The sequence below is a fragment of the Lelliottia amnigena genome, assembly GCF_019047465.1.
Lineage (GTDB): Bacteria > Pseudomonadota > Gammaproteobacteria > Enterobacterales > Enterobacteriaceae > Enterobacter > Enterobacter amnigenus.
In genome coordinates this window covers 921,640-978,672 of record NZ_CP077236.1, presented here as the reverse complement: position 1 = coordinate 978,672, position 57,033 = coordinate 921,640, and the positions used below count along the sequence as shown (strand labels likewise).

56 protein-coding genes, 1 tRNA gene and 1 pseudogene (2 of these 58 cut by a window edge) are annotated in these 57,033 nt (G+C 53.5%); 32 read left to right on the top strand and 26 right to left on the bottom strand.

Annotated features, from left to right (window positions below):
* Positions 1-773, bottom strand: partial view of an autotransporter family protein gene (locus I6L74_RS04575; protein ID WP_059177541.1) — the beginning only. It extends 2,185 nt beyond the left edge of the window; the window shows 773 of its 2,958 coding nt (coding positions 1-773); the start codon lies at positions 771-773; its stop codon lies beyond the left edge, outside the window.
* Between the two features lie 187 nt (positions 774-960).
* Between I6L74_RS04575 and I6L74_RS04570 the strand changes: the two genes are divergently transcribed.
* From I6L74_RS04570 to I6L74_RS04550, 5 genes and pseudogenes are all read left to right on the top strand, one after another.
* Positions 961-1,800, top strand: coding sequence for an alpha/beta fold hydrolase (locus I6L74_RS04570; protein ID WP_059177542.1), 840 nt, complete (start codon positions 961-963; stop codon positions 1,798-1,800).
* Positions 1,801-2,502: 702 nt separating this feature from the next.
* Positions 2,503-2,886: pseudogene (gene tssB, locus I6L74_RS04565) on the top strand (type VI secretion system contractile sheath small subunit); the annotation flags it as partial.
* 35 nt (positions 2,887-2,921) lie between these two features.
* Positions 2,922-3,212, top strand: a complete 291-nt coding sequence (locus tag I6L74_RS04560; RefSeq protein ID WP_243398822.1) for a hypothetical protein — start codon at positions 2,922-2,924, stop codon at positions 3,210-3,212.
* A 105-nt stretch (positions 3,213-3,317) separates the two neighbouring features.
* Positions 3,318-3,719, top strand: a complete 402-nt coding sequence (locus I6L74_RS04555) for a DUF2541 family protein (RefSeq protein WP_059177545.1) — start codon at positions 3,318-3,320, stop codon at positions 3,717-3,719.
* A gap of 18 nt (positions 3,720-3,737) precedes the next feature.
* On the top strand, positions 3,738-5,093 hold the full coding sequence (locus tag I6L74_RS04550) for a VasL domain-containing protein (protein WP_059177546.1): 1,356 nt from the start codon (positions 3,738-3,740) through the stop codon (positions 5,091-5,093).
* A gap of 290 nt (positions 5,094-5,383) precedes the next feature.
* Here I6L74_RS04550 and I6L74_RS04545 read toward each other — a convergent pair.
* Positions 5,384-5,459: transfer RNA gene (locus tag I6L74_RS04545), tRNA-Phe, on the bottom strand.
* Between the two features lie 95 nt (positions 5,460-5,554).
* On the bottom strand, positions 5,555-6,268 hold the full coding sequence (locus I6L74_RS04540; protein ID WP_059177547.1) for a DUF554 domain-containing protein: 714 nt from the start codon (positions 6,266-6,268) through the stop codon (positions 5,555-5,557).
* A 397-nt stretch (positions 6,269-6,665) separates the two neighbouring features.
* On the opposite strand from I6L74_RS04540, the gene I6L74_RS04535 reads away from it, so the two are divergent.
* On the top strand, positions 6,666-8,801 hold the full coding sequence (locus I6L74_RS04535) for an ornithine decarboxylase (protein ID WP_059177548.1): 2,136 nt from the start codon (positions 6,666-6,668) through the stop codon (positions 8,799-8,801).
* A 387-nt stretch (positions 8,802-9,188) separates the two neighbouring features.
* Here I6L74_RS04535 and I6L74_RS04530 read toward each other — a convergent pair whose 3' ends face one another.
* Both I6L74_RS04530 and I6L74_RS04525 read right to left on the bottom strand, forming a co-directional pair.
* Positions 9,189-9,881 (bottom strand): response regulator, encoded by a 693-nt coding sequence (locus I6L74_RS04530; protein ID WP_059177549.1) that lies wholly within the window; start codon positions 9,879-9,881, stop codon positions 9,189-9,191.
* Positions 9,871-11,508, bottom strand: coding sequence for an ATP-binding protein (locus I6L74_RS04525; protein WP_059177550.1), 1,638 nt, complete (start codon positions 11,506-11,508; stop codon positions 9,871-9,873). Before I6L74_RS04525 ends, I6L74_RS04530 begins: the two co-directional genes overlap by 11 nt.
* Before the next feature lie 347 nt (positions 11,509-11,855).
* Here I6L74_RS04525 and I6L74_RS04520 point away from each other — a divergent pair, with 347 nt between their 5' ends.
* From I6L74_RS04520 to citG, 8 genes are read left to right on the top strand one after another with little or no spacing between them, the layout of a single operon-like run.
* Positions 11,856-13,217 carry a 2-hydroxycarboxylate transporter family protein gene (locus tag I6L74_RS04520; protein WP_059177551.1) on the top strand — a complete coding sequence of 454 codons (1,362 nt, stop codon included), beginning with the start codon at positions 11,856-11,858 and terminating at the stop codon, positions 13,215-13,217.
* 17 nt (positions 13,218-13,234) lie between these two features.
* A complete protein-coding gene (locus I6L74_RS04515) occupies positions 13,235-14,098 on the top strand; it encodes a fumarylacetoacetate hydrolase family protein (RefSeq protein ID WP_059177552.1) in 864 nt (287 codons plus the stop codon).
* Positions 14,099-14,108: 10 nt separating this feature from the next.
* Positions 14,109-15,134, top strand: a complete 1,026-nt coding sequence (gene citC / locus I6L74_RS04510) for a [citrate (pro-3S)-lyase] ligase (protein ID WP_059177553.1) — start codon at positions 14,109-14,111, stop codon at positions 15,132-15,134.
* A gap of 16 nt (positions 15,135-15,150) precedes the next feature.
* A complete protein-coding gene (gene citD, locus I6L74_RS04505; RefSeq protein WP_059177554.1) occupies positions 15,151-15,444 on the top strand; it encodes a citrate lyase acyl carrier protein in 294 nt (97 codons plus the stop codon).
* Positions 15,441-16,316: a citrate (pro-3S)-lyase subunit beta gene (gene citE / locus I6L74_RS04500; protein ID WP_059177555.1), complete on the top strand. Its 876-nt coding sequence runs from the start codon at positions 15,441-15,443 to the stop codon at positions 16,314-16,316. The genes citD and citE overlap by 4 nt, the downstream gene beginning before the upstream one ends.
* 9 nt (positions 16,317-16,325) lie before the next feature.
* Positions 16,326-17,843, top strand: a complete 1,518-nt coding sequence (citF, locus tag I6L74_RS04495) for a citrate lyase subunit alpha (RefSeq protein WP_059177556.1) — start codon at positions 16,326-16,328, stop codon at positions 17,841-17,843.
* 4 nt (positions 17,844-17,847) lie between these two features.
* A complete protein-coding gene (gene citX / locus I6L74_RS04490) occupies positions 17,848-18,387 on the top strand; it encodes a citrate lyase holo-[acyl-carrier protein] synthase (RefSeq protein ID WP_059177557.1) in 540 nt (179 codons plus the stop codon).
* Positions 18,365-19,177 carry a triphosphoribosyl-dephospho-CoA synthase CitG gene (citG, locus tag I6L74_RS04485; RefSeq protein ID WP_059177558.1) on the top strand — a complete coding sequence of 271 codons (813 nt, stop codon included), beginning with the start codon at positions 18,365-18,367 and terminating at the stop codon, positions 19,175-19,177. Before citX ends, citG begins: the two co-directional genes overlap by 23 nt.
* 20 nt (positions 19,178-19,197) lie before the next feature.
* On the opposite strand, the gene I6L74_RS04480 is transcribed toward citG, so the two are convergent.
* The 4 genes from I6L74_RS04480 to mutY all read right to left on the bottom strand — a co-directional run bounded on the left by I6L74_RS04480 (position 19,198) and on the right by mutY (position 23,376).
* A complete protein-coding gene (locus I6L74_RS04480) occupies positions 19,198-20,454 on the bottom strand; it encodes a nucleoside permease (protein WP_059177559.1) in 1,257 nt (418 codons plus the stop codon).
* A gap of 431 nt (positions 20,455-20,885) precedes the next feature.
* Positions 20,886-21,962 carry a membrane-bound lytic murein transglycosylase MltC gene (mltC, locus tag I6L74_RS04475; RefSeq protein ID WP_059177560.1) on the bottom strand — a complete coding sequence of 359 codons (1,077 nt, stop codon included), beginning with the start codon at positions 21,960-21,962 and terminating at the stop codon, positions 20,886-20,888.
* Positions 21,963-22,018: 56 nt separating this feature from the next.
* Entirely contained in the window at positions 22,019-22,291 is a 273-nt protein-coding gene (locus I6L74_RS04470) for an oxidative damage protection protein (protein ID WP_059177561.1), read from the bottom strand.
* Between the two features lie 26 nt (positions 22,292-22,317).
* Entirely contained in the window at positions 22,318-23,376 is a 1,059-nt protein-coding gene (gene mutY / locus I6L74_RS04465; protein ID WP_059177562.1) for an A/G-specific adenine glycosylase, read from the bottom strand.
* A 138-nt stretch (positions 23,377-23,514) separates the two neighbouring features.
* Here mutY and trmB point away from each other — a divergent pair, with 138 nt between their 5' ends.
* The 3 genes from trmB to I6L74_RS04450 are packed head-to-tail and all read left to right on the top strand — an operon-like array spanning position 23,515 to position 25,326.
* Positions 23,515-24,234 (top strand): tRNA (guanosine(46)-N7)-methyltransferase TrmB, encoded by a 720-nt coding sequence (gene trmB, locus I6L74_RS04460; RefSeq protein WP_059177563.1) that lies wholly within the window; start codon positions 23,515-23,517, stop codon positions 24,232-24,234.
* Positions 24,231-24,557 (top strand): YggL family protein, encoded by a 327-nt coding sequence (locus tag I6L74_RS04455; protein WP_095283305.1) that lies wholly within the window; start codon positions 24,231-24,233, stop codon positions 24,555-24,557. Before trmB ends, I6L74_RS04455 begins: the two co-directional genes overlap by 4 nt.
* 49 nt (positions 24,558-24,606) lie before the next feature.
* Positions 24,607-25,326: a YggN family protein gene (locus I6L74_RS04450; protein WP_059177565.1), complete on the top strand. Its 720-nt coding sequence runs from the start codon at positions 24,607-24,609 to the stop codon at positions 25,324-25,326.
* Positions 25,327-25,509: 183 nt separating this feature from the next.
* On the opposite strand, the gene I6L74_RS04445 is transcribed toward I6L74_RS04450, so the two are convergent.
* From I6L74_RS04445 to I6L74_RS04420, 6 genes are all read right to left on the bottom strand, one after another.
* On the bottom strand, positions 25,510-25,848 hold the full coding sequence (locus I6L74_RS04445; protein ID WP_059177566.1) for an endonuclease domain-containing protein: 339 nt from the start codon (positions 25,846-25,848) through the stop codon (positions 25,510-25,512).
* Positions 25,849-25,911: 63 nt separating this feature from the next.
* Positions 25,912-27,054 (bottom strand): radical SAM family heme chaperone HemW, encoded by a 1,143-nt coding sequence (gene hemW, locus I6L74_RS04440; RefSeq protein ID WP_059177567.1) that lies wholly within the window; start codon positions 27,052-27,054, stop codon positions 25,912-25,914.
* The gene (locus I6L74_RS04435; protein ID WP_059177568.1) at positions 27,047-27,640 is read right to left on the bottom strand and encodes an XTP/dITP diphosphatase; all 594 of its coding nucleotides are present in this window, start codon (positions 27,638-27,640) and stop codon (positions 27,047-27,049) included. The genes hemW and I6L74_RS04435 overlap by 8 nt, the downstream gene beginning before the upstream one ends.
* An 8-nt stretch (positions 27,641-27,648) precedes the next feature.
* A complete protein-coding gene (gene yggU / locus I6L74_RS04430; RefSeq protein ID WP_059177569.1) occupies positions 27,649-27,939 on the bottom strand; it encodes a DUF167 family protein YggU in 291 nt (96 codons plus the stop codon).
* On the bottom strand, positions 27,936-28,502 hold the full coding sequence (locus tag I6L74_RS04425) for a YggT family protein (protein WP_059177570.1): 567 nt from the start codon (positions 28,500-28,502) through the stop codon (positions 27,936-27,938). The genes yggU and I6L74_RS04425 overlap by 4 nt, the downstream gene beginning before the upstream one ends.
* Before the next feature lie 21 nt (positions 28,503-28,523).
* Positions 28,524-29,225, bottom strand: a complete 702-nt coding sequence (locus I6L74_RS04420; protein WP_059177571.1) for a YggS family pyridoxal phosphate-dependent enzyme — start codon at positions 29,223-29,225, stop codon at positions 28,524-28,526.
* A gap of 17 nt (positions 29,226-29,242) precedes the next feature.
* Between I6L74_RS04420 and I6L74_RS04415 the strand changes: the two genes are divergently transcribed.
* A complete protein-coding gene (locus I6L74_RS04415) occupies positions 29,243-30,223 on the top strand; it encodes a type IV pilus twitching motility protein PilT (RefSeq protein ID WP_059177572.1) in 981 nt (326 codons plus the stop codon).
* Here the strand turns inward: I6L74_RS04415 and I6L74_RS04410 are convergent.
* On the bottom strand, positions 30,220-32,478 hold the full coding sequence (locus I6L74_RS04410) for an FAD-dependent oxidoreductase (RefSeq protein WP_059177573.1): 2,259 nt from the start codon (positions 32,476-32,478) through the stop codon (positions 30,220-30,222). The genes I6L74_RS04415 and I6L74_RS04410 overlap by 4 nt on opposite strands.
* A gap of 67 nt (positions 32,479-32,545) precedes the next feature.
* Between I6L74_RS04410 and I6L74_RS04405 the strand changes: the two genes are divergently transcribed.
* Entirely contained in the window at positions 32,546-33,238 is a 693-nt protein-coding gene (locus tag I6L74_RS04405) for an IclR family transcriptional regulator (protein WP_059177574.1), read from the top strand.
* Between the two features lie 118 nt (positions 33,239-33,356).
* On the opposite strand, the gene ruvX is transcribed toward I6L74_RS04405, so the two are convergent.
* The 8 genes from ruvX to metK form a co-directional block, all read right to left on the bottom strand.
* Positions 33,357-33,773 carry a Holliday junction resolvase RuvX gene (gene ruvX / locus I6L74_RS04400; RefSeq protein ID WP_059177575.1) on the bottom strand — a complete coding sequence of 139 codons (417 nt, stop codon included), beginning with the start codon at positions 33,771-33,773 and terminating at the stop codon, positions 33,357-33,359.
* Positions 33,773-34,333, bottom strand: a complete 561-nt coding sequence (locus tag I6L74_RS04395; RefSeq protein WP_059177576.1) for a YqgE/AlgH family protein — start codon at positions 34,331-34,333, stop codon at positions 33,773-33,775. Before I6L74_RS04395 ends, ruvX begins: the two co-directional genes overlap by 1 nt.
* A gap of 137 nt (positions 34,334-34,470) precedes the next feature.
* Positions 34,471-35,418: a glutathione synthase gene (gene gshB, locus I6L74_RS04390; RefSeq protein WP_015960341.1), complete on the bottom strand. Its 948-nt coding sequence runs from the start codon at positions 35,416-35,418 to the stop codon at positions 34,471-34,473.
* A 19-nt stretch (positions 35,419-35,437) separates the two neighbouring features.
* Positions 35,438-36,169, bottom strand: coding sequence for a 16S rRNA (uracil(1498)-N(3))-methyltransferase (gene rsmE / locus I6L74_RS04385; RefSeq protein WP_059177577.1), 732 nt, complete (start codon positions 36,167-36,169; stop codon positions 35,438-35,440).
* Positions 36,170-36,272: 103 nt separating this feature from the next.
* The gene (endA, locus tag I6L74_RS04380) at positions 36,273-36,980 is read right to left on the bottom strand and encodes a deoxyribonuclease I (RefSeq protein WP_059177578.1); all 708 of its coding nucleotides are present in this window, start codon (positions 36,978-36,980) and stop codon (positions 36,273-36,275) included.
* Positions 36,981-37,074: 94 nt separating this feature from the next.
* A complete protein-coding gene (locus I6L74_RS04375) occupies positions 37,075-37,572 on the bottom strand; it encodes a SprT family zinc-dependent metalloprotease (protein WP_015960338.1) in 498 nt (165 codons plus the stop codon).
* A 71-nt stretch (positions 37,573-37,643) separates the two neighbouring features.
* Entirely contained in the window at positions 37,644-39,041 is a 1,398-nt protein-coding gene (gene galP / locus I6L74_RS04370) for a galactose/proton symporter (RefSeq protein ID WP_059177579.1), read from the bottom strand.
* 390 nt (positions 39,042-39,431) lie between these two features.
* Positions 39,432-40,586, bottom strand: a complete 1,155-nt coding sequence (metK, locus tag I6L74_RS04365) for a methionine adenosyltransferase (RefSeq protein WP_059177580.1) — start codon at positions 40,584-40,586, stop codon at positions 39,432-39,434.
* A 485-nt stretch (positions 40,587-41,071) separates the two neighbouring features.
* On the opposite strand from metK, the gene yqgG reads away from it, so the two are divergent.
* The 4 genes from yqgG to speB all read left to right on the top strand — a co-directional run bounded on the left by yqgG (position 41,072) and on the right by speB (position 44,546).
* The gene (gene yqgG / locus I6L74_RS21690) at positions 41,072-41,215 is read left to right on the top strand and encodes a small protein YqgG (protein ID WP_419181498.1); all 144 of its coding nucleotides are present in this window, start codon (positions 41,072-41,074) and stop codon (positions 41,213-41,215) included.
* Between the two features lie 93 nt (positions 41,216-41,308).
* Positions 41,309-41,440, top strand: coding sequence for an acid stress response protein YqgB (gene yqgB, locus I6L74_RS21615; RefSeq protein WP_072241730.1), 132 nt, complete (start codon positions 41,309-41,311; stop codon positions 41,438-41,440).
* Positions 41,441-41,448: 8 nt separating this feature from the next.
* Positions 41,449-43,425 (top strand): biosynthetic arginine decarboxylase, encoded by a 1,977-nt coding sequence (gene speA / locus I6L74_RS04350; protein WP_072241731.1) that lies wholly within the window; start codon positions 41,449-41,451, stop codon positions 43,423-43,425.
* A gap of 200 nt (positions 43,426-43,625) precedes the next feature.
* The gene (gene speB, locus I6L74_RS04345) at positions 43,626-44,546 is read left to right on the top strand and encodes an agmatinase (RefSeq protein ID WP_015960333.1); all 921 of its coding nucleotides are present in this window, start codon (positions 43,626-43,628) and stop codon (positions 44,544-44,546) included.
* A gap of 45 nt (positions 44,547-44,591) precedes the next feature.
* Here the strand turns inward: speB and loiP are convergent, their stop codons facing one another.
* Entirely contained in the window at positions 44,592-45,350 is a 759-nt protein-coding gene (loiP, locus tag I6L74_RS04340; RefSeq protein WP_059177582.1) for a metalloprotease LoiP, read from the bottom strand.
* 271 nt (positions 45,351-45,621) lie between these two features.
* Here loiP and tkt point away from each other — a divergent pair, with 271 nt between their 5' ends.
* The 7 genes from tkt (at position 45,622) to I6L74_RS04305 (ending at position 54,064) form a co-directional block, all read left to right on the top strand.
* The gene (tkt, locus tag I6L74_RS04335; protein ID WP_059177583.1) at positions 45,622-47,613 is read left to right on the top strand and encodes a transketolase; all 1,992 of its coding nucleotides are present in this window, start codon (positions 45,622-45,624) and stop codon (positions 47,611-47,613) included.
* A gap of 391 nt (positions 47,614-48,004) precedes the next feature.
* On the top strand, positions 48,005-49,024 hold the full coding sequence (epd, locus tag I6L74_RS04330) for an erythrose-4-phosphate dehydrogenase (protein ID WP_059177584.1): 1,020 nt from the start codon (positions 48,005-48,007) through the stop codon (positions 49,022-49,024).
* 49 nt (positions 49,025-49,073) lie between these two features.
* Positions 49,074-50,237 (top strand): phosphoglycerate kinase, encoded by a 1,164-nt coding sequence (gene pgk, locus I6L74_RS04325; protein ID WP_059177585.1) that lies wholly within the window; start codon positions 49,074-49,076, stop codon positions 50,235-50,237.
* Between the two features lie 90 nt (positions 50,238-50,327).
* Positions 50,328-51,407 (top strand): class II fructose-bisphosphate aldolase, encoded by a 1,080-nt coding sequence (gene fbaA, locus I6L74_RS04320; protein WP_059177586.1) that lies wholly within the window; start codon positions 50,328-50,330, stop codon positions 51,405-51,407.
* Between the two features lie 189 nt (positions 51,408-51,596).
* Positions 51,597-52,451, top strand: a complete 855-nt coding sequence (locus tag I6L74_RS04315) for a small-conductance mechanosensitive channel MscS (protein ID WP_059177587.1) — start codon at positions 51,597-51,599, stop codon at positions 52,449-52,451.
* 142 nt (positions 52,452-52,593) lie between these two features.
* Positions 52,594-53,229: an arginine exporter ArgO gene (gene argO, locus I6L74_RS04310; RefSeq protein WP_059177588.1), complete on the top strand. Its 636-nt coding sequence runs from the start codon at positions 52,594-52,596 to the stop codon at positions 53,227-53,229.
* A gap of 91 nt (positions 53,230-53,320) precedes the next feature.
* Positions 53,321-54,064 carry an oxidative stress defense protein gene (locus tag I6L74_RS04305; RefSeq protein WP_059177589.1) on the top strand — a complete coding sequence of 248 codons (744 nt, stop codon included), beginning with the start codon at positions 53,321-53,323 and terminating at the stop codon, positions 54,062-54,064.
* Between the two features lie 40 nt (positions 54,065-54,104).
* On the opposite strand, the gene argP is transcribed toward I6L74_RS04305, so the two are convergent.
* Complete coding sequence (gene argP / locus I6L74_RS04300; RefSeq protein ID WP_015960324.1) at positions 54,105-54,998, bottom strand: DNA-binding transcriptional regulator ArgP; 894 nt, start codon at positions 54,996-54,998, stop codon at positions 54,105-54,107.
* 187 nt (positions 54,999-55,185) lie between these two features.
* Between argP and rpiA the strand changes: the two genes are divergently transcribed.
* Positions 55,186-55,845, top strand: a complete 660-nt coding sequence (gene rpiA, locus I6L74_RS04295) for a ribose-5-phosphate isomerase RpiA (RefSeq protein ID WP_041689510.1) — start codon at positions 55,186-55,188, stop codon at positions 55,843-55,845.
* 263 nt (positions 55,846-56,108) lie between these two features.
* Positions 56,109-57,033: the 5' portion of a phosphoglycerate dehydrogenase gene (gene serA / locus I6L74_RS04290; protein WP_059177590.1), read on the top strand. It continues 308 nt past the right edge of the window; 925 of the gene's 1,233 nt are visible here — the first part of the coding sequence; its start codon is at positions 56,109-56,111; its stop codon lies off the right edge, out of view.

The following is a 57,033-nucleotide window of genomic DNA, read 5'->3' as shown; positions in this document are numbered from 1 at the left end:
TTATCATTGATGAGGGTATCAATCGTACCAAAGTTAAAGATTCCGCCGCCATCATAACTATAGAGTGAGTTTGACTGAAGAATGCCGGTATTATGCAATGTACCAATGCTACTGTTCGTGTTGTTATAAATAGCAGCGTTGTTTCCTAACATTATTCCATGATTGCCCGTATCGGTGGCAATCACGCCTGCATTTAATAATGTGTCAATTCTGCCCTGGTTGTTGATGCCGGAATATCCGGTAATTTTCCCATCAGCAGTGTTAGTCAGCGTTTTAATGTAACCCGCATTCGTGACAGCTCCGGTATTATTTAAACCCGGGTTAAAATTATCTGACGCGTTTTTAATTATTCCGCTGTTGGTGAAATTATCAATTTCACCCGATGCGCCTACCGCGACGATGCTGCCATAGTGGTACTGATTAATACTGGAGATAGTCCCTGTATTTTCAAATGACGTTATTGCGCCATTAACCTGAACGATATTATTGCCATAATTATTACTGTTGCTACCGTCATCATTGATGGCGCCATCATTGATCAATGTTGCTAATGTGGCATTCTGTTCAACGGTTAACGCGGTGGTGGGCGCACCGGTAATTGAGCCTGTGCTAGTAATATGCAGTGAGTCATTTGGGCCGACAACATTAATGCTGCTAACCGATGAGTCGATAGTTAAACCAGATACTGCTAAAGCGTGAGTTGTCAGCAGCCCCTGCGCCGCCGTTGAAGCCACCAGCAGAGAAATCAGCTGGCTGAGATATTTTTTTTTCATGGTGAGCCGTCACAAAGTTGCGATAGTTGTAAAATGCAGATGAGATCGTCTTCGGATTAATCCGATATCATTCTGGCGGAGAATATACAGTTTGTTGCAAAAAACAATAAGTTTTGCTTAATTATTTCTAAGTGAAACAATCCCACATCTTTTATAATGTTTTGATTTAACTTAGGGTGAGCAGGGCATGGGAATAAAACATGATATATTCTTCACAGGCATATTGATTAGTTTATCTTTTTTATTAGCGGGCTGTGTTTCTGATGATTCGCGCATTACCGCAAAGGAGATTGCACAGCATTCCAGGCTGAGCAGAGATGACATACAAACCAACCCTTTTTTGATCGCCACCTGGTCCCGTATTACTGCTCCCGTTCATTCACTGCGCGTCTATATTGAGGGTGACGGCTTTGCATGGAAGAGTCGCACGCAACCTTCAGATGACCCCACGCCACGTAAACCGATCGGGTTGACGCTGGCTGCGACGGATAAAAATCAAAATGTGCTGTATATTGCGCGCCCCTGCCAGTTTATCGGGCCGCCGTTACCTGCTCATTGTGATAAGCGAGTGTGGACAAGCGACCGATTTTCACCCTCCGTCATTGATGCTATGAATGACGCGCTGAGTCAGTTTGTGAAGCAATATCCAGGCGTGAAGCTGGAGCTGATAGGGTATTCCGGCGGCGGCAATATCGCAGCAATACTGGCTGAACGCCGCACTGATGTTCGTTCATTACGCACTGTGGCGGGAAATCTTGACGTGGCGTATGTGAATGCAATTCATCATGTGAGCGCAATGCCCGATGCCGTTAGCGCCATCGATCGTGCTTCCGCACTCCGAATGATGCCGCAACTTCATTTCAGCGGTGATGCTGATAAAACAGTGACACCCGAAGTCGCGCAACGCTTTCAGCGTGCAGTCGGTGGCACTTGCAGTCAGGTCGACATCGTCAGCAACATGACACATGGATCGGATTGGGCCGCTATTTGGCCGCAACTGTTGGCGAAGGAATTGCCAGAGTGTTAAAGCACTTGCATCGTCCACCAGCTACCTTTACTCAGCCAGCAGACGGTGAACCGATAAGCTGGCATCAGTCGTTCTTCGCCGTAAGCGGCGCAGTGCCCGGTCTTTGACAGCAGGGAAGGTCATCCGTCATTGTCATCATCACTTTAACGAGTATGGATTTGGTGACTGAGAAATGCTGAAAGATGATTTTTAAAACGTCAGATCGCTTTCCCAGATCAACGTTCACATTCGTTCTGTTTCGACGATCGCTCAATGATTCACTTTTTGATATATATTTGTGAATATATTGACGTGATTTATATACCTCAGTTCATCCATTCTTTATTTCTTAAAACTCCTGATGTTTAAACTGTGAGCGGTTTTGAATAATAAACCGGCACTCATTTATTTTTTGTTACCATCCATCGCGTTAAAATAGACTCAATAAGGAATATCATTTCTTGACAGATTGTTTCCTTCTTATTGTAGGACGTGTTGACAAGGGTAAATCCACGCACTTTCTGGCTTTTTAAATTCAACTCATTGATTTGTATTTTTGTAAATACTCGCGCTCGTCCACTTATGGACAAATATACTTTAATTTAGCTTATGTAAAGAATATTGATCTTAATCACTGATCTTTATCGGTCATTTATCCCAGAATGATGTTTATGGAAGAGCGCCATTTTGGTGTTCTGTTTCTGAACGAAGGGAAGATTAACGATGGCGGACTCATTTCAGAATGAAGTGCCAAAGGCCCGAATTAATTTGCGGCTGAACCTGCATACCGGGGGCGCACAGAAGAAAGTTGAATTACCCCTGAAATTATTAACAGTAGGGGACTTCAGTAATGGTCGGGAGAACCGACCGTTGTCTGAACGTGAAAAAAAAGATATTAACAAAAATAACTTCGGGAGCGTACTGGCTGAGTTTTCACCCCAGGTAAACCTGGCGGTAGAAAATACGCTGGCCGGTGACGGCAGCGAAGAGAATATTTTGCTTACATTCCGCGATATAAAAGATTTTGAACCTGAACAGGTTGCCCGCCAAATCCCACAGTTAAAAGCGATGCTCGCTATGCGCAGCCTGCTGCGCGACCTCAAGTCTATCCGAACGATTATCTCACGGGTTACCTCGCCACGCTGGGCGTGCTGATGGCGCTGGAAATTCAGGGTCGCGAAGGCGGGGCCTGGCAGGTGGATGTCTCACTGTGCCGAACCGCCATCTGGGTGCTACAGCAGGGGAGCCTGAACCACTGCCGGACCACCGAACCGATGGATGAAGCGTTTGCCATCCGCTGCATAGCAACAGAAACCGAGCCGTTTAGGGAAATGCAGTATTTCAACACCGCGCTGGAGCTTGAAAGAACGCCGCTGCGTTTCACCTCACCAGTGTTGCCGCTGGGGTTGCGTATTCCGGTCTGGATCGACTGAGGCATGAGCCGGACTTTACACGCACTGAATCTTCCCGGAGCCCACTAACGGGGGCTTCGTCTCTTTTTTATCCACACTTCTGATAACTTTCACAGGGACTTCACAATGAAACTTTCTCACGCACTTCCGTGCCTGCTGGCCGGCCTTCTGCTGAGCCTTACTGCTCAGGCCAACGACCATAAGGTGCTGGGTGTGATCGCCATGCCACGTAATACCACTAACGACCTGGCGCTGAAAATCCCGGTCTGTCGGGTGATTAAACGTCTGCAACTGAGCGCAGAACACGGCGACATTAATTTAAGTGGCGCTGCCGTATATTTTAAAGCGGCTAAATCCAGTCATCAGACACTGAATGTTCCGGCCTCCATAAAAGAGGGCGCAACCACCGCCTGGATTAATATCAACAGCGATAACGACAATAAACGCTGTGTGTCGAAAATCACTTTCTCAGGCAACACGGTTAACTCGTCGGATATGGCGACCCTGAAAGTCTTTGGTGACGACTGAGAACGGGGGGGATACCGAATGTCTTATGACACACGACACCGCCTGAAAACGGGCGGCGACCCGCGCACACTGAAGGATTACGCCGCTCTGCGCGATGAACTGAACAAACTCACGCATCCGGCCAGGCCTGATATCAACTGGACGTACGCTGAACGACTGTGCCTCAGTCTGTTTGAGCATAACGGCATTGAGTTGCAGACTGCCGCCTGGTATACGCTCGCTCGCACTCAGCTTGCCGGGCTGTGTGGTCTGAACGAAGGGCTAGCGATACTGGAGGCGCTTATCACCCGCCAGTGGGGTAGCCTCTGGCCTCAGCCGGTACATGCTCGAATGGAAATCTTAAGCGGGCTGAGCAAACGGCTGCAACAGACGATGCGAACCCTGACGCTGACGTATGCCGACCTCAGCCCGCTGTACCTGGCAGAACAACATCTGGAAAATCTGGGGGACGTTCTGCAGCGGCTGGAGTTAAAGCATCTGAGCCAGTTGGATGTGCTCAGAGCGGTCATCCATAACGCAGCTGTCCGGCTGGAGAACAGTGACGGCGCAACGGACGACAGGGGTGAAAAATCAGCAAACACGTTGCCTGTCGGTGCAAATGACACGGCGCTGATGGCGGCCTCTGCACGCGAACAGACTGATAAAACGCGATGGATTTACGTGGCGCAGCCGGAGCCGCCATCCGATATCACAGCAACAGCGCCACCACCGTCACAACGCGCGTGGAAACCGTTTCTCGGCGGAGCCCTGTCGATGCTAGTGGTGGGGAGCATGGCACTGTGGGGCTGGCAGTACGTCCACCGGCCTGACCCGTTGCTCGTGCAACTGAATGCGTCGCTGGCGCCTCAGCCCGTTGTGCTGACCCCAGCGCAGTTGCAGGCGCTGCAATTACACCCACCGTCAGCGGAAAGGGTTATTCGCGCCACCCAACACCAGCTCACTCGGCTTGCCCAACTGCCGGCTGGCTGGAATATCACGTACGGTAACCAGCTTGTACAGCAGGTCCTCGCGCTCTGGCCCGCGCAAAGTGTCTCGCTGCGACAACAGTGGCAACAGCAGCTTGACGCGATCGCACTCCCGTCAGAAAGCCTTACCGGCTGGCATCAGGGCATGGAACAACTGCAGCGGCTGACTGACCGTCTTAACGGGCTGGATGAACAGCACGGGAAATACATGACGGTGAGTGAGCTGAAATCGCAGGTATTTTCCCTCACGCAGGCTTTCAGTCAGACGCCGCCCGTGGAAGAACAGCTTCGACAGATGCAGCAGTCAGGCGTCAGCCCGGCGCTGGCACAGCAGGCGCAGATGCACCTGAACCAGCTGCTGACGCGCTACACGCTACTCACAGACAAGCCGGGAAATACCACGCCATAAGCGCACTGAGCCCGCCAGGCGATATTTCATTCGCCAGTATTGGGAGTCATGAGGCTTCACGCGCAAAAACGCCCGCGTTCATCGGAGAGTGTAGAGGCTTTGTCTTTTGGCCTGGCTGCCAGTGCCATCTGGAGACACTGAATTACGTTGGACACATAATAGGTGCTAGATGCAACTGGATTGAGAAAAATTGAGTGGAGTTTCGTGGAGCCGGGTTAACGATAAGACAAGATATGAGGCTGATTATACTGGGGTCTGGAGGAATTCTAACGACGGGGGAAAAGTGAAAGTGGTGCCCGGACTCGGAATCGAACCAAGGACACGGGGATTTTCAATCCCCTGCTCTACCGACTGAGCTATCCGGGCAACGGGGCGCATTAAACCCGATTCGCCCCTTTTCGTCAACGAAATTTGTCATATTCGCTACAGACTGCACACTCTCTCGCCAGTTTGTTGACCGCTTAAGCAAAAAAGTGGGTCCACAGGGCGGAAAGCGGCATGGCGAGCACCAGCGCGGGCAGCATATTCACCACCGCAAACATCTTTATCCCGCAGATGCGCAAACCGGTTGCCAGCAGCAGCAAGCCGCCAACAGCGGTAAAATCCGCCATCATCGCGGGTGTGGTAAACGGCAAAATCAGCGTGGCACAGCTGGCGAGAGCGAGCTGAATCGCCAGCATCGGAACGCAAATCGCGGCAACCGCAATGCCGAGCGTCGTGGCGAAAATGGTCGCGGTGAAGAAATCGAGAAACGCCTTAGCAATCAAAATGCTGGGGTCACCGGTCATCCCCTCTTGCATGGAGCCAAAAATCCCCGTTCCGCTGGCGCAAAACAGAATAATGATCGCCACATAGTTTTGAATAAACGTCTCGTGGGAGTCGTTTTTAGCTTTTCCCGGGCGGGATATCAGATTTTTGGCTTTGCCCACCGCGCCGCTAATCCCTTTTTCCAGATAGCAAAATTCGCCAATCAGCGCGCCCAAAAGCGTTGCCAGGACCATCACCGGCAGGTTAGCGCATTTGATGACCAGCAAAACGCCAATACCCAGCGAGGCCAGACCAAAAATGGAAGGCATGGATGAGCGAATACGCTCAGGTAAGCGTTGGCTCAAAACGGCGCCCAGGACGCCACCCAGTAATACCGCACCGGCGTTGATAAACGGTCCAATAACCAAAATACACTCCCACTATTTAATCATTGATATTGCATTATTATGACATGAAGAGGGCCTTAAATGGCTCCTTTTGGGTGCGTGCCGTGCATAAGGATTCTTTCTTGCACCCAAAAATAAAAGGTGACATGATTGCGCAAATTTTCCCCTCACGGATACGGAGCTGCCACTGATGATGACGTCTGCCACTGCGCTTAGCCCTGTCCGTATCAGCACGTTCTATCCTACTCTCATCATGCGGTGAGGGTAACGCCTGTTCTTTGCAGGACATCAGTAAAACCAGACGCGCTCTGATTTTACTGATGTCTGGCGATCGGAGCGACGTTCCAGTCAGACACCTTCGTTGGGCAGATTAAACTGTCCGGGGTTTTTCACTCCCCTGAAACGGGTATTTGTGCATATGAAATCATTAAAAATTGCCGTCAGCCACGAGCTGGTTTCCGCGCTATCCACCCATCGTGAAGTGGTGACGCTGGATAACACCGATTTTACGGATGTGGCGGCGGTCATCATGACGGTCGCGCAAAGCCGCAGCGGTATTCTTGCGTTACTGAAACGCACAGGGTTCCAGCTTCCGGTCTTTATCTTCTCGTCTGAGCCTGTTGAGGTTCCGGAAGGGGTGGTGGCAGTGATAAGCGGAAACGCGCAGGAGTTTCTGGAGCTGGAAGCCGCAGCCTGTCGTTATGAAGAGAACGTGCTGCCGCCATTTTTCGATACCCTGAGTCAGTATGTCGCGATGGATAACAGCACATTCGCCTGTCCTGGACATCAGCATGGTGCCTTTTTTAAAAAACATCCTGCTGGGCGGCAGTTCTTTGAGTTCTTTGGCGAGAACGTGTTTCGCGCCGATATGTGCAATGCCGATGTGAAACTGGGTGACTTATTGATTCACGAAGGTTCCGCGAAAGATGCGCAAAAGTTTGCAGCGAAAGTATTCAACGCAGACAAAACCTATTTTGTGCTTAACGGAACGTCTGCGGCCAATAAAGTGGTCACCAATGCTTTGCTGACGCGCGGCGATCTGGTGTTATTCGATCGTAATAATCATAAATCCAACCATCATGGCGCATTAATTCAGGCTGGCGCGACGCCGGTCTATCTTGAAGCGGCGCGCAACCCGTTTGGTTTCATTGGCGGCATTGATGCGCACTGTTTTGACGATGCCTATCTACGTCAGCTGATCAACGACGTGGCTCCCGAAAAGGCGAAGGACGCGCGACCGTTCCGCCTGGCCGTGATCCAGCTCGGTACCTACGACGGCACCATTTATAACGCCCGTCAGGTGATCGACAAGATCGGCCATCTGTGCGACTACATTCTGTTTGATTCGGCGTGGGTGGGGTACGAGCAGTTTATCCCGATGATGGCCGACAGTTCGCCGCTGTTGCTGGACCTGAACGAAAACGATCCGGGCATTTTTGTAACCCAATCGGTGCATAAGCAGCAGGCTGGTTTCTCGCAAACGTCGCAGATCCACAAGAAAGACAATCATATTCGCGGCCAGGCGCGCTTTTGTCCCCATAAGCGTTTGAATAACGCGTTTATGCTTCACGCCTCGACCAGCCCGTTTTATCCGTTGTTTGCCTCGCTGGATATTAACGCCAAAATCCATGAAGGCGAGAGCGGACGCCGGTTGTGGGCGGAATGCGTCGAGCTGGGCATCGAAGCGCGTAAAGCGATTGTGGCGAACTGCAAGATGATCAAACCCTTTATTCCGCCTGTAGTGGCAGGGCGTCCGTGGCAGGATCATCCGACGCACGCCATTGCCAGCGAGCGCCGCTTCTTTAGCTTTGAGCCAGGCGCAAAGTGGCACGGCTTTGAGGGGTATGCCAGCGAGCAGTACTTTGTCGATCCCTGCAAGCTCCTGCTGACCACGCCAGGTATCGACGCCGAAACCGGGGATTACACCGACTTTGGTATTCCGGCGACGATCCTCGCGCATTACCTGCGTGAAAACGGCATCGTGCCGGAAAAGTGCGATCTCAACTCGATCCTTTTCCTGCTCACGCCTGCGGAAAGCGCCGAAAAAATGGCACAGCTGGTGGCGATGCTGGGGCAGTTTGAACAGCACATCGAGGACGACACGCCGCTGGCTGACGTCTTACCGAGCGTCTTCAACAAATATCCGGTGCGTTATCGCGATTACACTCTGCGTGAACTTTGCCAGGAGATGCACGATCTGTACGTCAGTTTTAACGTCAAAGATCTGCAAAAAGCGATGTTCCGGAAAGCGGATTTCCCTGCGGTTATGATGAACCCGCAGGATGCTAACCAGGAGTACATTCGCGGCAACGTGGAGCTGGTGCGTATCAGCGAGGCGGAAGGACGTATCGCCGCAGAAGGGGCGCTGCCGTATCCGCCAGGAGTCTTATGCGTTGTGCCCGGAGAAGTCTGGGGCGGGGCGGTACAGCGTTATTTCCTGGCGCTGGAAGAGGGCATTAATGTGTTACCTGGCTTCTCGCCAGAACTCCAGGGCGTATACAGTGAGAAAGATGCCGACGGAATTAAGCGGCTGTATGGGTATGTGTTGAAGTAGGTGCGGGGCTGCTGCCCTCACCCTAACCCTCTCCCACAGGGAGAGGGGATGGTTTGCTCCTTCACTTTTTTTTCCCTTCACCCTCTGTGAGAGGGGATGGTTTGCTCCTTCACTCTGTTTTCCCCTTCACCCTCAGTGAGAGGGGGTGGTTTGCTCCTTCACTCTGTTTTCCCCTTCACCCTCAGTGAGAGGGGACGGTTTGCTCCTTCACTCTGTTTTCCCCCTCTTCCTCTGTGAGAGGAGATGATTATGTCCTTCACTCTGCTATCACCCTCTCCCTTTGGGAGAGGGCCGGGATGAGGGGAAAAAGACAGCTCCAGACGGTTCCTTCTCCTCATGGGAGAAGGTTAGGATGAGGGGATCACGCCGCACCATCACACAGCACCCTCACGCCGCTGCGCGCTTATACATTCTGCGCGGATGCCCAATCTTTCCGTAAAGCATCTCCACCTTCAGAAAGCCCGCCTCGACGCAGTGCTCCAGATAGCGCCGCGTGGTGGTTTTGCTCAAGCCCGTTTCGCTCACCACGTCGTCCACCGAAAAGCACTGCTCGGCCTGGTCATTAAACAGCGTCTGCACTCGCGCCAACGTATTCTCCTCAATCCCTTTGCTGCCGTTATCCTGACGGTAATTTTTGGCCTGAAGCTGGTACAGCGAATCGACATTTTGCTGATCAACAATCTTCCATACGCGCTGTTGCTCGGCAAATTGCACAAAGCGTTCGAGCGACTGGCTGAGCCGTTTCCAGGAAACGGGTTTCAGAATGTAATCGAATGCACCGTTGCGAATCGCCAGACTACAGGTATCCATATCGCTGGCGGCGGTGATGAAAATGATGGAGCAATTAGCAGGCATCAGCAGAGGGTTGCTGATTAACGTAATGCCCTTACCGTCCGGCAAATAGTTATCCAGCAGAACCAGTTGCGGCTGCAAGCGGGTGAGTTTGGCCTGAGCGTCGGCGAGTGACGAGGCAATGCCCACCAGCCGCAGGCGCGGATGTTTGCCGATCAGCTCGGCATGAAGCTGCGCCAGTTCGTTCTCATCTTCAACAATCAATACATCGATATGTTCATGTTGCATAGTCAGTATCTTCCAGTTCCTGAGCGGGGCGTCTAGCGATTCCCGTGGCGGGAATAAAGAGTGAGAAAATAGCGCCCCGAGGCGAGTTATCGGCAATTTCAATGGCGCCGCCAGCCTGGGTAACATAACTCTCGATCAGGTACAGGCCAATACCGTGATCGCCACGCGTTTTGGTGGTAATACCGCGTTCAAATATGCGTTCGCGGATTTCCGGTTTAATGCCCACCCCCTGATCCGCTACCTCAATAATCAGCTCGCGCTCATTGAGTTTTATCAGCACTTCTACCGGCTCATGCGGGAGCGGGGCGCGCTGTGTGGCTTCGATAGCGTTATCCAGTAAATTACCAATAATGGAGATCAGTTCGGCTTCGTGAAGCGGGGCGAAAGGTTTCTCCATCCGACAGGCGGGATCGAAATTCAGTTCAACGCCTTTCTCACGCGCCCGCGCGGATTTCCCGAGCAGCAGACCGCACAGCGTGGGTGAGCTAAACCGTGATGAGATAAAGTCCAGCAGCTCCTGTGCGTGTTCCGATTGCGCCTGAATAAAGCCGATCGCCTCTTCGTAGCGACCCATATGCAACATGCCTGAAAGGGTTGTCATGCGATTCAACTGCTCATGGCGCATGATGCGCAGGTTGTCGACATAACGTTTTACCTGACTCAATTGGGCGCTGAGCGAGTCAATTTCGTTGCGATCGCGAAAGGTGATCACCCAGCCCTGGAGTGAATCCTCCAGCATGATCCGCACCCGACTGGCGATCACCGTGAGATCGTTAAAGCGGCAGATCTCATCGTGCGTGTCTTTCGCCAGCATGGTTTGCGGTGTGAAGAATGACACCGGACTGATAACGTCGCCGATCAATTGCCCGCGCAGTTCACGCGCCGGTTGCGGTAAGCCCAGCAATTGCCGCGCGGCCTGGTTGATCACTTCGATCCGCAAATGCGCGTCGATAGCGATCACCCCTTCATAGATCGACTCCATCATCGCTTTTTGCTGGCGCACCAGCAGGCCAATTTCGCGCGGTTCAAGGGAGAAGATCTGCTTTTTGATACTGCGGGTGAAATACCACGAGAAGATAAACAGGGCGATAAGCAGCAACACGGCTGCGATCAGGATATTCACCACCTTGCTGACGGTAATGGTATCGAGATAGCTGGTGAGATAGCCCACGGAGACGATGCCCACCACCTGTCCGGCATCGTTGAAAACAGGCGCTTTGCTGCGAAGCGAAATCCCCAAACCGCCTTTACGGATAGTGGTGATATTTTTGCCCTGCAACACTTCAGCGTTGTCGCCGCCGACCAGGGTGGTCCCCACACGATCTTCAAAGGCTGAATGAAACAGGTGCCGACCGTTATTATCCCCAATCACTATAAAACTGGCGTCGCTGTGATCCGCTATTTGACGCATAAAAGCATGAATTGCTTTGATGTCTTTTTCTTCGACCTCTTTACGCAGCGTAGGAATAAGCGCAATTTCTTCTGCTTGTATTTTGGCTCGGGTGCTCATTTCTTGATAAAGTTGCCGACTGACGTCGACATAATAATATCCACCCAGTAATGCAAATAGCACTGAAAAGAAAGCCACCAGCGAAATAAATAACTTAATCTGAAACGAAACCTTCATAACTATCACGCAAGGTATTAACGGATTCAGTGAATATATCATCTTTTTTTTGCCAGGGGTCGCCTTTGCCTAAAACTTGTGATCCCTTGCACAGCGCCATTTACAAAAGCATTTTAAGAATTAGACGATCGTTTAATATAAAACAAATAAATGTTATTCGTTTGTTCATTCTGGAAAAGAAACCATTAAAACCACGGCAATAAATAAGTGGTTAATCACATTCAATAAAAGAAACCATTAAAACCATAGAGGCCATTAAAACTTCGGTTTTAATATGCCGTTCCTCACATAAAGCCCGCGTTGACAACTTTAAGCTTAATGCACAAATAACCAAGAGGCTTAATGAGATGAGCACTACTGACGATTCTTTCTCTGTAACGCACGATCCGATAGATACTCAGCGGCCGACGCTTAAAGAGCGCTGGTGGCACATTATGGATACCTGGAAAGTGGGGATTATCCCGCTGCCGCTTTTTGTATTAGCCGGCGCGTTGATTGCTATCGACTGCCTGGGCGGCAAGCTGCCAAGCGACATTGTGGTGATGGTGGCGACGCTGGCCTTCTTCGGCTTCGCCTGTGGCGAGTTCGGTAAGCGTCTGCCGATTGTTGGCAAGCTCGGCGCGGCGGCGATTTGCGCCACCTTCATCCCGTCAGCGATGGTTTACTACGGCCTGCTGCCTGACGTGGTCGTGGAGTCCACCACCAAGTTCTACAAATCTACCAACATCCTCTATCTGTATATCTGCTGCATTATTGTCGGCAGCATCATGAGTATGAATCGCACGGTGCTGATTCAGGGCTTCCTGCGCATTTTCTTCCCGATGCTGTGCGGCGAAATCGTCGGCATGATTGTCGGAATGGGCGTGGGCATGGCGCTCGGTCTTGAACCCTTCCAGATCTTCTTCTTTATCATTCTGCCGATTATGGCCGGTGGCGTTGGTGAGGGCGCTATTCCGCTCTCTATCGGATATGCCACGTTGCTGCATATGGATCAGGGCGTTGCGCTCGGTCGCGTGCTGCCGATGGTCATGCTCGGAGGCTTAACCGCCATCATCATCTCCGGCTGCCTGAACCAGCTCGGCAAACGCTACCCGCATCTGACCGGCGAAGGCCAGCTGATGCCAAACCGTGCTAATGCTGATACCACGGCTTCCCAACCGGCGTTCTCCGGTAAAGCGGACGTGACCACCATTGCCTCCGGCGCGTTGCTGGCCGTGCTGCTCTACATGCTGGGTATGCTTGGTCACAAGCTGATTGGCCTGCCAGCACCGGTCGGCATGCTGTTTGTGGCCGTGCTGGTCAAACTGTGCAACGGCGCTTCTCCCCGTCTGCTCGAAGGTTCGCAGGTGGTTTACAAATTCTTCCAGACCTCCGTCACCTATCCGATTCTGTTCGCCGTTGGCGTGGCGATTACGCCGTGGCAGGAACTGGTCAATGCGTTCACCGTCAGCAACCTGCTGGTGATTATCAGCACCGTCTCTGCACTGGTGGCAACCGGATTCTTCGTCGGTAAAAAGATCGGGATGCACCCGATTGATGTCGCCATCGTCTCTTGCTGTCAGAGCGGACAGGGCGGAACCGGCGACGTGGCGATCCTGACCGCAGGTAACCGCATGAGCCTGATGCCATTCGCTCAGATTGCGACGCGTATTGGCGGGGCAATCAACGTCTCTATCTCGCTGCTGATTCTGGGCAACTTCCTCGTTTAAGTTTTCAGGAAAGAACAATGAAACTCGCAAGCTTTATTTATAAAGGTCAACGCAGCTACGGCATCGTGAAGGCCGAGGGTGTGGTGAATTTAGGTCGCCGTTTGGGTGACCGCTACAGCGACCTTAAAGCGCTGTTACAGGGCAACGGCATGGCAGAAGCCACGCGTTATCTCAACGATGCCGTTGACGTACCGATGGATGCGATCACCTTTTTACCGGTGATCGAGCATCCAGAAAAAATCCTCTGCGTAGGCATGAACTACGCCGAAAAACGCCAGGAGTTCGATCAGCATAATCCGGCCCCAACTTTGTTTGTCCGCTTCCCGGACTCTCAGACCGGACACAACTCCCCGGTGCTGAAACCGCGTCACTCCAGTGAATTCGATTACGAAGGCGAACTGGCGGTGATCATCGGTAAAGGCGGGGAAAACATCAGCCGGGAAGACGCTCTGCGCCATGTGGCGGGTTACAGCTGTTACATGGATGGCTCAGCGCGTGACTGGCAGCATACCTGGTTTACCGCAGGCAAAAACTGGCGACAAACCGGCGCGTTTGGTCCGTGGATGGCGACCGCTGATGAAATCCCCGATCCGCACACGCTTGCGATTCGTACCTGGCTGAATGGCCGCATGGTGCAGGAAGACAACACCAGCAGCATGATCCACAAAGTCGCGGAGTTGATCGAATACATCAGCACGTTTACGCGCTTAAGTCCGGGCGATGTGATCATCACCGGATCGCCTGGCGGCGTGGGTAAAAAACGCAATCCGCCGCTGTTCATGCAAGAGGGCGATCGCATTGAAGTGGAGATCGAAAATATCGGTCATCTGAGCAATGTGATCATGGAAGCGCCAGCACAGTTGCTGACGGCTGCGCACTAGGTAAGACGCCATGGACAGACACTCCGCCATCGATTTCCGCCTGACCGACGTGGCGCAACATCCGGAACGCTTAAGCCAGATTCGCTATCTGCTGGCGGACAGCGGCCTGGGGCTGGACAACGACATCAGCCTGTTTGTGGAGGCGTGGTCCGGTACGCAACTGGTGGGATGTGCGGGTCTCGCCGCAAACGTCATCAAATGCGTGGCCGTCGATGAGCAGCTGCGTGGCGCGAATTTGAGCGCGCGCCTGCTGGCTGAAGTGGAGAATGCCGCGCTCGCGCGCGGCCATTTCCACCTCTTTCTGTGTACGCGTCCGTGCAACAAAGAGCGCTTTGCCCGGAGTGGTTTTTGGCCGATTGCTCAAAGCGGAAATAACGCGGTCCTGCTGGAAAATACCCCGCAGGGGATTGAGCGCTACTGCCGCTCGCTGCGTGGCCTGCAGAAACGGGGTGAGAAGATTGGCGCGATTGTGATGAACGCCAACCCCTTCACCCTCGGGCATCGTCATCTGGTGGAGCAGGCGGCTCAGCAGTGCGACTGGCTGCATCTGTTTGTGGTACGCGAAGACGCGTCATTCTTCTCGTTTCGCGATCGTCTGAAGATGGTGCGCGCAGGAGTGGCCCATCTGTCGAACGTATCCGTTCATGAAGGATCGCAATACATCATCTCGCGCGCCACTTTCCCGGCCTATTTCCTCAAAGAGAGCGGCAAAGTGCAGCAGGCGTGGAGTGAAATCGACGTGCTGATTTTCCGTGATTTTATCGCGCCCGCGCTGGGGATTACCCATCGGTTTATCGGATCAGAACCGTTTTGCGATATCACTCGCCAGTACAACCAGACGCTGCATCAGCTGCTCACTCCGCAGATTGAAGTGGTGGAAATGCCGCGCATTAAGGCCACCGGAAATGCTATTTCGGCATCGGAAGTGCGCCGTTTACTCAAGACACAGCAGTTTTACCGCATTCGGGAGATTGTCCCGGAGTCCACTTTCGCGCATCTCGAAGCGCACTACAGCGCACGTGCGGAAGTCGCATAACTATCAGGAATTTATCATGAAAATTGTAAGGGAGGCGCTGGCCGGAACGCAGGAGTCCAGCGACCTGATGGTGAAAATCGCCCCCGCCGACGGCGAGCTGGAGATTGTCATCCACAGTGAAGTGATTAAGCAGTTTGGCGATCAGATTCGCCAGGTGGTCAATGAAACGCTGCACGCGCTGGAGGTGCGTCAGGGTTTGATCATCGTTGAAGATAAAGGGGCGCTCGACTGTGTGATCCGCGCCCGCCTGCAAAGCGCGGTTCTGCGCGCGGCTGAAGCACAGCCTATCGACTGGAGCAAAATGTCATGAACAAACTCCGTCGCAGTATGCTGTTCCTGCCTGGCGCGAACGCCGCCATGCTTTCGACCGCATTTATCTATCGTCCTGACTCCATCATGTTTGACCTCGAAGACGCCGTCGCGCTGCGCGAGAAAGATACCGCGCGTCTGCTGGTGTTCCACGCTCTGCAGCATCCGATGTATCGGGATATCGAAACCGTGGTACGCATTAACCCTCTGAGCACGCCGTTTGGTCTGCTGGATCTTGAAGCCGCCGTCCAGGGTGGCGCGGATGTGATACGTCTGCCAAAAACCGATACGCCGGAAGATATCCATGAACTGGAAGGCCATCTGGAGCGCATCGAACGCGAGTGCGGTCGCGAGGTGGGCACAACCCGCGTGATGGCAGCCATTGAATCGGCGATTGGCGTTATCAACGCCGTGGCAATTGCCCGCAGCACGCCGCGTCTGATCGGCATCGCGCTGGCGGGTTTTGATTATGTGATGGATATGCAAACCGAACGCGGCGACGGTACCGAGCTCTTTTACGCTCGCTGCGCCGTGCTGCATGCCGCACGCGCGGCGGGCATCGACGCGTTTGACGTGGTGTGGTCAGACGTCAACGACGAAGCGGGATTCCTGCGCGAAGTCGAACTGATCCGCAAGATGGGCTTTAACGGCAAATCACTGATCAACCCGCGCCAGATCGATCTGCTGCATAACGCTTACGCACCAACCCAGCAGGAAGTGGATCACGCTATGCGGGTGATCGAAGCGGCAGAAGAGGGCGCGCGCAACGGCCTGGGCGTCGTGTCGCTCAACGGCAAAATGGTGGATGCCCCGATTATTGACCATGCCCAGAGAGTGCTGGAACGTGCAGCGGCCTCCGGCGTGCGTCGCTAAGGATGACAAATGAATCAGACTGAACTTCTCCATGTGAATTTCCCCCATCTCAGGGGCTTAACACCGTTTGATAAGGCCCACAGCGCAACGCCCTGGCTGGCTGACGTCGAAGCAAAGCATCAGCGTAAGCTGTGCGATTCCGTAGAGGACGCGGTGAAACGCTGCGGATTGCAGGACGGGATGACGATTTCGTTCCATCATGCGTTTCGCGAAGGCGATCGGGTGATCAATAGCGTGGTCGCGCTGCTGGCAAAAATGGGTTTTAAAAATCTCACGTTGGCTTCCAGCTCCTTGATGACCTGCAACGACGCGCTGATCGAGCACATCGAAAGCGGCGTGATTACTCGTATTTATACCTCCGGGATGCGCGGCAAACTGGCGGATGCCATTTCTCACGGTCTGATGGACGAGCCGGTGCAAATTCACTCTCACGGCGGGCGCGTGAAGCTGCTGCAGGACGGTGAGCTGAACATCGACGTGGCATTTCTTGGCGTGCCGTGTAGCGATGAGTTTGGCAATGCCAATGGGACACACGGGAAATCCAGCTGCGGATCGCTGGGCTATGCGATGGTTGATGCGCAGTTTGCCCGTAAAGTGGTGCTGCTCACCGAAGAGATCGTGCCGTTCCCGAATATGCCCGCCAGCATCGTGCAGGATCGGGTGGACTATATCGTGCAGGTCGACAGCGTCGGCGATCCGGCGAAAATCAGCGTCGGCGCGGCGCGCGTCACCAGCAACCCGCGCGAGCTGATGATCGCCCGCTTTGCGGCGGACGTGATTGAACACTCGGGTTATTTCAAACCCGGCTTCTCGATGCAGACCGGTTCGGGCGCAGCGGCGACCGCCTGCACGCGCTTTATGGGCGAGAAAATGGAACGCTGCGGCGTGACCGCGCGTTTTGCGCTGGGCGGCATTACCGGCAGCCTGGTCGATCTGCATGAAAAAGGGTTAATTGAAAAGCTGCTCGATACCCAGTGCTTTGACGGTCAGGCGGCGGCTTCGCTGGCGTGTAATCCAAATCACGTTGAGATTTCGACAAACGTTTATGCTAATCCCGGCAGCAAAGCGGCAAGCTGCGATCAGCTCGACGTGGTGATTTTAAGCGCGCTCGAAATCGACACGGATTTCAACGTGAACGTGATTACCGGTTCAGACGGTGTCATGCGTGGGGCGTCTGGCGGCCACTGTGACGTGGCCGCTGCCGCAAATCTCACGATTGTTGTTGCGCCGCTTTTACGCAGCCGCATTCCAACGGTCGTCAAACGCGTCACCACGCGCTTAACGCCGGGCGAGAGCATTGATGTGCTGGTGACTGACCACGGCATCGCGGTGAATCCGGCGCGCCCGGAAATCCGCGAACGGCTCGAAGCCGCAGGGTTAAAAATCGTTGATATCGAAGCGCTCTACGCACGGGCGATTTCGTTGACCGGCGAGCCGAAACCTATCGAATTTACCGATAAAATCGTCGGCGTGATCCGCTACCGTGACGGCAGCGTGATCGACACCGTCCGACAGGTGAAGGAGTAACATCATGACGATAGCGACACCCGTGCGTGCGGGTGTCAGCCTCGACGCGCTGCTGGCGGCAAAAGAAAACCGCGCGGCGCGACAGGCTGACTGGCTCACGCACTACCAACAACCGGTCATTTCCCTCACGTTAGTTACGCCGGGGGAAGTGAAAGACAGCCTGCGCTATCGCAACAGTATGGGCGTGGCGTTGCAGATGTGCGATCAGCTGCTGTGGGAACACCGCTGGCAGGTCCTCGACCGCCAGGTGCTGTGGCTGCCTACCGGGCCAGAAGCGCTGTGGTGCGTGGCCCATCAGGCACCGGAAATCAAAGCCCACTGCGCACAGCTGGAGCAGAGTCACCCGCTCGGCCGACTCTGGGATATCGATGTGATTTGCCCGACGGACGGGCATGTCGGGCGGCAATCGCTGGGTTCACATATGCGTCGCTGCCTGATCTGCGATGAACCGGCGCACGCCTGCTCACGTTCGCGTCAGCATCCGGTTGAACAGGTCGTGGCTCGCGTGGAGAAGATGATTGATGACTGGTTTGCTCGCGACTAAACCGCGCTGCGTCAGCGTGCCGGAGCTGGCTGAAGAGGCGCTCTGGCACGAACTTGAATTAACGCCCAAGCCGGGGCTGGTGGATAAGCTCAATAGCGGCGCGCATCGCGATATGGATCACGCGCTGTTTGTCCGCAGCATCAAGGCGATTGCCCCCTGGTTTGTACGTTTTGCCGAACTGGGGAGCGAACATGCGGAGAAAGCTGCAGCAGAGCAGCTACGTCTGATTCGCCCAATGGGCATCGCGTGCGAGCAGGCGATGTATGCCGCAACGGGCGGGGTAAATACGCATAAAGGCGGGATTTTCTCGCTGGGTTTGCTCTGTTTCACTGCCGGACGCGTGCGAAATGCGACGGCCGACACGCTGTGTTGTGAGATCGGTAACATTTGTCGTGGGCTGGTTGAGCGTGAACTTGCAGGCCGCAGCGGTATGTCGACGGCAGGCGAGCGGCAATATCAGCAGTTTGGTCTGACCGGCGCACGCGGCGAAGCGGAGAGCGGGTTCGCGACGGTGCGCAACGTACTGACGCAGTGGCAGGACGGCTCGCTTCACGAGCTGCTTCTGCGTCTGATGGCGGTTAATCAGGATAGCAATCTGGTGTCGCGCGGCGGAATGGACGGGCTGCGCTATGTGCAGAATTATGCACGGAATTTACTGACTCACGGTTGGGATAGCGAGGCGTTGATCGAGATGGATCAGGCGTTCATTACGCGGAATTTAAGTCCAGGTGGCAGTGCGGATTTGCTGTCAGTGGGATGGGTGTTAGGAGCAATGTCCCTCTCCCGTTAAGGAGAGGGATTTGAGCACGTTTAGTGCGCGATAGGCTGTGCACCCGTCGGAACGCGAACGTGTTTGTACTTGAACAAGGCAATGAAGGCAAAGAACAGCACCAGCGAGTAACCCGCGAAGATCAGCCACACTGGCTGCCAGTCGGTGATACCGTTAGTGGTGTAGGCTTCAACCACTTTTCCGCTCACCACGCCGCCAAGAATACAGCCGAAACCGTTGGTCATCATCAGGAACATACCCTGAGCACTGGCGCGGATTTCAGGCTTCACTTCTTTTTCGACAAACACCGAACCCGAGATGTTGAAGAAGTCGAAGGCGCAACCGTAAACAATCATCGACAGAACCAGCAGCACGGTACCGAATGCGCTTGGATCGCCATAGGCGAACAGACCGAAGCGCAGCATCCACGCGAAGATACTGATCAGCATAACGTTTTTGATGCCGTAACGGCTCAGGAAGAACGGAATGGTCAGGATAAACAGGGTTTCAGAAATCTGCGAAATCGACATCATCACCGAAGCGTGTTCAACGATAAAGCTGCCTGAGAACAGCGGATTGTTATCGAAGCTGTGCAGGAAGGTGTTGCCGAACATGTTGGTGATTTGCAGCTCTGCGCCCAGCAGCATGGAGAAGATAAAGAAGACCGCCATGCGTTTGTTTTTGAACAGCGCGAACGCGTCCAGACCGAGCATTGAGCTCCAGCTCTGCTGTTTCTGCTGGTTCGAGACCGGCACGTGCGGCAGCGTCAGGGTAAACAGCGCCAGCACCACAGACAGCGCAGCACCGATGTAAAGCTGCATATGGCTCAGTTCAAAGCCTGCGAAGCTCACGCCCCACATCGCCATGATAAAGCCGATAGTGCCCCAGATACGGATTGGTGGGAAATCCGTCACGATATCCATGCCCGCAGATTTGATGCGGTGGTAGGAGATGGTGTTGATCAAGCCAAGCGTTGGCATGTAGGCCAGCGAGTTGAGCAAGATAACCATAAACATCGCGCCAGGCGTGGTGACGCCGGCCGCCATAAACAGCGTACCTGCACCGACCAGGTGGCAAATCGCATAAAGCCATTTGGCGCTGATCCATTTATCCGCCACGATGCCCAACAGCGTTGGCATAAATACCGCCGCAATACCGAGCGAGCTGTATACCGCGCCAATAGACGCACCATCAAACTTCAGCGTCACAAACATGTAGGAGCCAAGCGTGGTTAGCCAGCTCCCCCACAGACAGAACTGCAGAAACGACAAGATTTTAAGCTGCAGCTTAAGGTTCATGTTACTTTCCTCACAATTGAGCGGGAGATATGTTGTTTTGTAAACATTCAGGGGTTTAATTTGATGCAATTCTACCAGCAGGGAACAATATGTTTTGTTACCTCCCGCAAAAAAATGCAATCCACATTAATTTGCAGTTTGGATTGTGATGCAAATAACATTTTCGTATGGATGGCGTGTGCGGTTTGATGCCCTCACCCTAACCCTCTCCCACAGGGAGAGGGAATCGGACCCCCGTTTCTCGCCCAGGGAGAGGGAATCGGACCCCGTTTCTCGCCCAAGGAGGGGGAATCGGACCCCGTTTCACGCCCAAGGAGGGGGGATCGGACCCCGTTTCTCGCCCAAGGAGGGGGAATCGGACCCCCGTTTCTCGCGCAGGGGGAGGGCATCTGGGCAACCCTCTCCGCGTGCGAGAGGGTTGGGTGACAGGACTAGCGGCGGCGGTAGTTCTTTTGCGCGGTATTCACTTTGTACAGATAGCGGCGGGATTCCCCAGACGGGTGGCGGGTGGTCAGCGTCTGGTAAACATCGCCCGGTGCCATGCTGTTAATGATGTTCGCGGCCTGCACTTTGTCGCTTGAGAACACGCGCAACACGCTGCCTGCGCCGCCGTTGTAAGCGGTAATCACTGCGTAACGACGTGACGTCGGGTTATCAATCCCGCCCAGATAGACATTGTTCAGCATCGCCAGATAAGCCGTGCCGGTATCAATGTTGCTCTGAGGATCGAACAAATAGCTGCGGCTCGGTGTGCCGGATTTGCCCTGCGAGCGGAATACGTCTTTCCCCGCGCTGTGTTGAACAACCTGCATGAGCCCTAACGCGTCGGAACGGCTGACGGCATACGGGTTGAAGGAGGATTCGGTTTGCATAATCGCCAGGATCAAGGATTCATCAACACCATATTTCCGCGAAGCCTGACGCACCATGCCAACGTATTTATGCGCACGCTTGTCGAGGTGGTTTGGTACCAGATTGATGGTGACGCTGTAGATGATTTTCAGGCCGTTGGCACGGCTCTTGAGGCGCGTTTGCAGCAGATAATCCGCAAACGTAGTGGCGCGTCCTTCCCAACGAATGGGCTGGCCGGTCTGATCGACGACCTGACCGTACAGGTACGGTTCTTTGGAGATGGTCACATCGTCGGCGTCTGAATAGAGGTCAATCGAGCCGGGATCGTCACCCATCAGCAGGGTTTTCACGATCGCCTGACGCAAATGCGCGGCCGGTTCGGTACCCGCGATGGTTTCGATCGTTATCGTACCGTCATCAAAGTTGATGTGGCTTCGGGTCTGGTAAGTGTCGGTATATTTAACGTAGTCCTTGGGTCCCGCGATCAGAACTTCGTTAAAACCCCAAATGTTTTCGATGTTATGGGCAAACTGCCCCATCAGAATGTCAAAACCGTTTGTGTCCTTTACCCAGGCTTCGTTATAGCTATCGCCTTTTTTACTGGAACAAGACACAAGCAACGGCGCAACAAGGGCTAGCGCTAATAATTTTTTCATCATTCCGGGACTGCGTGTTGTGTTTGCTAGAACGGCGGGGTTGTCCCCGCACGCTGTTATTTTTCTGGTGGCGTGTAGCCTTCGATGTGGACGTCTTTCCCTTCGAACAAGAAATTCACCATTTCTGCTTCAAGCAGTTTGCGGTGATCCGGGTTCATCATCGTGAGTTTTTTCTCGTTGATGAGCATGGTCTGTTTCTGCTGCCACTGCGCCCAGGCTTCTTTAGAGATCTCGTTAAAGATGCGTTTTCCCAAATCGCCCGGATAGAGCTGAAAGTCTTGCCCTTCAGCGTCGCGCTGCAGATAGGTACAAAAAATTGTTCTGGCCATACTCATTCCTCTTGATGTTTCCAAAGCTAAACCACTGCTCCGGCACGTAATTGTTGTAACAGGCGCTCCACCGGAGCGGCCAGCCCGACCGATGGCGGTTGCGCTAAGTTATACCAGAGACCCGTTCCTTCATCCATGCATGAGGCGAATGAGGACACGGGAAGCCACATTGGCACAATATCTAAATGAAAATGGCTAAAGGTGTGGCGAAATGCGTTAAGTTGCGTGAGATTATCGGCGCTAATGCCACGTTCTGCCAGCCAACGACGCAGCCCTTCTTCGGTTTCGAACTGTGGGAAACAGAATAATCCGCCCCACAAACCGCTCGGCGGACGCTGGGCCAGATAGGCATCATCATTATGCTGCATCAGCAACATATACCCGGTGCGCTCAGGAAGGATCTGCTTGGGTTTTTTACCCGGATATTGTGCCCATGAATGATTCGCATAGGCCACGCAGAGATTATTAACCGGACAAAGCTCGCACTTCGGTTTTGAGCGCGTGCACACGATAGCGCCCAAATCCATCATCGCCTGGTTAAAACGCTCAACCCCTTTCGCCGGGGTGACGGCTTCGCTGATTTCCCATAAACGCTTTTCGACCTCTTTTTTACCCGGCCAGCCATCCACCGCATAACAGCGAGCCAGCACGCGTTTCACGTTGCCGTCGAGAATCGGAAAATGTTTGCCGAGTGCAAGGGACAGCACAGCGCCAGCCGTGGATCGCCCAACGCCGGGCAGCGCTGCCACGTCTTCAAACGTTTCAGGAAATTTACCCTGATGCGTCGTTGCCACCTGTTGCGCGGCTTTGTGCAGATTGCGCGCGCGGGCGTAATAGCCAAGCCCCGTCCACAGGTGCAGCACTTCGTCTAAGGGGGCATTGGCGAGATCGGTGATTGTCGGGAAGCGCGTCATAAAGCGCTCAAAATAGGGGATAACCGTCGCGACCTGCGTTTGTTGCAACATCACCTCAGAGAGCCATACTTTGTACGGCGTTTTTTCAATTTGCCAGGGCAGGGTTTTACGCCCGTATTTGTCGTACCAGTCCAGCACCTGGGCTGAAAATTGAGAGGCATGCATGGTCATTGATTCACCTTATTTGGGACGCAGATTGCAGCACAGCGCCCTTCGACTGTAAACCGGATCTTTCCCATGCTTGCATACAAGGCTTAACTTTGGATAATGCCCGTTTCCCGAACACTCTCACAAGCAGACTACTCTTTTATGAAAAACGACGTCATTTCACCGGAATTTGATGAAAACGGTCGCCCGCTGCGCCGTATTCGCAGCTTTGTCCGCCGCCAGGGGCGCCTGACAAAAGGGCAGCAACACGCGCTGGATAACTACTGGCCGGTGATGGGCGTTGAGTTCAGCGAACAGCCTGTCGACTTCGCCGAGCTGTTTGGTCGCAACGGACCGATTACCCTGGAGATTGGTTTTGGCATGGGCACGTCGCTGGTGACCATGGCGAAAGCGCGTCCGGAGCAAAACTTCCTGGGTATTGAGGTTCACTCCCCGGGCGTGGGTGCGTGCCTGGCAACGGCGCATGAAGAGGGCATCGAGAACCTGCGCGTGATGTGCCACGACGCGGTCGAAGTGCTGCACAAAATGATTCCTGACAATTCTTTGAACATGGTTCAGCTCTTTTTCCCTGACCCATGGCACAAAGCACGTCATAATAAACGCCGCATCGTTCAGGCAGAATTTGCTGAGCTTGTGAAAAGTAAGCTAAAACTCGGCGGCGTCTTTCACATGGCGACCGACTGGGAGCCGTATGCGGAACATATGCTGGAAGTTATGTCGTCTCTGGATGGGTACAAAAACCTGTCTGAGAATAACGATTATGTACCGCGCCCGGATTCACGTCCGGTGACAAAATTTGAACAGCGTGGCCATCGTCTTGGTCACGGTGTATGGGACTTAATGTTCGAGAGGGTGAAATAATGGCAAACCGTAGCCGTCGTCTGCGTAAAAAGATGCACATCGAAGAATTCCAGGAAGTTGGCTTTTCTGTCGCGTGGCGTTTCCCGGAAGGCACCAGTGTAGAAACGATTGATAAGGAAGTTGACGCCTTTATCGATGAAGTCATCGAGCCAAATAAACTGGCGTTTGATGGCAGTGGCTACCTGTCGTGGGAAGGACTGATCTGCAAGCAAGAAATCGGTAAATGCACCGAAGAGCAGCAGGCACTTGTACGTAAATGGCTGGAAGACCGCAAATTCGAAGAGGTACGCGTCAGCGAACTTTTCGATATTTGGTGGGACTAACTAGCAAAGGGCCGGCACATGCCGGCCCGTTTTGTCTTGAGGGATTGATATGATGCACAAAACGCTGCTGGCTGTGGCACTGATGACAACCGCGTTGACGGCGCATGCGGAATACAAATGTGAAGTCACACCGCGCGACGATGTGATCCTGAATCCGCAAACCGTCCAGGTGAAAGGCGAAAACGGCAATCTGGTCATCACGCCTGATGGCAATGTGATGTTTAACGGCAAACAATATACCCTGAGCGCGGCACAGCGCGAGCAGGCAAAAGATTATCAGGCCGATCTCCGCGCCGCGCTTCCGTGGATTGACGAAGGTGCGCTTACCCGTGTAGAGAAAGGGCGCGTGGCGCTGGATAAGATCATCGCGAAAGAAGTGGGGGAGAATAGCAATATGCGCTCTCGCCTGACCAAGCTGGACGCGCAGCTGAAAGAACAGATGAACCGCATTCTTGAGCATCGTACCGATGGCCTGACGTTCCACTACAAGGCTATCGATCAGGTGCGTGCCGACGGACAAAACCTGGTAAATCAGGCGATGGGCGGTATCCTGCAGGACAGCATCAATGAGATGGGGGCGAAAGCCGTTCTGAAAGGCGGTGGTAACCCGCTGCAGGGCGTTTTAGGTAGCCTTGGTGGTCTGCAAACCTCCATTCAAAATGAGTGGAAAAATCAGGAAGCCGATTTCCAAAAGTTTGGCAAAGACGTGTGTAAGCGCGTGGTAACACTTGAAGATAGCCGGAAGGCGCTGGTGGGATCGCTGAAGTAAGATTTCTGCGCGCGTGGCCCCTCACCCCGGCCCTCTCCCCAATGGAGAGGGAGAAAAGTTTACCACTTCTACGCGAAAGAGTGGGTGAATGCGTTCCCACCTTCCAGCAGAAGAGATGACGAAAGCGTTCCCTCTCTCCCACAGGGATAGGACGAAATCGTTCCCTCTCCCTGTGGGAGAGGGTTAGGGTGAGGGCATCAGGCATTGAAGGTGCTCAAGAATAACGCTTAGCACACCCTCTTCATTCGATCTGAACTCGTTATTCCAGAACCGAATCACTTTCCAGCCATTGTCATTCAAAAATGCCGATCTGCGTTGATCATACGCAACGTCATCCTGATGCTGACCCCCATCCAGTTCCACTATCAGGCGCGCTTTAAAACAGGCGAAATCCACGATATATGCCCCAATCGGCATTTGGCGGCGAAACGTATAGCCAAAGAAGTGGCGATCTCTGAGCAAATACCAGAGGCGTGATTCCTCAGGTGTCATTTCAATGCGGAGTTGTTTTAATTTTTCCATCCCCACACTCTGCCAGCCTTTCGGTCAGCCAGCAGAGCGGGATGCAAAATCCTGAATCTGTCTTCAGGAATCGTCGGCGAGGAACAGCTCAAGAAGGGAGTTTAAGAACAGTTTCCCGTGTTCAGTAATCTGCCAGTACGTGTCGCACTCGGTCAGATACCCTTTCGCCAGCGCCTCATCAATCTGCGGACGAATAACGGATTCAGGCAGGCCCGTGTAACGCGCAAACTCTGCACGCGGTGCCGGTTCCAGCAAACGGAAACGGTTCATAAAGAACTCAAACGGTTTGTCTTCCACTTCCACATCATGCTGGCGTTCAAGGTAACGGCCTTCCATATATCCGCGCGGATGGCGCGTTTTGGCGGTGCGCAAAATGCGTCCGTCCGGGAAGGTGATTTTACCGTGTGCGCCACAGCCAATCCCCAAATAGTCGCCAAAGCGCCAGTAGTTGAGATTATGCTGGCACTGATAACCTGGTTTTGCATAGGCCGATGTTTCGTACTGCTGATACCCCGCCGCCGTCAGAATCTGATGCCCTTGTTCGAAAATATCCCACAGCGCATCGTCATCAGGCAGTTTCGGCGGACGTGAGCCAAACAGCGTATTAGGCTCAATGGTGAGCTGATACCAGGAGAGATGCGGCGGATTCAGCTCAATCGCCTGGCGCAAATCGTCAAGCGCCTCTTCCAGCGACTGATCCGGCAGGCCGTGCATCAAATCAAGATTAAAGCTCCGCAGCCCAAGACCGGTTGCCAGATGCGCTGCCCGCTTCGCTTCAGCTGACCCGTGAATGCGGCCCAGACGTTTAAGTTTTGGCTCGCTAAAGCTCTGCACACCGATGGAAATACGGTTGACCCCGGCACGTTGGTAATCGACAAAACGATCGGCCTCAACGGTGCCAGGATTCGCTTCCATGGTAATTTCTGCATCTGCTGCCAGATTCAGACGCGCACGCACGCCATCCAGCAGTGTCTGCATCGCCGGGCCAGAAAGCAGGCTCGGCGTCCCGCCACCAATGAAAATGGTCTTAACTTCACGTCCCTGTGCGTAAGATACGTCGGCATCCAGATCGCTTAACAGATGCTGAACGTAGTCGTCATGCGGCACTTCGCCTTTCAGCGCGTGTGAATTGAAATCGCAGTACGGGCATTTCTGCACGCACCAGGGGATATGAATATACAGACTCAGAGGTGGCAAATTAGCCATTACGTAATGCTTCCAGTAACAGTTTTAACGCGCGACCCCGGTGGGAAATCGCACTTTTTTCTTCGCGGGTTAGTTCCGCCGCGGTTTTGTCCTCAGACGGGACAAAGAAAATGGGGTCATAGCCAAAGCCGCCGCTGCCAGCAGACTCGCGAGCAATCACGCCCGGCCAGCTTCCGTGGCAGACAATCGGTGTTGGGTCTTCGGCATGACGCATATACACCAGCACACAGTGAAACTGCGCCTGACGCTGCGCATCCGGTACATCTTTTAGCGTTTCGAGCAGTTTTTCCAGATTCTGCTGGTCAGTCGCATCAACGCCGGAATAGCGTGCGGAATAAATACCCGGTGCGCCGCCCAGGGCATCAACCGCCAGACCAGAGTCATCGGCGATAGCGGGCAGGCCCGTCACCTGCGCGGCATGGCGTGCTTTCAGAATCGCATTTTCGATAAAGGTCAGACCGGTCTCTTCCGCGGAATCCACGCCCAACTCGGTTTGCGCCACGACGTCCAGGCCAAAATCATTTAATAGCGAGGCCAGCTCGCGCACTTTACCGGCGTTACCGGTAGCGAGAACAACTTTCTGCATGGTGTTTCCTACTCTGTCAGTGCCGCGACTTCCGTCGGGATGTTTTGCGGATTAAGGATTTTTACCTGTTTATGGCGTCCCAGCTCACCCTTTTCAATAATGACCTGACTTTTGGCGACGCGAAACTGTTTAGCCAGATATTTGGTTAAATGCGCGTTAGCCTGACCGTCAACGGGTGGGGCGGTAATGGCGACTTTTAGCTCGTCGCCATGCAATCCAACAATACTGTCACGGCTGGCTTTAGGCTGAATATACAGCCGTAAAACCAGCCCATCGGGACAAGTGCTCACAGCACTCATAGCGCCATCCACAGCCCCGGCAGCAGCATATTGCCTGTTGACTGTAACAGCTCAGCGATACCCATGTTCAGCACATAAAGCAGCAGCACCAGGATCATCGGTGAAAAATCGATACCGCCCATAGAAGGCAATAAATTACGGATCGGACGCAGCAACGGTTCGGTCAACTGAATCATCGCGTATTCAACCGGGCTGCGACCACGGCTTACCCAACTCATGACGGCCATCACCAGCAGCACCCAGAAGATCAGCAGACCAATGGTTTTCACCAGAATGAGCACCGCTGCGATCCAGATGATGGGCTGGAACGTGATCACCATAAACAGCACAATGGCTTTGATGACGCTGAGAATAAACGCCACCAGCATTGAGGCGCTATCAATTGGCCCCATCGGTGGGATGATACGACGCAGCGGGCCAATGACAGGTTGCGTAATTTTCACCACAAACTGCGAGAATGGATTGTAAAAATCACAACGGGCCCACTGCATCCAGACGCGTAACAGCAGCGCCATCGTGTACAGTTCAATGACCGTTGAGAGCAGGAAAGTCAACGTCTTCATGGCGTTCCTCAGGTTTCCTTATTATTGGGTGTAATCGCGCGCACCGAAAATTGCTGTGCCGATGCGCACCATCGTGCTGCCAGCCGCGATTGCGGCCTCCATATCGTCCGACATGCCCAGTGAAAGCGTGTCTACGGTAACGTAGCGTGCTTTAAGCGCTTCAAATGCTACAGCCATTTGCTGTGCCACGGCAAACTGCCTTTCATACTCTGTTTCTGGGGCGGGGATCGCCATCAGTCCCCGCAGGCGTAGACCCGGGAGTTCCGCGACCTGGGCGGCCAGCGCGTCAAGCTCAGCAAGCGTAATGCCTGACTTGCTGTTTTCGTCACTAATATTTATTTGAATCAATACGTTCAGTGGCGCTTTGCCAGCCGGACGCTGTTCACTTAAACGCGTGGCGATACGCAGACGATCGACGGTATGGCACCAGTCAAAATGCTCTGCCACCAGACGACTTTTGTTCGACTGCAAGGGACCAATAAAGTGCCATTGTAGACCCGTCATTCCTGTTTCCTGAAAATGACGAATTTTGTCCACACCCTCCTGAACGTAGTTTTCACCAAACTCACGTTGCCCTGCGGCAATAGCTTCTGCGATGGCGCTCGCAGGCTTGGTTTTACTGACTGCAAGCAGCGAAACTTCTTCTGAAGCACGGCCGCAACGTGTTGCTGCGGCTGAGATTTTCTCCCTGACCTGTGCCAGGTTATGCGCAATGTCGTTCATTTTCCGGGGAGTGTCGTATGGATATGGAAGAAATTGTGGCCCTTAGTGTAAAGCATAATGTCTCGGATCTACACCTGTGCAGCAATTCACCACCGCGCTGGCGTCGTTTGGGTCATCTTGAATCTGCACCTTTTCCCGCCCCGGATGTTCAGCTGCTCCTTAAAGCCTGGCTCAACGACGAGCAGGAGGGGGCATGGTGGGCGAATGGGCAGGTGGATTTCGCCGTATCGATGAACAGCGGGCAACGCTTGCGCGCCAGCGCGTTTAACCATATTCATGGCACCTCGATAACGCTCAGATTGTTGCCAGTGACCTGTCCAACGCTGTCAGAGCTTACGGCGCCTAAAGTCATCCCCGATCTACTTTCCAGTGACAACGGGTTGATTCTGGTCACCGGCGCCACAGGCAGCGGAAAATCCACCACGCTGGCGGCGATGGTGGATCATCTCAATAGCCATTGCGAGGGTCATATTCTTACTCTTGAAGATCCGGTGGAGTTTATTTATCAAAGCAATCGCTGTCTGATTCAACAGCGAGAAATTGGCCTGCACTGTCCCTCCTTTTCTCAGGCGCTACGTGCGGCATTACGTGAAGATCCCGACGTCATTTTGCTGGGCGAGTTGCGGGATAGCGAAACGATCCGCCTCGCGCTAACGGCCGCAGAAACCGGGCATCTGGTATTGGCGACGCTGCATACCCGAGGTGCGTCTCAGGCCATCGAACGGCTGGTGGATACTTTTCCTGCCGAGGAAAAAGATCCTGTAAGAAACCAGCTGGCGGGGAGCTTGCGCGCGGTACTGGCGCAAAAGCTTGAGCGCGATGCGCAGGGCGGGCGAGTGGCGCTTTTCGAAATGCTGGTGAACACGCCTGCATCCGCGAATCTCATTCGTGAGGGGAAAACCTGGCAACTGCCCGGCATCATTCAAACCGGGCAGCAGGCAGGGATGCAAAACTTTGACCAAAGCCTGGCCGAACGCAAGGCGCAGGGACGGCTCTAGCGCACGTTGAGCGCATAGACGGCGGGGCGTGCGCCCGCAGTGCCAAGGATCTCCAGGGTGATCGTTTTTGCGGTAAGAGGGGTGATGAAGCGATGTTCACAGACGGCGTGATGATTATGTTCAACGTAGGCAATCAGATTGCCATCAGCCCACAGCCGATACTGCGTAATGCAATGCGGGGTGATGGCCTGGTGATGGCCCATCTGCACCGTCTCCATCGCATTGTCGAAGTCATTATCCTGGATAAGTGTCAGAGACTGGATACGTTGTGGGGTTTCCCATGTCCAGACGACCCGTGGGGCAGGGTCATTGTCGGCGGGGATCCACGCGTTGGTTTGCTGCTCAGGGCGCAGACGGCCATTAAGCAGGTTATCAGGCACATAGCAGTGAAGCGGCGCATCCAGCTGCATGGCCGGGAAGATTTGATGCGGATGGCGGCGCGGCAGCCAGAAATCAAACTCTTCCACGCCGTAATCACCATCAGAAACCTGACGGGTCTGTTTTGCCACGCGTTTATTCAGGCTGTTAAACACGGTCATCAGGCCGGGCAAACGGGTTTCTGTGAGTGCAATATCAATCTCGTTGCAGGCATCGAAGATGACAAAAATGTATTGGTCGCGATCGCTGGTCCAGTCAAATGTGCAGCGGTATTCCTGTTCGCCATGGACGTCGATTGTCGTTGCGTCGTAATGGCATTCAGGCGTGAAGTTGCCTGCCTTTTCGCTACCGAACAGCGAAATTGTGAGGTGCCGTGGCATGCCGGCACGCAGACGAAACGTCATGGCAGGCAGCGTCTCGTCGCGTTTTATGGGCATCAGTATCGCCATCCGCGCCGCAAGCGGCAGCCATTCGCCGTTGGGTTCAAGCGAGGTCAGCACGTACTCACTACTGGTCGAGACCGTCGCGCCGAGTGCCGGATTGTCGAGCCACTGACGGGGGATATAACATCCGGTTTCCTGCAAATGCTGTTGAAGGTCACGAATACGATCGCGGTTAGCGAGCCTCTGAGGCGTCAGGTTATGCGTATGGCACAGCGCAGCGGCGCGACCAACGACTTCACCGAGCAGCCCGCAGGTACACATCACGCGGGCGCTGCCGAAGGCAACGTGCGAAGCAGAAATCAGTCTGCCTGTCAGGAACAGATTATCCAGCGAGCGGCTATACAGCGAGCGAAACGGGATGGTGTACGTGCCTTTGCTATGAAACTGTCGGCAGCCGTCGTGGGTGCTGTAAACACCGTCCGCCGGGTGCAGGTCAATCGACCAGCCGCCGTACGCAACCGCGTCATAGTGATCGCGCTGCTCGATGATGTCCTGCTGGCAAAGAATATGATCGCCGATAAAGCGACGGCTTTCTCGTTTCCCGGGGATGGCACCGACCCACTCAATCGTCAGATTTTCTGCATCCGGGAACTCGCCGGAGTTTTTAATATAATCCCAGACGCCCCAGACGATTTTCCACAACTCCCATTTGATCTCCTCACTCTGGTGGACGGTATCAAGACGTCCTCCCCACTCCAGCCACCACAGATCGCAGCCGTTAAGCGTCGAGGTCAAACGTTTATAGCGGGGGATCTCTGTGATGTCTTTGAGCGCAAACGAGGGGGCAACAAAGTTCACCGGCTCGGCGGTACGTTTGGTGTAGAAATAGATGGAGTGGCCAAGCTTATGCCCGAAGTGATCGCCGGGAGCCATTTTCTCACCCAGTTCATCAATCTCTTCTGCCCCTTCGCGATACTCCGCCCCAGCCAGAAAACCGAGCACGCCGTCCCCTGTCGCATCGCAAAACTGCGCGGCGCGCACCGTGTAAAAGGTTTCGTTGATGGCATTAAATGCGCTGACGGCAGTGATGCGCGAGCCGGTTTTCTCCACATCATAAACAGCGGTGTTCAGCAGCAGCGTCAGCCCTGGTTGGCTTCTCGCAAGATCAAGCAGAACCAGGTCGAACATCACCGGATTCCCCTCTTTATTGCGCCAGAGATTCTCCTCAAGGATCTCCCCCATGATGCCACCCTCGCGTGCCCAGCGATTATTATTGCCCATGTGCGACGTCGCGCCATTGGCCCAGAGGCGCACTTCGCTGGAGGCATTTCCTCCCAATACAGGGCGGTCCTGAATCAGGACGACATTCAGACCATCGCGCGCCGCTGCCAGGGCCGCACACAATCCGGCAAGCCCACCACCTGCGACCAGCAGATCGGCTTCAAGCGCCGAGACGGGAAAGGTTCTGGCATCATTTGGAGGATAGATTTTCATGACCTTGTATCCTTTTGAACTGGCGGTAGAATCGAGTCATACACTTCTTAAAAGAATGAGCGTTGCTATGTCATCACAACCGAATCAAAGCTTGATCGACGGCATTCGCTGTTTGCAATATCTGGTTTCCAGCGACCGTGCGATCGGGTGCCGCGAACTCTCACGCCTGATGGGCATCAATACCACGCGCGTAAACCGTTTGCTGATGACCATGGCGTCTATCGGCCTGACGATGCAGGACGATCAGCGTCGTTATCTGCCAGGGCCTGGGATCCACGCGCTGGCTGCCCAAGCCATTCGCGGTTCCGAGCTTTTTTCCCGCGCATTACCCATGCTGGAGCGCCTCGCGCCGCGCGATATCGTTGTCGCCCTGGGCGTTTTATGGGAAGACCAGGTGATTTACATCTGGCACTCTGTTCCCGGCAGTCCGACCAGCCAGGCGCTGGCCGGTTTTCACATGCTCCCGGCGTGGCAATCCGTTATCGGCATGACGCTGCTGGCCGCTGAAAGCGATGAACAGCTGATGACGCGCTTCACGGCGACACAGTGGAGTCATCTCGCGCCGCATATTGCGCAACAGCGTGAGCGCGGACACGTCATCTGGCAGCATGACGACGGTGAAGTATCTATCGCGCAGCCCGTCGGCGTTCATCAGGCTGCACTTGCTTTTGCGGGCATGTGGCACCCCGATGACGACACAATTCAGGCGCGCCTCACTGAACTCTCATTACTCAATGCTAGGCTGCTGGAAAAATCATAACTGCATATGTTTCTTTTATAGAAACACTGCTGATAATGCAAAAAGCAGTAGGGTGAAATGTGAACGGGATCGAGAGATAAGAAGATTTTGCCCGGCAGTGCGGGCAAATATGACGGGGTTAGAAACCCTGTTCGAAGAAACTTTCGAGGATGATGACTGCGGAAGCAGAGTCTACGCTGCCTTTATTCAGGGCACGGAAACCGCCATGTTCAAACAAACCGGCGCGGGCTTCAACAGTGCTGAGACGCTCATCGTGCAGTTTAACGACAGTCCCAAAGCGGCCATGGATCTTATTGGCAAACTTACGTGCTCGCGCCGTCAGCGGTTGCTCGGTGCCGTCCATGTTCAGCGGCAATCCAACGATCACGGCTTCGGGTTGCCACTCTTTGAGCAGACGCTCGATCAGCGTCCAGTCAGGTGTTCCGTCCTGCGCTTTAATCGCCGTAAGCGGGCGCGCAGTGCCAGTGATGCGTTGACCAATAGCCACGCCAATACTTTTCGTTCCAAAATCAAAAGCCAGAAGCGTTCCGCTCATTATGCGTGTCCTGCCACACCAGGCATGGTTTGAATGTCGATCCCAATCAGTTTCGCGGCATCGCGCCAGCGATCGGCAATGGGGGTTTTAAACAGAATGTTCAGATCCGCCGGGGCAGTGAGCCACGCATTATCAAGAATTTCCTGTTCCAGCTGGCCTTTCTCCCATGAGGAATAGCCCAGCGCCACCAGCACTTCGGAAGGTTGACCGTGCGTGCCTAATGTTTCCAGGACATCGCGTGACGTGGTGATAACCGTGTTGTCAGAAACGCGAATGCTGGAAGAAAACCCTGGTGGGGTATGCAGAATAAAACCACGATCTTCGGCCAGCGGGCCGCCTAACATCACCGGTTTATCAAGACGGATCTCTGGCGCGCGCTCCTCGGGGGTGATCTTAAGTTTTTCCAGAATGCCTTCGATTTGCAGGTTTTCGAGCGGTTTATTGATGATAATCCCCATCGCGCCGTCTTCACTGTATTCGCAGATATAAACTACGGAACGACGAAAAATGGGGTCCTGGAGAGCAGGCATGGCAATAAGAAAGTGATGCTGTAAATTCATTGTCAGAGGTTCTGTTTCCTGGTTTAAAAAGCAACAGCGCTCAGTATGGAGACAATTAAAAGCGCTGTCACTAGACACTTCACCCTGCATCGCCCTGGCGCGAAATCGAGGGTGAAGCGGACGAGGGGTGTGGCGAGTTACTGCTTCAGACGTTTTTCAATCGCGTCCATCAGCATGCCGGTAATGGACACCGGGAACTCGGCTTCGATTTCGCGGATACAGGTTGGGCTGGTGACGTTCACTTCCGTCAGGCGATCGCCGATGATATCGAGACCCACGAAAATCAGTCCTTTGGCTTTCAGCATTGGGCCGACGCGGCGGGCGATTTCCCAGTCACTATCGGTCAACGGGCGCGGTTCTCCACGGCCACCAGCTGCCAGATTACCACGGGTTTCGCCGCCCTGTGGAATGCGTGCCAGGCAGTAAGGAACGGGTTCGCCGTCGACCACTAATACGCGTTTGTCACCATCAACAATGGCAGGAATATAATTCTGCGCCATGCAGTAGCGCGTCCCATGTTCAGTCAGCGTTTCGGCAATCACACCCAGGTTAGGATCGCCTTCTTTCACGCGGAAAATCGACGCGCCGCCCATGCCATCCAGGGGTTTCAGAATGATATCGCCATGCTTCTGCCAGAAGGCTTTTAACTGCGCTTTGTTACGGGTGACGAGCGTGTCAGGCGTCAGATCGGAGAACCAGGCGGTGTACAGTTTCTCGTTACAATCGCGCAGGCTCTGCGGTTTGTTGACGATCAGCGTGCCTTTTTCTTCTGCGCGTTCAAGGATATAGGTGCAGTAGATAAATTCGGTATCGAACGGAGGATCTTTACGCATCAGGATCACGTCAAGTTCGGCCAGCGGCAGATCCTGCTCGGAACCAAACTCGTACCATTTATCGTAATTTTGCTCGACGTTAACGATGCGGGTGCGCGCGCGGGCTTCACCGTTGTTCAGATAAAGATCGGCCATTTCCATGTAATGGAGCTGATAGCCGCGACGTTGCGCTTCCAGCAGCATAGCGAAGCTGGAATCTTTTTTGATGTTAATGCTTGCGATGGGATCCATCACGATGCCGAGCTTGATCATCTTCTTCTCCATTAATGCGTTAACCCAGATCGCCAAAACGCACCTGTAGCGCGGTGATGGCCGTGAGTGCAGTAGTCTCAGTACGCAGAACGCGAGGTCCCAACAGAATATCAGTAAATTGATAACGCGCCGTCATTGCAATTTCGTCCGCTGACAGACCGCCTTCTGGGCCGATCAGCAGGCGTACACGCTCAACGGGCAGCGGCAGCGTGTTGATGCTGGCGCTGGCGCGCGGATGAAGATTGAGCTTAAGACCGCTCTCTTCTTCGGCACACCACGCTTCTAAATTCATCGGTGGGCGAATTTCCGGAATACGGTTGCGACCGCACTGTTCACACGCCGCAATCGCGATTTTCTGCCACTGCTGGATCTTTTTGTTCAGTCGTTCAGCATCCAGTTTAACGCCACAGCGTTCAGAAAAAAGTGGCGTAATGAGGCTTACACCCAGTTCGATCGATTTCTGGATAGTGAATTCCATTTTTTCGCCGCGCGACATCACCTGGCCCAGGTGAATATGCAGCGGTGATTCGCGGTCGTCGACCTCACCGCGCAGAATACTCACCTGCACGCTTTTCTTGTCTGCGCGGGTGATTTCAGCGTCGAAGACCTGATTGCTACCGTCGAACAGTTGTACCGCCTGGCCGACGCCCATGCGCAGAACGCGGCCTACATGATTGGCGGCATCATCAGACAGGGCAATTTCACTGCCTGCGGTAATCAGTTCTGGGTGATAAATGCGAGGGATGCGCATACTGTGAATTCCATGAAGGGTGCGGATGACGCCTCATTCCGCCTTTTAAGGATTGGGCGGAATGAGGGATCGACGCAAAATAGACAATTGCCGCTAGTGTAGGTTAGCTCTTTTGCGCCTGGCAAGCCCGCTGCACGTATGGGTTATGGTTCCCCTGAACTTTTGCAATGCGGTTGTCGCGCTCGCACTCCCAGTCAGTGACCGGATACTGCTTATCCCAGGCGTTAAAAAGCTGGGTTTGCTGGCGGGATAAATTCAGCGCATAACGGTCGCGCATATAGAAGTAGGTGCGAGCAATGCTGCCGCGGGCGCGAACGGGCGGCTCGGCGAGTTTCTCTTTGAAGTCGACTTTCATCGCGCATTGGCCATATTGGCCGTCGCCCCCGTTCCACTGACTGTACATAAAGTTGGCACGGTCGCCGTTGACTTCGCCAACCGCGGGCTGGAGATTGTGCATATCGCTTTCAATCTGGCGATAGACCGGGTCTTTGGCGCAGTTTTTACGTCCCCCGTCCTGCCAGCACTGGCGCTGATGGCCGAACTGCCAGGCCGGGACGACATGTTCCCATTCGATACGGCTGGCGCGGTTTTCATTTTTACGCACTTTATAACCGCACGATTCAAGATCGACGACCCCTTTTTTTCCCTGCCAGTTAATTTTGCAACCGCAGTAAAAATCACCCGGGACATCGGCATTAACCTTCACGCCTGCGGCTTTAGCTTGAGAAAAATTATTGATACCGTCGGCCAGCACTGGACCTGAAAGCACCGTCGCCAGAAACGCGACAGCGAAAGAAAAATTACGGGACATCATGAACTCCGTGTCAAAACGAGCCCGCAACGTAACGAAAGTTGTTCTTGTATGCAATCAGTCAGATCAGGAAAGTTCTTGAATGTTCAGATAACTATTCCGCGACGAGCGGTTCACCGCATTTTACACAGCGGTAGGTTGCTTCTCCGCGCACGACACGGTTATGACGGCGAACGGTCAACTGGTGCTGCTGGCACTGGCAGCGATAGGGAAAGGTATTGCGACGGACGGATTCTAGCTCGAATTGATGCGTGCGCCGTGCGGGAACGCCGAGCACAGCTTCCATCATCCATTTCCACTCTTTGCCGTGGGGAGCCACGCGGCCAAAATGCTTCCACACCAGCAGATGCGCCAACTCATGCGGCACCACTTCGTCAACAAACGCCTGCTGGTTTTCCATCATCAGGACCGGATTCAGGCGGATCTCGTACGATTCAAGCCAGGCGGTACCGGCGGAAGTGCCGCGCTGCTGATAGACCAGTTTGGGTTCAGGATAATTACGCCCCAGCTTCAGGTTGGCCTGGGCGAGTTTTTCCCGCAGGCAGCGCATGACGGCTTGCTGAAGGGCAATGGGAAGACGGGGTGTTTTCATAGGGGCAGAGGATAAAACGTGAGGCGGGGCGGTGCAAGAGGCTTCCTCCCTGTCGGGAGGAAGCCGGACGATCAGTCGTGCGCGCCGATTTCGCGAAGCTTACGACCTTTCATCAGGTTACGTTCGATATGTTCCAGAGAAACGTGTTTGGTTTCAGGAACCAGCCAGACCGTCAGAACAATGAAGAACAGGTTCAGCGCGCCATACACCCAGAAGGTATTGGCGTTGCCGAGCGTGTTCAGCATGGTCAGGAACGTTGCGCCGACAATCATGTTGGCGATCCAGTTGGTTGCCGTCGAGCAGGTGATACCGAAGTCACGGCCTTTCAGCGGCTGGATTTCAGAACACAGGACCCAAATCAGCGGACCCGCGCTCATCGCAAAACCAACGATAAACATCAGCAGCATGCCGACAGCAAAGTACTGAGCGGTTGGAGAGTCAATTCCGACATGCATCATCGTGCCTAACACGCCCATACCGACTGCCATCACCAGGAAGCCCAGCGTCAGGGTCGGTTTACGGCCCCAGCGGTCAACAAGCCCGATAGCAATAAAGGTCGCCAGCACGTTAGTTAAACCGACGATTACGGTGCCCCACATCTGCTCTGTGGTATTGGTGTAGCCCGCCAGCTCAAAGATTTTTGGCGCGTAGTACATGATGACGTTCATCCCGGTGAACTGCTGCATGACTTGCAATAGCACACCCAGGAACACCGCGCGACGGAAGTTGCTGTTGTCTTTAAACAGCGCCCAACCGGACTGTTTGACCTTCAGGCTTTCACGAATTTCATCCAGCTCGTTTTTGGCTTCGGCACTGGTATCACGCAGACGCAGCAGGACGCGCTCGGCATCGTTGAAACGTCGTTTAGCCGCATACCAGCGTGGGCTGTCAGGCAGGAAGAAGACACCGATCAGCAATAGAATCGCGGGAATGATGATCACGCCGAGCATCCAGCGCCATGCGCCGCTATAGCTAAACGCCGTATCGGAAAGATACGCACCCAGGATACCGATGGTGATCATCAGCTGATACATCGAGATCATGCTGCCGCGAATTTTCTCCGGGGCGATTTCCGAAAGATACAGCGGGGCGGTATAAGACGCGACACCGACGGCCAGACCAAGCAATACGCGGGAGATAATCAGCACTTCGACGTTTGGTGCGGCAGCAGAGCAGAGCGAACCGACGACAAAGAGGATGGCACCAATCATCAGGCTCTTTTTGCGTCCCAGACGATACGAGAGCCAGCCGCTGCCGACGGCACCCACCGCGGCACCGAACATCATGGAGCTCACCACCCATTCCTGAGTGTGAGGGCTGATCTGGAATTCATCAGTGATAAAGGGTAACGCACCGGCAATCACGCCAATATCCAGGCCGAAAAGAAGTCCTGCCAGGGCGGCGAGGAAGCAGACAAAAAAAGTCATTGCCTTGTTGGACGTACGCCCCTGTTTTTTATTGTCAGGCATCATGCCCTCCAGTTGGGTTATCAGTTTTATTGATGAAAAGGGTAGGGGAGTGCGCCGTAAAAATATGTGAGATAAATCACATTGGTGTAATCGGTTACACTTCCTAAAACTTGTAATCTTTATTAAAGCTTTGAAAATATAGAGGCAAAAGGGTTGATGCGCATCCCAATAGAATGAATTTCAGACTTAACTGAAGCGGAATGTAACAGCAGATGAAGTCAGAACATGCAAAGAGATTAATCTGAAAACGTATGGCTGAATGCCTAATGTAATCGCTTTCATTGGGTGTGCTTTTGGCGAGATCATTGAAAGGGGCTGGTTGAGCGAAGGAACGGCAGAAATGCAAAAGGCCAGCTCGTGGCTGGCCTTTTTTTAAAACCTGTCAGTCGATTATTTCAGACCGGCAGCGTCACGCAGCACAGCGGCTTTGTCGGTTTTTTCCCATGGGAAATGTTCACGACCAAAGTGACCGTATGCAGCGGTTTCTTTGTAGATCGGGTGCAGCAGATCCAGCATCTGGATCAGGCCGTATGGACGCAGGTCGAAGAACTCGCGCACCAGCAGGGTCAGTTGCTCAGTAGGCACTTTTTCAGTACCAAAGGTTTCAACCATGATGGAGGTCGGTTCTGCTACGCCGATAGCGTAGGAAACCTGAATCTCACAGCGGTCCGCAAGTCCTGCGGCAACGATGTTTTTCGCCACATAACGTGCGGCGTACGCAGCAGAACGGTCCACTTTAGACGGATCTTTACCGGAGAACGCACCGCCGCCGTGACGAGCCATGCCGCCGTAGGTATCAACGATAATTTTACGCCCCGTCAGACCGCAGTCGCCCATAGGGCCACCGATAACAAAACGGCCTGTTGGGTTAATGAAGAATTTGGTCGACGCGTTCAGCCATTCGGTCGGCAGAACAGGCTTGATGATCTCTTCCATTACGGCTTCTTGCAGCGATTTCTGATCGATGTCTTCAGAATGCTGAGTGGACAGAACCACGGCGTCGATACCGACAATTTTGCCGTCATCGTACTGGAAAGTGACCTGGCTTTTCGCATCCGGACGCAGCCATGGCAGCGAGCCGTTTTTACGCACTTCAGCCTGACGCTGCACCAGACGGTGTGCGTAGGTGATTGGTGCAGGCATCAGTACGTCAGTTTCGTTTGTCGCGTAGCCAAACATCAGGCCCTGGTCGCCAGCGCCTTGTTCCAGTGGATCGGCACGGTCAACACCCTGGTTGATGTCGGGAGACTGTTTGCCGATTGCGCTCAATACGGCGCAAGAGTTGGCATCAAAGCCCATATCAGAATGCACATAGCCAATCTCGCGCACGGTATTACGGGTGATCTCTTCGATATCAACCCATGCGCTGGTAGTGATTTCACCGCCAACCAGAACCATGCCGGTCTTGACGTAGGTTTCACACGCCACGCGTGCTTTTGGATCCTGTTCGAGGATTGCATCCAGCACCGCATCAGAGATTTGGTCAGCGATTTTGTCAGGATGCCCTTCAGAGACAGACTCGGACGTAAACAGGTGTTTTGCCATGTTTTATTTCACCTAAGGAGAATTTTGTTAGCTCAAACTGCTATGCGGAATAGCCAAAGAAGATGATTCTACCAAGGCCTGCAGGTAAATGACACTGGCAGTCTGAGTGTTAATCAGTATAGATGGATTAACATCTGGACGTCCATTTTAGGTCACTTTCTGGCCCAAATTCCAGCTTTTTTTGATATCGCTCGCATTACCTTGAAATCGCTGCTGGAAATTTTTCCTGACAGGGCCGGCAACGTATTCATTAATGCTTTGCTTTTTGAGTCTCTTCTCGGTATAAAACGCGGCGCGCGGCTCATATCCGTCATACTTCACGTTTCATGTACGTTGGCTTCCTGAAACTCGAATTATTGAGGATATCTCAAAGCACACGATGAATTCATTGTGTTGCCACTTCCAGCCGGGTTGAGCAGTTGAACTATTCGCTTTGACTTGTTGGTTCGCTCCGCTTGGGGCTGCCGTGGAGGTGATACGAGATAATGAACCGTCGTTTTCCGCTAACTCAGTTACGCCATTCTGGCGTGCGTTTGTTCCCCACTACCCGCATTTCTAATCTGCAAACCTGCCGATGTTATACCCATTTCGGCGCTTCTCAGGATTCCAGGGCCGGTTACGCTTTGTGATAACTGAACAAGGGCGCTCTTGTTAATCCAAGAGTTTTCTCGTGGTTTCGCCGGACCTTGTCATACAGAGTTCGGATACGTGTTTTACAATATATGAATATGAAACCGGTCGCATGGCCTCGCGTTCAGCATGATGTGCTGGATGATCGGGCCGTATATGGGTTGTTATCGCCGTTTGAGACTGCGATAGTAGTCAACTGTTTTACACTTATTACAACAAGTTGAGGTTCGCTATGTCTGACGACATGTCTTCGCTTTCCCCTTCGTCAGCAGGCGAACAGGGTGTACTACGTTCCATGCAGGAGGTTGCGATGAGCTCGCAGGAAGCCAGCAAGATGCTGCGCACATACAATATTGCCTGGTGGGGCAATAACTATTACGACGTTAACGAACTGGGCCACATCAGCGTCTGCCCCGATCCTGACGTTCCGGAAGCGCGTGTCGATCTTGCTAAACTGGTTAAAGCACGCGAAGCACAGGGGCAACGTCTACCTGCGCTGTTCTGCTTCCCGCAGATCCTGCAACACCGTTTGCGTTCCATCAACCAGGCGTTCAAGCGCGCGCGTGAATCCTATGGATACAAAGGCGATTACTTCCTGGTTTACCCGATCAAGGTCAACCAGCACCGCCGCGTAATTGAATCACTGATCCATTCCGGCGAACCGCTGGGTCTGGAAGCCGGTTCAAAAGCTGAACTGATGGCCGTACTGGCACATGCCGGAATGACCCGCTCAGTGATTGTGTGTAATGGTTATAAAGACCGTGAATACATTCGTCTGGCGCTGATCGGCGAGAAGATGGGCCACAAAGTCTATCTGGTCATCGAAAAGATGTCCGAAATCGCGATCGTGCTGGAAGAAGCCGAACGTCTGAACGTGGTTCCGCGCCTTGGCGTACGTGCGCGTCTGGCCTCACAGGGTTCCGGCAAATGGCAGTCTTCTGGCGGTGAAAAATCTAAATTCGGTCTGGCAGCCACTCAGGTTCTGGAGTTAGTAGAAATCCTGCGTGAGTGCGGTCGTCTGGACAGCATCCAGTTGCTGCACTTCCACCTCGGTTCGCAAATGGCGAATATCCGTGATATCGCGACCGGCGTGCGTGAATCGGCGCGTTTCTATGTGGAACTGCACAAGCTCGGCGTGAACATTCAGTGCTTCGATGTGGGCGGCGGTCTGGGCGTGGACTACGAAGGGACGCGCTCTCAGTCGGATTGTTCCGTTAACTACGGGCTGAACGAGTATGCGAACAACATCATTTGGGCGATCGGTGATGCTTGCGAAGAAAATAACCTGCCGCATCCGACGGTCATTACCGAGTCTGGCCGCGCGGTCACCGCGCACCATACCGTGCTGGTGTCTAACATCATCGGCGTTGAGCGTAGCGAAAACACCGAAGCGACACCGCCGCAGGAAAATGCGCCGCGCGCGCTGCAAAGCATGTGGGAAACCTGGCAAGAAATGCATGAGCCGGGCACGCGTCGCTCGCTGCGCGAGTGGTTGCACGACAGCCAGATGGATCTGCATGACATTCATACCGGTTATTCTTCAGGGACATATAGCCTGCAAGAACGCGCGTGGGCAGAGCAGCTTTATCTGAACATGTGTCATGAAGTTCAGAAGCAGTTGGACCCGAGTAACCGTGCGCATCGTCCGATTATCGACGAACTGCAAGAGCGTATGGCGGACAAAATCTACGTCAACTTCTCGCTGTTCCAGTCAATGCCGGATGCATGGGGTATCGATCAGCTGTTCCCGGTGATGCCGCTTGAAGGGCTGAATCATGCGCCGGAACGCCGTGCTGTCTTGCTGGATATCACCTGTGATTCCGATGGCGCAATTGATCACTACGTTGATGGCGACGGTATCGCCACAACGATGCCAATGCCGGAGTACGATCCGGAGAACCCGCCAATGCTGGGCTTCTTCATGGTCGGGGCGTATCAGGAAATTTTGGGCAATATGCACAACCTGTTCGGCGATACCGAAGCGGTGGATGTGTTTGTCTTCCCTGACGGCAACGTTGAAGTGGAGCTTTCTGATGAGGGCGACACCGTTGCGGACATGCTGGAATACGTGCAGTTGGATCCGAAAAAACTGCTGACGCAGTTCCGCGATCAGGTGAAAAACACCGATCTGGACGCCGCTTTGCAGCAGCAGTTCCTGGAAGAGTTTGAAGCGGGTCTGTACGGTTATACATACCTGGAAGATGAGTAAATACGCGTTCCCGAGAGGGGCAGCGTAAAGGGCATCGGACTGAACAATGCCTTATACTCACTTGAACCTGTATGAATTAACGGCGATAATTCGCGCCATTAAGCAATAAACGAATCAATCCCTTCCTCGTCGGGTTTAACGACGCGGAGGGGATTTTTTTTCATCTCTTTTAACGTATCGACTCTATAAGAGGTCAGGATATGAGCACTTTAGGTCATCAGTACGACAACTCTCTGGTATCTAACGCGTTTGGTTTTTTACGTCTTCCGATGAACTTCCAGCCGTACGATAGCGACGCTGACTGGGTGATCACCGGCGTTCCGTTTGATATGGCGACATCAGGCCGTGCCGGTGGTCGTCATGGCCCGGCGGCCATCCGTCAGGTGTCGACGAACCTGGCCTGGGAGCATAATCGCTTCCCGTGGAATTTCGACATGCGCGAGCGTCTGAACGTGGTGGACTGTGGCGATCTGGTTTATGCCTTCGGTGATGCGCGTGAGATGAGCGAAAAACTGCAGGCGCATGCCGAGAAGCTGCTGGCTGCCGGTAAACGTATGCTCTCTTTCGGTGGCGATCATTTTGTGACCCTGCCTCTGCTGCGCGCGCATGCCAAGCATTTCGGTAAAATGGCGCTGGTGCATTTCGATGCCCATACCGACACCTATGCGAACGGCTGCGAATTTGACCATGGCACCATGTTCTATACCGCGCCAAACGAAGGTCTGATCGATCCAAACCATTCTGTACAGATTGGTATTCGCACCGAGTTTGATAAAGACAACGGCTTTACCGTTCTGGATGCCGGTCAGGTGAATGATCGTGGCGTAGACGATATCATCGCTCAGGTGAAGCAGATCGTGGGTGACATGCCTGTGTATCTGACGTTCGACATCGACTGTCTGGATCCGGCCTTTGCACCGGGTACGGGCACGCCGGTAATCGGTGGCCTGACGTCCGATCGCGCGATTAAACTGGTTCGTGGTCTGAAAGATCTGAATATCGTGGGGATGGATGTGGTGGAAGTCGCTCCGGCCTACGACCAGTCAGAAATCACCGCACTGGCGGCCGCGACGCTGGCGCTGGAAATGCTGTATATCCAGGCTGCGAAGAAAGGCGAGTAAAAGCGTTAATGGGCCGGGAAGCGTGATGCAACCCGGCCCACGGAATTACTTAATTCCGTCAGCTTTCATGCGATCGCGGATATGCTGGGCGCGCTCAACGGACGCCGGGTGGTCATCAAACATTGAGCTTTGACGACCTTCTTCCAGTTTAGCCAGCTTCTCAAAGCTGGTGGCTAAGCCCGATGGATTGATGCCGCGTTTGCGCAACAGATCGTAAGAGTAATCATCCGCTTCGGATTCCTGACGTTGGGAGAACTGAGAGTTCACCAGTTTTTCGCCCACATCACCAAGCTGAGACTGCGATAAGCTGCCGACAATCCCGCCCGCAGACGCCGCTGCTGCACGAACCGCGTTGGTGCCTAACGCCACCTGCATACCTTTCTTCACATGGCCCAAGGCGACGTGGCCCATCTCATGGCCAATGACCGCTTCAACTTCATTATCCGTCATCATGTCCATCAGACCGCTGTAAACACGAATGCAGCCGTTAGCCATGGCAAACGCGTTGACGTCTTTTGCGACGTAAACCTTATAGTTCACCGGTTGGCCATTGATGTTGTCACCGAGCGCGGAAGCAATCTTGTTCAGACGCTGCGCGTATGTGCTGTTGGCGGGCGCAATGGTTGCTTTCGCATCCATCTCTTTGCAGGCCTGATCGCTCAGCTCTTTAACCTGTGCATCGCTCAGTGAGTAGGCCTGAAAAGCCTCTGCACCGGAGCTCATCAGACCGTTTGAATCCATATTTTGGCAGCCGCCGAGCAGGAACGTTGTACCCAAGGCCAGCACTATTGCACGCATTTTCATGATGTTGCTTCCGTACCCGTTGATCTGAATAAAATCCGAAAATTTTCCGACAGCGAAGCGGTCGTGAAGCTAAGTATAAGGAATATCTACAGGGGCGGGCGAGTAGATTGCGCAACATGCGAGCATGATCCAGAGATTTCTTAAACGGCAAAAGAATGCTCCATGTACATGCTTTGTCGCTTGGGTTACATTGTTGGCACTTTTTTCTGGCATAGCCCAAAACGCGCTGTCGTCAAGGGCATAGCCTTTAACAGTCCGATCTGGAGTTAAAATGTCCTCACGTAAAGAGCTTGCTAATGCTATTCGTGCGCTGAGCATGGATGCAGTACAGAAAGCCAAATCCGGTCACCCGGGCGCCCCTATGGGTATGGCTGACATTGCCGAAGTCCTGTGGCGTGATTTCCTGAATCACAACCCGCAAAACCCATCATGGGCTGACCGCGACCGCTTTGTGCTGTCTAACGGCCACGGCTCTATGCTGATCTACAGCTTGCTGCACCTCACTGGCTATGCGCTGCCAATTGAAGAGCTGAAAAACTTCCGTCAACTGCACTCTAAAACGCCTGGTCACCCAGAAGTGGGTTACACCGCTGGCGTTGAAACCACCACTGGCCCACTGGGTCAGGGCGTGGCGAATGCGGTAGGTATGGCGATTGCTGAGAAAACGCTGGCGGCACAGTTTAACCGTCCGGGCCACGACATCGTTGACCACTTTACCTACACCTTCATGGGCGATGGCTGCATGATGGAAGGTATCTCTCACGAAGTGTGCTCTCTGGCTGGTACCCTTAAGCTGGGTAAACTGGTTGCGTTCTATGATGACAACGGTATTTCTATCGATGGTCACGTTGAAGGCTGGTTTACTGACGATACGGCTAAACGTTTCGAAGCCTACGGCTGGCACGTGGTACGTGGTGTTGATGGCCATAACGCCGACAGCATTAAACGTGCAGTAGAAGAAGCGCGCGCAGTCACTGACAAACCATCCCTGCTGATGTGCAAAACCATCATCGGTTTCGGTTCGCCAAACAAAGAAGGTACGCACGATTCTCATGGTGCCCCGCTGGGCGACGCTGAAATCGCGCTGACCCGTGAAAAACTGGGCTGGAAACACGCTCCGTTTGAAATTCCGTCAGAAATCTATGCGCAGTGGGATGCTAAAGAAGCAGGCCAGGCGAAAGAGTCCGCATGGAATGAGAAATTCGCTGCTTACGCGAAAGCCTTCCCACAGGAAGCGGCTGAATTCACTCGCCGTATGAAAGGCGACATGCCGGCTGATTTCGACGCCAAAGCAAACGAATTCATCGCGAATCTGCAAGCTAATCCGTCCAAAATCGCCAGCCGTAAAGCGTCTCAGAATGCGATCGAAGCATTTGGTCCGTGGCTGCCAGAGTTCCTGGGCGGTTCCGCTGACCTGGCTCCGTCTAACCTGACGATCTGGTCTGGCTCTAAAGCAATCAACGAAGACACTGCCGGTAACTACATCCATTACGGTGTACGCGAATTCGGTATGACGGCGATTGCTAACGGTATCGCCCTGCACGGCGGTTTCCTGCCTTATACGTCTACCTTCCTGATGTTCGTCGAATACGCCCGTAACGCTGTGCGTATGGCTGCGCTGATGAAGCAGCGTCAGGTGATGGTTTACACCCATGATTCCATCGGTCTGGGCGAAGATGGCCCAACTCACCAGCCGGTTGAGCAGGTGGCTTCTCTGCGTGTGACGCCTAACATGTCCACATGGCGTCCATGCGATCAGGTTGAATCTGCCGTGGCGTGGAAATATGGCGTTGAGCGTCAGGACGGCCCAACCGCGCTGATTCTTTCTCGTCAGAACCTGGCCCAGCAAGATCGTACCGAACAGCAGCTGGCAAACATCGCTCGCGGTGGTTACGTGCTGAAAGACTGCGCTGGCCAGCCAGAGCTGATCTTCATCGCGACCGGTTCTGAAGTTGAGCTGGCTGTTGCTGCATGGGAAAATCTGTCTGCCGAAGGCGTTAAAGCGCGCGTGGTTTCCATGCCGTCTACCGATGCGTTCGACAAGCAGGAAGCTGCTTATCGCGAATCCGTGCTGCCGAAAGCGGTTACTGCTCGCGTCGCAGTTGAAGCCGGTATCGCTGACTACTGGTTCAAATATGTTGGTCTGAACGGCGCTATCGTCGGGATGACCACCTTCGGTGAATCTGCACCGGCTGAGCTGCTGTTTGAAGAGTTCGGCTTCACCGTTGAAAACGTTGTCGCGAAAGCCAAAGAACTGCTGTAATCGCGGTTTACAGGGTGTGTGCGGACTGATGCCCTCACCCCAACCCTCTCCCACGGGAGAGGGTGCAAACACTAAAAACGGTAACCTTTGGGTTACCGTTTTACTTTCACCCCCGCCGGCTTTTTTGTGTCTGCTATTCCACCATCGTGTGAAAACGTTGTGAATTATTCCATTTAAAATGTGACGCAAGTCATATAGCTGTCTTATTGGCTTGCCCGAACGTTCCTTTTATTCTCTGTTTCGCTTATTCTTGCTGAAGCGTTTCAGTTGTTAATCTGTTTGACAATTGACCAATCAGTCGCAGTTTGTGACAGGCGAGGATTCCCCTCCGGGCGTTGCTGGATTACTCTTTCAGCCACCTCAAACTCAGGGAAAGCCTTGCAGGAGACCTATGACCGTACGCGTAGCGATAAATGGGTTTGGTCGCATCGGACGCAATGTGATTCGTGCCTTATATGAATCCGGGCGTCGTGCGGAAATCACCGTGGTGGCCATCAATGAATTGGCTGACGCCGTGGGCATGGCGCATTTATTGAAATATGACACCAGCCACGGGCGCTTTGCCTGGGATGTTCGCCAGGAAAGAGAGCAGTTATTCGTGGGCGACGATGCCATTCGCGTGTTGCATGAGCAGAGTATTGAAACGCTGCCGTGGCGTGAATTGGGCGTGGATGTGGTTCTCGACTGCACCGGCGTATACGGTAACCGTGAACACGGAGAAGCACACCTTGCGGCAGGCGCTAAAAAAGTCCTGTTTTCCCATCCCGGTGGTCACGATCTTGACGCGACGGTTGTCTACGGCGTGAATCACCATGAACTGCAAGCCGAACACCGTATTGTCTCCAACGCCTCCTGCACGACAAACTGCATTATTCCGGTCATTAAACTGTTAGACGATGCTTATGGCATTGAGTCAGGGACTGTAACGACGATCCACTCTGCCATGCACGATCAGCAGGTGATTGACGCGTACCATCCGGATTTGCGCCGCACGCGCGCCGCGAGTCAGTCAATCATTCCGGTGGACACCAAACTGGCGGCAGGAATTACCCGTATTTTTCCGCAGTTTAACGATCGTTTTGAAGCGATTGCGGTGCGTGTTCCGACCATAAATGTCACCGCAATTGATCTCAGTGTGACGGTGAAAAAACCGGTAAAATCAAGTGAAGTCAACCTGTTACTGCAAAAAGCAGCACAGGGTTCATTTCATGGTATAGTTGACTATACGGAATTACCGTTGGTCTCAGTAGATTTTAACCATGACCCCCACAGTGCCATTGTTGATGGTACACAGACGCGGGTCAGCGGTGCCCACCTCATCAAAACGCTGGTGTGGTGTGATAACGAATGGGGCTTTGCTAACAGGATGCTCGACACCACGTTAGCCATGGCCGCGCAAGGTTTCAGGTAGGGCGCAAAGTGCGCTTGCAAAACTTTAAGAATCAACGAGAGGATTCACCATGTCTGTAATTAAGATGACCGATTTGGATCTGGCAGGTAAACGCGTTTTCATCCGTGCCGATCTGAACGTACCCGTTAAAGATGGCAAAGTGACCAGCGACGCGCGTATCCGTGCATCTCTGCCAACCATCGAACTGGCCCTGAAACAAGGCGCTAAAGTGATGGTAACCTCTCACCTGGGTCGTCCGACCGAAGGCGAGTACAACGAAGAATTCTCTCTGTTGCCGGTTGTTAATTACCTGAAAGACAAATTGTCCAGCCCGGTACGTCTGGTTAAAGACTACCTGGACGGCGTTGAAGTGGCTGAAGGCGAGCTGGTTGTTCTGGAAAACGTTCGCTTCAACAAAGGCGAGAAGAAAGACGACGAAGCCCTCTCCAAAAAATACGCGGCACTGTGCGACGTGTTCGTAATGGATGCATTCGGTACTGCTCACCGTGCTCAGGCTTCTACTCACGGTATCGGTAAATTTGCTGACGTCGCTTGTGCAGGTCCACTGCTGGCTGAAGAGCTGGACGCACTGGGTAAAGCACTGAAAGAACCTGCTCGTCCAATGGTTGCGATCGTGGGTGGTTCTAAAGTCTCTACCAAGCTGACCGTTCTGGATTCCCTGTCTAAAATCGCTGATCAGCTGATTGTTGGCGGCGGTATCGCAAATACCTTCGTTGCTGCGCAAGGTCATAACGTGGGTAAATCCCTGTACGAAGCGGACCTGGTTGAAGAAGCTAAACGTCTGCTGACCACGTGTGATATTCCAGTCCCAACGGATGTTCGCGTCGCGACTGAGTTCTCTGAAACCGCGACCGCAACCCTGAAATCTGTTAACGACATCAAAGATGAAGAGCAGATACTGGACCTGGGCGATGTGTCTGCACAGAAACTGGCTGATATCCTGAAAAACGCGAAAACCATTCTGTGGAATGGTCCGGTTGGCGTGTTCGAATTCCCTAACTTCCGTAAAGGGACTGAAATCGTGGCTAACGCTATCGCTGACAGCGACGCGTTCTCCATCGCAGGCGGCGGTGATACGCTGGCAGCAATCGACCTGTTCGGTATTTCTGACAAGATCTCCTACATCTCCACTGGTGGCGGTGCATTCCTCGAGTTCGTGGAAGGCAAAGTTCTGCCAGCAGTAGCAATGCTCGAAGAGCGCGCTAAGAAGTAAGCCATTCAAGGGCAGGGAAACCTGCCCAAATTTCAGCGCGCTTTTTGAGCTCGCACCTTTTCTAACGGCCGAAGATACAGGACTCGTAACATGTCTAAAATTTTTGATTTCGTAAAACCTGGCGTGATCACTGGTGATGACGTTCAGAAAGTGTTCCAGGTAGCTAAAGAAAACAACTTTGCACTGCCAGCGGTGAACTGCGTGGGTACCGACTCCATCAACGCCGTGCTGGAAACCGCTGCAAAAGTTAAAGCTCCGGTAATCGTTCAGTTCTCCAACGGTGGCGCTGCGTTCATCGCGGGTAAAGGCGTGAAAACTGACGTTCCTCAGGGCGCGGCAATCCTGGGCGCAATCTCTGGTGCGCACCACGTTCACCAGATGGCTGAGCACTACGGTGTTCCGGTTATCCTGCACACCGACCACTGCGCGAAGAAACTGCTGCCGTGGATCGACGGTCTGCTGGACGCGGGTGAAAAACACTTCGCAGCAACCGGTAAGCCACTGTTCTCTTCTCACATGATCGACCTGTCCGAAGAGTCCCTGGAAGAAAACATCGAAATTTGTTCCAAATACCTGGCGCGCATGTCCAAAATGGATATGACCCTGGAAATCGAACTGGGTTGCACCGGCGGTGAAGAAGACGGCGTGGACAACAGCCACATGGACGCTTCTGCACTGTACACCCAGCCAGAAGACGTGGATTACGCGTACACTGAACTGAGCAAAATCAGCCCACGTTTCACCATCGCGGCCTCTTTCGGTAACGTGCACGGCGTTTACAAACCAGGCAACGTTGTGCTGACGCCAACTATCCTGCGTGATTCCCAGGACTATGTTTCTAAGAAACATAACCTGCCGCACAATAGCCTGAACTTCGTCTTCCACGGCGGTTCCGGTTCTTCTGCTCAGGAAATCAAAGACTCCGTAAGCTACGGCGTTATCAAAATGAACATCGATACCGATACCCAATGGGCAACCTGGGACGGCATCCTGCAGTACTACAAAACCAACGAAGCTTACCTGCAAGGCCAGCTGGGCAACCCGAAAGGCGCCGACCAGCCGAACAAAAAATACTACGATCCACGCGTATGGCTGCGTGCTGCTCAGACTTCCATGATCACCCGTCTGGAGCAGGCATTCAAAGAGCTGAACGCGGTAGACGTTCTGTAATTTGAGCTGCTAAAAGCGTCAGAAAGGTCCGCATATGCGGGCCTTTTTTTATGGTTTTTCAACACCCTGCAACACTGCATTTTGTGATCTGTTTGGCATATTCCTGACTTTTTGTTTACCCTTAACTCACTTGCCTGTCTCCTGGTGGGACGGATGTTTGGTGTTTTGATTTAGCAAAAGGACAGATAAATGGAAGATCTCGGTGTAGTCGATGGCATAAACAATGCGGGAACCTGGCTGGTGCGCAACCAGGCGCTGCTGTTGAGTTACGCGGTCAATATCGTGGCGGCAATCGCGATTATTATCGTGGGTATGATCGTGGCGCGTATTGTCTCCAATGCGCTTAATCGCGTCATGCGCGCGCGTCATATTGATGCAACGGTCGCGGATTTTCTGTCTGCACTGGTGCGCTACGGAGTTATCGCTTTCACACTGATTGCTGCGTTGGGCCGAGTGGGCGTCCAGACCGCATCCGTCATCGCGGTGCTCGGTGCGGCAGGTTTAGCCATTGGTTTGGCGCTGCAAGGCTCTCTGTCTAACCTTGCTGCAGGCGTGCTGCTGGTCACTTTCCGTCCTTTCCGCTCAGGAGAATATGTCGACTTAGGCGGCGTCGCGGGGACCGTGCTGCAGGTGCAGATTTTCTCCACCACCATGCGCACCGTCGATGGGCGTATCGTGGTTATCCCCAACGGTAAGATTATTGCGGGCAACATCATTAACTTTTCCCGCGAGCCGGTACGCCGTAACGAACTGATTATTAGCGTCTCTTACGATTCGGATATTGATAAGGTGAAATCACTCATCAAAAACATTATCGAATCTGACGAACGTATCCTGAAAGATCGCGAAAGAACCGTTCGACTGAACGAGCTCGGCGCTTCTTCCATCAACTTTGTGGTGCGTATCTGGAGCAACAGCGGCGATCTGCAAAACGTATACTGGGATGTGCTGGAGCGTATTAAGCGCGAATTTGACGCTAATGGTATTAGCTTCCCGTATCCGCAGATGGATGTGAATTTCAAGCGTGTAAAAGAAGCAGAATAATTTTTCTCTTTTAGCCCGGTAGCGCAAATGCGTCCGGGCTTTATATTAGCTATGCTAATTGCCAATTAATATTATCAATTTCCTCTAATAACAATCCCGAAGTATAGTCTGCACCTAAAGACATCTTTTCGAGATTGAACTCATGTTATCTTATTATTTTCAAGGGCTTGTGCTCGGCGCGGCGATGATTCTTCCCCTCGGTCCGCAAAACGCGTTCGTGATGAATCAGGGCATTCGCCGTCAATATCATTTGATGATTGCGATGCTGTGCGCGGTGAGCGATCTGCTGCTGATTTGCGCCGGGATTTTTGGGGGCAGTGCGTTGCTGATGCAGTCGCCGTGGCTACTGGCGTTGGTGACCTGGGGTGGCGTCGCATTTTTGCTGTGGTACGGTTTTGGTGCGCTAAAAACGGCGATGAGCAGTAATCTGGAACTCGCAAGCGCGGAGGTCATGAAGCAAGGGCGCTGGAAGATCATCGCTACTATGCTGGCCGTGACCTGGCTTAATCCGCATGTTTATCTGGATACGTTTGTGGTCCTTGGCAGTCTGGGCGGACAGCTGGATGTGGAGCCGAGACGCTGGTTTGCGCTCGGTACCGTCAGCGCCTCGTTCCTGTGGTTCTTTGGCCTGGCACTGCTGGCAGCATGGCTGGCACCGCGTCTACGCACGGCGAAAGCGCAGCGCGTCATTAATACCCTGGTTGGCGTAGTGATGTGGTTTATTGCTTTCCAGCTCGCGAAAGAGGGAGTTCATCATATTCAGGGATTGCTCAACTAAGCGTTCTCTTATGGACAACTGAAGCAGACCCGCTAAGCTTGCTGGCATGCGCCCTGTTCAAGGGCTCTCTTCGCAACATGGAGGAATGACAGTGAAGTGTAAAGTGATGGCCCTGGCGGCATTAGTAAGTTTTGGCGCAATGTCGGTACAGGCAAACGAATTGCCTGATGGTCCGCACATTGTCACCTCTGGCACAGCGAGCGTTGATGCCGTTCCGGATGTTGCAACGCTTGCAATTGAAGTGAACGTGGCATCGAAAGACGCCGCTTCTGCTAAAAAGCAGGCAGACGATCGTGTTGCGCAATATCTCTCCTTCCTTGAGCAAAATGGCGTTGGGAAAAAGGATATCAACTCCGCCAATCTGCGGACTCAGCCGGATTATGATTATCAGAATGGCAAAAGCGTTCTGAAAGGCTATCGCGCTGTGCGTACTGTGGAAGTCACGGTACGTCAGCTCGACAAGCTGAATTCACTGCTTGACGGCGCGCTGAAGGCGGGACTGAACGAAATTCGTTCCGTGTCACTGGGCGTTGCGCAACCTGAGAAGTATAAAGACGAAGCCCGTAAAGCGGCTATTGATGATGCCGTGCGTCAGGCGCAAGAACTGGCTTCAGGCTTTAAAACCAAGCTGGGTCCTGTGTACAGTGTGCGCTATCACGTCTCAAACTATCAGCCAAGCCCGATGGTTCGCATGATGAAGGCTGATGCAGCGCCTGTTTCAGCGGAAGAAACCTACGAGCAGCCGACGATTCAGTTTGATGATCAGGTCGACGTGGTGTTCCAGCTTGAGCCTGCACAGGCTCAGCAAACAGAACCGGCAACAAAATCGCAGTAATGAGCATAACCCCTCTCCCGCGGGAGAGGGGTTTCTTTCGTTAATCCTGTCTCAATACTTTATGCCCATAGGCCAGCAGCGCGTCCGTGACGTTGCGCATCATGCGGCTTTCTGGCGCAAATCGGTGCCAGTACAGCATCCGGCGCTGATACAAACCTGGCGTTAAGTCGATAAGCTCACCGCTCTTCAACTCTTTTTCAATCTGCAAATGCGGGATCATACAGCAGGTCGTGCCCTGGCGAGCCAGCTGCACAAACGCTTCTGATGAATTGACGATATGGCACGGCACGCTGCCCGGCGGGAGATCGAAATTCTGCTGCAAAAACGCCTGGTGCATGTCGTCGAGATGATCGAATGCGACCGCGGGTGCTTTCAGCAGTGCGGCGCGCGTCACGCCGTTGGGGAAATAGCGATCGGCAAAGGCTTTCGAGCCAACAAACAGGTAGTCGAGAGCACCCAGCTGATCGACAAGACAGCTCGGCAGCGCCTGCGGTTGAATACTCACTGCCCCCACAACTTCGCCGCGACGCAGACGTTCCTGCGTTCGGGTTTCATCTTCCACCTGCAAATTAAGGCGAATCGGTGAGTCCGCAAGAACGGCTGAAAGCGCGGGCAGCAGCCAGGTTGCCAGACTGTCGGCGTTCACCGCCAGCGATAACAGCAGCGGCGTGGAGCCGGTTTGCTCATCACCCAACCACTCTTCTTCCAGCAATTCCACCTGACGTAGCAGGGCAAGGAGTTTCTGCCCTTGCTCTGTCGGGCGCGGCGGCACGGTACGCACCAGCAGCGGTTGTCCGAACATATTCTCCAGCTGTTTGATTCGCTGTGATACGGCGGATTGAGTGATGCACAGCTTTTGCGCTGCGCGCTCAAAACCTCGTTCACGAATAACGGCATCAAGCGCCTGTAGTGTTCTGTAGTCCGGACGTTTCATTGCGAGGCAGTACTCCTGAGTTTGCTTATTCTGCACTATGACACAAATTCCTCTTTGTGACTGACGAATTCTGACCACGTCGGAGCAGTCGTGTCTTTACGCGTTAATGTGATACCGGTCACAGGGACATTCGGGGTGTCCGTGTTCTATAATGCGCCCTGAGTTTTCACACCACAGGCAAACGATCATGACGCAGGATGAACTGAAAAAAGCAGTAGGATGGGCCGCACTCCAGTACGTACAACCGGGCACTATTGTCGGTGTGGGTACTGGCTCGACCGCAGCACACTTTATTGATGCGCTTGGAACGATGAAAGGGCAGATCGAGGGTGCAGTTTCCAGCTCTGATGCTTCAACGGAAAAACTGAAAAGTCTGGGCATTACCGTGTTCGATTTGAACGAAGTGGATCGTCTGGGCATTTACGTGGATGGTGCCGACGAAATCAACGGCCACATGCAGATGATCAAAGGCGGCGGCGCGGCGCTGACGCGTGAGAAAATTATCGCTTCCGTTGCTGATAAGTTCATTTGTATCGCCGATGCCTCCAAGCAGGTCGATATCCTGGGGACTTTTCCTCTGCCGGTCGAAGTCATTCCGATGGCGCGCAGCGCGGTTGCTCGTCAACTGGTGAAGCTGGGTGGTCGCCCGGAATATCGCCAGGGTGTGGTCACTGACAACGGTAACGTGATTCTGGACGTTTACAATCTGGAAATTCTGGACGCCGTGGCGATGGAAAATGCCATCAATGCGATTCCGGGCGTAGTGACTGTAGGGCTATTCGCCAATCGTGGCGCGGATGTGGCGCTGATCGGCACCGCTGACGGCGTGAAAACCATCGTAAAATGATCTGACGGGGGGAGTCCTCTCCCCGTTAAATATTTTTCAAAAGCCAAATTCGGTGACTTGTATCACGTTTTTTGACCTCTCCTGACGATCCTTCCGCCTTTCAAAATTACCGCAGCATTTTATGCTGTCATTTTGCTCTGGATGACTTTTCTTCAGAGTGCCGACGCAAACGTTCATATTGCTGCAATAGTTTTTTTTGATATGTTGGCGGGAGCGGATTTAAATCCAGCACAACAACAGTTCAGACAAACAGGGTCGGGTAAATGGCAAAGGTATCACTGGAAAAAGACAAGATTAAGTTTCTGCTCGTCGAAGGGGTGCATCAGAAAGCACTCGATAATCTTCGCGCAGCAGGTTACACCAACATCGAATTCCACAAAGGTGCGCTGGATACAGAGCAGCTGAAAGAATCCATCCGTGATGCCCACTTCATTGGCCTGCGATCCCGTACGCATCTAACTGAAGACGTTATTGCGTGTGCTGAAAAGCTGGTGGCCATCGGTTGTTTCTGTATTGGTACCAATCAGGTCGATTTGAATGCAGCAGCGCGACGCGGCGTGCCGGTCTTTAACGCACCGTTCTCCAACACCCGTTCGGTCGCGGAATTAGTGATCGGTGAGCTGCTGTTGCTTCTGCGCGGTATTCCGGAAGCGAATGCCAAAGCGCACCGCGGCATCTGGAACAAACTGGCTTCAGGCTCTTATGAAGCGCGTGGCAAAAAGCTCGGGATTATTGGTTACGGCCATATCGGTACGCAGCTCGGCATTCTTGCCGAATCCCTGGGTATGAATGTGTTCTTCTATGATATCGAAAGCAAACTGCCGCTGGGCAACGCCACTCAGGTTCAACATCTTTCTGACTTGCTGAATATGAGCGATGTGGTGAGTCTGCATGTGCCGGAAAATGCCTCTACCAGGAATATGATGGGCGCAGAAGAGATCGCGCTGATGAAGCCGGGCTCGCTGCTGATTAATGCCGCTCGCGGCACGGTTGTGGATATTCCAGCTTTGTGTGACGCGCTCAGGCGTAAGCACCTGGCGGGCGCGGCAATCGACGTCTTCCCAACGGAGCCGGCAACCAACAGCGATCCGTTTACCACTCCGCTGTTAGAGTTCGACAACGTGATCCTGACGCCACACATTGGTGGTTCGACGCAGGAAGCGCAGGAAAATATCGGTCTGGAAGTGG

Excerpts from the sequence above, each read along its gene's own strand:
- I6L74_RS04525 (WP_059177550.1), bottom strand. The coding sequence starts at position 11,508 with ATGAAGGTTTCGTTTCAGATTAAGTTATTTATTTCGCTGGTGGCTTTC.
- mltC (WP_059177560.1), bottom strand. The coding sequence starts at position 21,962 with ATGAAAAAATTATTAGCGCTAGCCCTTGTTGCGCCGTTGCTTGTGTCT.
- galP (WP_059177579.1), bottom strand. The coding sequence starts at position 39,041 with ATGCCTGACAATAAAAAACAGGGGCGTACGTCCAACAAGGCAATGACT.
- metK (WP_059177580.1), bottom strand. The coding sequence starts at position 40,586 with ATGGCAAAACACCTGTTTACGTCCGAGTCTGTCTCTGAAGGGCATCCT.
- epd (WP_059177584.1), top strand. The coding sequence starts at position 48,005 with ATGACCGTACGCGTAGCGATAAATGGGTTTGGTCGCATCGGACGCAAT.
- speB (WP_015960333.1), top strand. The coding sequence starts at position 43,626 with ATGAGCACTTTAGGTCATCAGTACGACAACTCTCTGGTATCTAACGCG.
- argO (WP_059177588.1), top strand. The coding sequence starts at position 52,594 with ATGTTATCTTATTATTTTCAAGGGCTTGTGCTCGGCGCGGCGATGATT.
- I6L74_RS04570 (WP_059177542.1), top strand. The coding sequence starts at position 961 with ATGGGAATAAAACATGATATATTCTTCACAGGCATATTGATTAGTTTA.
- citC (WP_059177553.1), top strand. The coding sequence starts at position 14,109 with ATGGACAGACACTCCGCCATCGATTTCCGCCTGACCGACGTGGCGCAA.
- tkt (WP_059177583.1), top strand. The coding sequence starts at position 45,622 with ATGTCCTCACGTAAAGAGCTTGCTAATGCTATTCGTGCGCTGAGCATG.
- citE (WP_059177555.1), top strand. The coding sequence starts at position 15,441 with ATGAACAAACTCCGTCGCAGTATGCTGTTCCTGCCTGGCGCGAACGCC.
- citX (WP_059177557.1), top strand. The coding sequence starts at position 17,848 with ATGACGATAGCGACACCCGTGCGTGCGGGTGTCAGCCTCGACGCGCTG.
- loiP (WP_059177582.1), bottom strand. The coding sequence starts at position 45,350 with ATGAAAATGCGTGCAATAGTGCTGGCCTTGGGTACAACGTTCCTGCTC.
- rpiA (WP_041689510.1), top strand. The coding sequence starts at position 55,186 with ATGACGCAGGATGAACTGAAAAAAGCAGTAGGATGGGCCGCACTCCAG.
- I6L74_RS04515 (WP_059177552.1), top strand. The coding sequence starts at position 13,235 with ATGAAACTCGCAAGCTTTATTTATAAAGGTCAACGCAGCTACGGCATC.
- I6L74_RS04375 (WP_015960338.1), bottom strand. The coding sequence starts at position 37,572 with ATGAAAACACCCCGTCTTCCCATTGCCCTTCAGCAAGCCGTCATGCGC.
- I6L74_RS04520 (WP_059177551.1), top strand. The coding sequence starts at position 11,856 with ATGAGCACTACTGACGATTCTTTCTCTGTAACGCACGATCCGATAGAT.
- I6L74_RS04410 (WP_059177573.1), bottom strand. The coding sequence starts at position 32,478 with ATGAAAATCTATCCTCCAAATGATGCCAGAACCTTTCCCGTCTCGGCG.
- trmB (WP_059177563.1), top strand. The coding sequence starts at position 23,515 with ATGAAAAACGACGTCATTTCACCGGAATTTGATGAAAACGGTCGCCCG.
- yggU (WP_059177569.1), bottom strand. The coding sequence starts at position 27,939 with ATGAGTGCTGTGAGCACTTGTCCCGATGGGCTGGTTTTACGGCTGTAT.
- citG (WP_059177558.1), top strand. The coding sequence starts at position 18,365 with ATGACTGGTTTGCTCGCGACTAAACCGCGCTGCGTCAGCGTGCCGGAG.
- I6L74_RS04445 (WP_059177566.1), bottom strand. The coding sequence starts at position 25,848 with ATGGAAAAATTAAAACAACTCCGCATTGAAATGACACCTGAGGAATCA.
- I6L74_RS04435 (WP_059177568.1), bottom strand. The coding sequence starts at position 27,640 with ATGCAGAAAGTTGTTCTCGCTACCGGTAACGCCGGTAAAGTGCGCGAG.
- I6L74_RS04425 (WP_059177570.1), bottom strand. The coding sequence starts at position 28,502 with ATGAAGACGTTGACTTTCCTGCTCTCAACGGTCATTGAACTGTACACG.
- I6L74_RS04535 (WP_059177548.1), top strand. The coding sequence starts at position 6,666 with ATGAAATCATTAAAAATTGCCGTCAGCCACGAGCTGGTTTCCGCGCTA.
- I6L74_RS04480 (WP_059177559.1), bottom strand. The coding sequence starts at position 20,454 with ATGAACCTTAAGCTGCAGCTTAAAATCTTGTCGTTTCTGCAGTTCTGT.
- I6L74_RS04395 (WP_059177576.1), bottom strand. The coding sequence starts at position 34,333 with ATGAATTTACAGCATCACTTTCTTATTGCCATGCCTGCTCTCCAGGAC.
- ruvX (WP_059177575.1), bottom strand. The coding sequence starts at position 33,773 with ATGAGCGGAACGCTTCTGGCTTTTGATTTTGGAACGAAAAGTATTGGC.
- I6L74_RS04405 (WP_059177574.1), top strand. The coding sequence starts at position 32,546 with ATGTCATCACAACCGAATCAAAGCTTGATCGACGGCATTCGCTGTTTG.
- I6L74_RS04555 (WP_059177545.1), top strand. The coding sequence starts at position 3,318 with ATGAAACTTTCTCACGCACTTCCGTGCCTGCTGGCCGGCCTTCTGCTG.
- hemW (WP_059177567.1), bottom strand. The coding sequence starts at position 27,054 with ATGGCTAATTTGCCACCTCTGAGTCTGTATATTCATATCCCCTGGTGC.
- fbaA (WP_059177586.1), top strand. The coding sequence starts at position 50,328 with ATGTCTAAAATTTTTGATTTCGTAAAACCTGGCGTGATCACTGGTGAT.
- I6L74_RS04530 (WP_059177549.1), bottom strand. The coding sequence starts at position 9,881 with ATGCAACATGAACATATCGATGTATTGATTGTTGAAGATGAGAACGAA.
- I6L74_RS04415 (WP_059177572.1), top strand. The coding sequence starts at position 29,243 with ATGGATATGGAAGAAATTGTGGCCCTTAGTGTAAAGCATAATGTCTCG.
- I6L74_RS04550 (WP_059177546.1), top strand. The coding sequence starts at position 3,738 with ATGTCTTATGACACACGACACCGCCTGAAAACGGGCGGCGACCCGCGC.
- citF (WP_059177556.1), top strand. The coding sequence starts at position 16,326 with ATGAATCAGACTGAACTTCTCCATGTGAATTTCCCCCATCTCAGGGGC.
- yqgG (WP_419181498.1), top strand. The coding sequence starts at position 41,072 with ATGAACCGTCGTTTTCCGCTAACTCAGTTACGCCATTCTGGCGTGCGT.
- citD (WP_059177554.1), top strand. The coding sequence starts at position 15,151 with ATGAAAATTGTAAGGGAGGCGCTGGCCGGAACGCAGGAGTCCAGCGAC.
- argP (WP_015960324.1), bottom strand. The coding sequence starts at position 54,998 with ATGAAACGTCCGGACTACAGAACACTACAGGCGCTTGATGCCGTTATT.
- yqgB (WP_072241730.1), top strand. The coding sequence starts at position 41,309 with ATGAATATGAAACCGGTCGCATGGCCTCGCGTTCAGCATGATGTGCTG.
- speA (WP_072241731.1), top strand. The coding sequence starts at position 41,449 with ATGTCTGACGACATGTCTTCGCTTTCCCCTTCGTCAGCAGGCGAACAG.
- pgk (WP_059177585.1), top strand. The coding sequence starts at position 49,074 with ATGTCTGTAATTAAGATGACCGATTTGGATCTGGCAGGTAAACGCGTT.
- gshB (WP_015960341.1), bottom strand. The coding sequence starts at position 35,418 with ATGATCAAGCTCGGCATCGTGATGGATCCCATCGCAAGCATTAACATC.
- I6L74_RS04450 (WP_059177565.1), top strand. The coding sequence starts at position 24,607 with ATGATGCACAAAACGCTGCTGGCTGTGGCACTGATGACAACCGCGTTG.
- mutY (WP_059177562.1), bottom strand. The coding sequence starts at position 23,376 with ATGACCATGCATGCCTCTCAATTTTCAGCCCAGGTGCTGGACTGGTAC.
- I6L74_RS04470 (WP_059177561.1), bottom strand. The coding sequence starts at position 22,291 with ATGGCCAGAACAATTTTTTGTACCTATCTGCAGCGCGACGCTGAAGGG.
- rsmE (WP_059177577.1), bottom strand. The coding sequence starts at position 36,169 with ATGCGCATCCCTCGCATTTATCACCCAGAACTGATTACCGCAGGCAGT.
- I6L74_RS04420 (WP_059177571.1), bottom strand. The coding sequence starts at position 29,225 with ATGAACGACATTGCGCATAACCTGGCACAGGTCAGGGAGAAAATCTCA.
- endA (WP_059177578.1), bottom strand. The coding sequence starts at position 36,980 with ATGTCCCGTAATTTTTCTTTCGCTGTCGCGTTTCTGGCGACGGTGCTT.
- I6L74_RS04315 (WP_059177587.1), top strand. The coding sequence starts at position 51,597 with ATGGAAGATCTCGGTGTAGTCGATGGCATAAACAATGCGGGAACCTGG.